Consider the following 57,671-nt stretch of genomic DNA (forward strand, 5'->3'; position numbering starts at 1 on the left):
CATGCGCGACATGATGCAGCAGCAGCGCGCCCAGGTCGCCGCGATCGAAGGTGAACTGGCGCAGCTGGATGCGGCGTCCAGCCTGGACCCGGACAAGGAATTGCGCCAGCGCCTGCTGCGATTGCAGGAGGACAGCGCGGCCTTGCGTGTCTCGCTGCGGACCGCGCAAAAAGGCATGGTCGCGCCAGAAAAGATGAGCCCGCTGTTGCAGCAGATGGTGCAGGGCCACGGCAAGCTGCGCTTGGTGTCGCTGAAGACCATGCCGCCGCAAGGCATGGTCGATGGGCAGTTCCCGGCTTCCGCTGGCGACGAGCCCGCCGCCACGCCGACGCCCGCCGTCGCCGCGACGGTGCCGACGCCTCTGGCCGCCGTGCTTGCCGCGCCGGCTCCGGCCGCAGCCGGGGCCACGCCCGCGCTCGCGCCGGCCGCGCCGCCGCAACCGTCGCTGCTGTTCCGCCACGGCGTGCAGCTGGTGCTGGAAGGCAGCTACCCGGACATGGTCAATTATTTGCAGGCGCTGGAACACATGCCGACCCGGCTGTTCTGGGGCGGCGCCGCGCTCGATGCGCAAAAATACCCGCAGGCGCGGCTGACGCTGACGCTGTACACCTTGAGCCTGGACCAAAAATGGATAGCGCTGTGAACCGCGTGCTGATCGCCGTGCTGCTGGCCTTGCCGCCGCTGGCGCAGGCGCAATTGGCCGATCCGACCCGGCCGCCGGCCGCATTTTCGTCGCCGCAGCAGCTGGGCGCGGATGGCGAGGCATCCGGGCCGCGTCTGCAATCGATCTTGATCGGCCGCACTCCCGGCGGACGCCGCGTGGCGGTGATCGACGGCGTCACCCTGCGCGAAGGCGGCAAGGTGGGCGGCGCCGTGCTGACGCGCATTAACGAAACCTCGGTGGTGCTGCGGCGAGGCAAAAATCTGGAAACCCTGACCTTGTTTCCTGTACCGGCCAAGGCCGCTGAACCGACAGGGAAACCCTAGATGACAACCCATGAAAACCACATGATGCACACCACGATCCGACGCCTGGCATTGCTGTGCGCCTGCGCCAGCCTGGCCGCTTGCCAGTCGCAAGCGCCGCGCGACACCTACGACACCATCGGCCAGCAAGTCAAGGCGGCGGCGGCCCAGGCCAAGTCGCAGCCGGCCACCGACGCGGCGGTGCAGGCGGCGTTGCTGCCGCCGGTCAGCAGCATGGCGGCCGAACTGCCGAAGGCGCGCGCGGTCATGGAGGAGCGCTTCAACGTGTCCTTCAACCAGGTGCCGGTGCAACAGTTCTTCAACTCCATCGCCACCGGCACCCGCTACAACATGCTGGTCCACCCGGACGTCAGCGGCGTGATCACCGCCAACCTGAAGGACGTGACGCTGTTCGAGGCGCTGGACGCCGTGCGCGAAATGTACGGCTACGACTACAAGGTCGAAGGCACGCGCATCTACATCCGCCCGCTGACCATGCAGAGCCGTATCTTCCAGGTCAATTACCTGAGCGCGACGCGCAAGGGTTCGTCCAATGTGCGGGTGTCGTCGACGTCGGTGAACACGGTCGGCTCGACCACCTCCGGCCAGACCGGCAACGGCAGCAACGGCCAGAACAACCAGCCGCAGCAGCCGCAGCCGGGCCAGCAGGTCACCACCACGCTGGACGACGCCAGCAACGTCAAGACGTCCTCGTCCAGCGATTTCTGGTCCGAGCTCAAGGAGGCGCTGGTGGCCCTGGTCGGCGGCGTCGGCGACGGCCGCAGCGTGGTCATCAGCCCGCAGTCGGGCGTGGTCGTGGTGCGCGCCTTGCCTGAGCAGTTGCGCAGCGTCGAGCAGTATCTGAAGGCGACCCGGCTGGCGGTCGAGCGCCAGGTCATCCTGGAGGCGAAGATTCTCGAGGTGCAGCTGAACAGCGGCTACCAGAGCGGCATCAACTGGGCCTCGTTCGGCTCGTTCGGCAGCGGCAGTAAAAAACTGTCGACCGGCTTTATCGCGCCGGGCACCGGATTGTCGCCGCTGACGCCGGCCGGAGCGGCGACTTCGATGACCAGCGGCGGCACCATCGGCATCACGGCCACGCCGAGCCTGTCGCTGGCGAACGCGGCCAACAATGCCGGCTCGCTGTTCGGCCTGGCGTTCCAGACCAGTAATTTCGCCGCGATGATTTCCTTCCTGGAGTCGCAAGGCTCGGTGCACGTGCTGTCGAGCCCGCGTATCGCGACCATGAACAACCAGAAGGCCGTGCTGAAGATCGGCACCGACGAGTTTTACGTGACCGGCGTCAGCACCACCACCAACTCCAACATCAGCGGCAACACCACCAGCCCGAACGTGACGCTGCAGCCGTTCTTCTCCGGCGTGGTGCTGGACGTGACGCCGCAGATCGATGAAGACGGCAACATCATGCTGCATGTGCACCCGTCGGTCAGCCAGGTGTCGACCATCAACAAAGTGGTCAACCTCGGCAGCGCCGGTTCGCTGCAACTGCCGCTGGCGGCGTCCAGCACTTCGGAAATGGACAGCATGGTGCGCGGCCAGGACGGCCACATCGTCGCCATCGGCGGCCTGATGCGCCAGTCCAGCACCGCCGACACCAGCCAGCTGCCGGGCGCGGGCGACCTGCCGATCGTCGGCGCGCTGTTCCGCAACACCGATCGCGGCACGCAGAAACGCGAGCTGGTGGTGCTGATCAAGCCGAGCATCGTCGATGGCGCGTCCAGCTATGCGCAGGATCTGGAGGATTCCAGCCGCCGCATCGAGCAGCTCGATCCGCGCCGCAACGGGGGAAGCCGCTAAATGTATACGTCGCACTTCGGCTTGGGCGAGATGCCGTTCGGGATCACCCCGGATACCAGCTTTTTCTTCACCAGTCCGCATTCGCAGCAGGCGTTGAACACGCTGCTGGTGGCGGCCCGGAGCGGCGAAGGCTTCATCAAGATCACCGGCGAAGTGGGCACCGGCAAGACGCTGTTGTGCCGTAAATTCATTGCGACCCTGGGCGACGATTTCCACACGGCCTATATTCCCAATCCCTATCTGGAGCCGCGCACGCTGATGCTGGCCCTGGCCGACGAGCTGTCGCTGACGCTGGCGCGCGACGTCGATCAGCATCAGTTGCTGAAGTCGATCACGTTCCGGCTGATGGAGCTGGCGGCGCAGGGCAAGCAGGTGCTGCTGTGCCTGGACGAGGCGCAGGCGATTCCGGTGGAGAGCCTGGAAGCGCTGCGCCTGCTGACCAACCTGGAAACCGAAAAACGCAAGCTGCTGCAGATCGTGCTGTTCGGCCAGCCGGAGCTGAACCAGCATTTGCAGGCCAACTCGATACGTCAATTGGCGCAGCGGATCACCTTCCATTACCATCTGGGGCCGTTGAACCGCGACGACATGGAATATTATCTGGCGCACCGCTTGCGTGTGGCCGGCTACACCGGCAGCCGGCTGTTCAGCCGTGGCGCGCTCGACCGGCTGTTCAAGGCCAGTGGCGGCATTCCAAGGCTGGTCAATATCATGGCCAACAAGGCGCTGATGCTGTGTTTCGGCGAAGGCAAGCAGCAGGTCACGCGGCGGCATGTGAACCTGGCCGCCAACGACACCGTCCCCGGAGGCAAGCATCGGCGCCTGACTTGGCTGGCGGCCGGGGTCAGCGTGCTGATCGCCGCCAGCGGACTGACGTGGGCGTTGACCAGATGAGCCTGATAAATAAAATGCTGCAGGATCTCGACGCGCGCGGCGGCGCCGGCGCGGCGCACGCGCCGGAGTTGAAGGCGGCGCCGCCGGCCGAGCGCCACCGGCAGCCGTTGGTGCTGGCCTGCGGTGGCGCTGCGCTGCTGGCGTTGGCTGCCGGTGGTTGGTATGGCTGGCAATACTGGCAGGGCCACGGCGTGGCGGCTGGTCCGGCGCCTGTTTCAACGCCTGTTTCGGCGCCGAAGCTGGCCGGCCAGCATGTGTCCGGGCAGCCGCCTCTCCAGCAGCCGAATGCCATCGCCGCGTCGCCCGAATCCGCCGTCGCCGCGCCGCATGCGGCCGATTCCGCCGTCGCTGCGCCGCATGCGGCCAATTCTGCCGTCGCTGCGCCGCATGCGGCCGATTACGCTTCGGCATCGCGTGCATCAGCAGCCGCCGCATCGGCCTCGCCAGCGCCCGCCCTCGCTCCAGCAGCGTCGTCATCAGCGTCCGCCGCCGCGCACTCGCCGGCCGCATCGGCGCCCGTCACCGCTCCCTTGCCGGCGACATCGGCACCCGCCGCCGCATCCGACGTCGCGGCGCGGCACGAGCCGGCCTCGGCCGGCGCACCGGAACGGGACGCACGCATGAATTTGCCCGCCATGCCCGGCGCCAAACGCGCGGCGCGCTCGGCTGCAGCAGAGTCGGACACTCCGGACCAGCCGGCGCCGGCGCCAGCTCGCTCGCGCAAGTCCGCCGCGCCCGCCGCCTCGGCCAACGGCGCTGTGAACGACCTGACGCCCAAGCAGATGGCGGAAAACACTTACCGTCGCGGCTTGACCTCGTTGCAGGAAGGCCGCGTCAGCAACGCGCTGACCGACCTGGAGAAAGCGGTGGAAATCGATCCGCGCAACGACGCCGCGCGCCAAACCTACGTCAGCCTGCTGTTGGAAAACAAGCGCAGCGACGACGCCATCCGCCAATTGCGTCTGGCGCTGGGCATCGACCCGCGCCAGCCCAGCCTGGCGATGGTGCTGGCGCGCTTGCAGTTGGAGAAGGGCGGCCCGGCATTGCAGACGCTGTTGACGACCTTGCCGTACGCCGGCAACAACGCCGAATACCACGGCTTCCTGGCCGGCGTGCTGCAACGCGAACAGCGTCACACCGAAGCGGTGCAGCACTATCGCGACGCCTTGAGACTATCGCCGGGCAACGGTGTCTGGTGGATGGGCCTCGGCATTTCCCTGCAGGCCGGACAACATCTGCCGGAAGCGCGCGACGCCTACACCCGCGCCCGCGCAGCCAACGGCCTGACGCCGGAACTGCAAGCCTTCATCGACCGCAAGCTGGAACAGCTGCCGCGCTAAGCATCACAGGCTGGCGCGCGCACCCCAGATCTGCTTCATGCTGAAACGGGTGGACGCCTGGTCTTCGCTGAGCGCCTCGGCGATGCGCCATTCGCCGTCGCTCAGACAGCGCGGCTGGGCCGGCGTCAGCATTGCGCCGGACGGATCGCGCAGCGAGTGCACCTGCAAGCCATTGCTGCAGCCCTGGCGGCGGCTGACCACACCGATACCGCCATCGGCCAGCCGCACCAGGCAGCCCGGCGGAAAGTCGCCGAGCTCGCGTTGGAAATGCTCCAGCAGCTGCGGATCGCACGGCGCCGCCTTGTCCTCGGCCAGATTGCGCATCGCCCGATCCGGCAGCACCGACTTGCGGTAATTGCGCGCCGACACCTGCGCGCAATAGCGGTCCGCCAGGCTGAGCAGCTTGGCGTTCAGCGTCACCTCCGGGCTGGCGACGCCGGCCGGATAACCGCTGCCGTCATCGTTTTCATGGTGCAGCAGCACGCAGGAAATCCATTCCTGGTCCTGCACTCCGGCATATTTGAGCAGATCCGCGCTTTCCTCGGGATGGCTGCGCACGATCGCCAACTCCTCGTTGCTGAGCGGGCTGCTCTTGTTCTGGAAGGACTCGTTGTGGCGCAGCATGCCGACGTTCATGGTCAGCGCGGCGGCGGTCACGGTCTGGATCTCGGCCGCGCTCTTACCCATGCGGCGCGCGATCACCACCGTCACCACGGCGGTCTCGATACAGTGCCGCACCGCGTAGGTGCCGGCGATCTGGCTGAGGAAGATGGTCGCCAGCGCGATGTCCGGATCGAGCTCGACCGCGTGAATGACGTCGCGCGCGATGTCGCGCAGCTCCGCTTCGGCGTTGCGCTCGGTGTGCAGCGTTTGCAGCAGGCGTTCCAGCCGCCGGTTGCTCTGGTTGAGCAGGTTCAGCACCGACGGTGACGCATCGACTTGATTGGTGTCGGACATTTTGCGATCCCGAATTAAACTTTGCCCAGCCGCTCCAGGGCGAGCGCCAGGGTCTCATCTCTTTTAGCGAAGCAGAAGCGGACGATGCCCGACTCCTTGCCTTGCTGGTAGAACGCCGACACCGGAATGGCCGCGACCTTGATTTCGGTGGTCAGCCACTCGGCGAACTCGGCTTCCGTCTGGGTCGAAATTTTATCGTAGCGCACGCACTGGAAATAGGTGCCGTCGGCGGGCATCAATTCAAAGCGCGTGTTTTTCAGGCCGTCGCGGAACAGGTCGCGCTTGCGCTGGTAGAACGCCGGCAGTTCCAGGTACGGCTTCGGATCGGCCATGTAGCTGGCGATGCCGTGCTGCATGGGCGTGTTGATGCTGAATACGTTGTACTGGTGCACCTTGCGGAACTCGGCCGTCAGGCCGGCCGGCGCGGCGACGTAGCCGATCTTCCAGCCGGTGACGTGGTAGGTCTTGCCGAAGCTGGAGACGACAAAGGCGCGCGCCGCCAGTTCCGGGTGGCGGCATACCGATTCGTGCCGCTGGCCGTCGTAGACCATGTGTTCGTAGACCTCGTCCGACAGGATCAGCACCTCGGTGCCGCGCACGATGTCGGCCAGCGCCTGCATGTCGGCGGCGCGCAGCACGCTGCCGGTTGGATTGTGCGGGGTGTTGATAATGATCAGGCGGGTCTTGCCGTTGACGGCGGCCGCGACCTTGGACCACGGCACGCTATAGCCATCGGCGCCGAGCTCCATCTCCACCGACACCGGCACGCCGCCGGCCAGCGTCACCGCCGGCACGTAGCTGTCGTAGACCGGCTCGATGACGATCACCTCGTCGCCCGGATGGACGCAACACAGGATGGCCGTGGTCAGCGCCTGGGTGGCGCCGGCGGTCACGGTGATCTCGGTGTTGACGTCGTAGCGGTGGCCGTAGATGGCGGCGACCTTGTCGACGATGGCCTGACGCAGCACCGGCGCGCCGTGCATCATCGGGTATTGGTTGAAGTCGGCCTGCATGGCGTCGTTGACGGCCTGCAGCAGGCTGCGCTCGCAGCCGAAGTCGGGGAAGCCCTGGCCGAGGTTGACGGCGCCGGCTTGCGCCGCCAACGTCGACATGCGGGTGAAAACGGTGGTCCCGACGGCCGGCAGGCGGCTGGTGAGGACCGGGGTGACCGGATCGGTGCTCGGCGTGTTGTTGCGGCTGTTCATGGCGACTTGGTAGTGGACAGAGAGCCTATTCTAGCGCAGGCCACCGGCTTGGTGTTGCCTTGATGCTCATTCCGCTTCGAGCGACCACGCCTCCGGCACCATCACCTTGAACATGCCGGCCTTGGCCAGGCGCCGCGCCAGTTTCAGCAGCGCCTTGTCCTTGGTGATCAGCACATCGGCGTTGGCGTCGCGCGCCAGTTCGAGGAATTTCTGATCGTCCTTGTCGGTGCAGACCGGCAGCCGCACGCCCGATTCCGGCGGCGACACCACTTGAATCAGCTGGTCGAAGCGGGCGGACGCCAGCGGACGGCTGTCGTCGTCCAGCGGCAGGTGCTTGTAGTGCAGCACGATATTGTATTCGTCGCGGCAATCGGCGCGGGTGATGGCCTCGACCGCGCCGCTCTCGATGGCGCCCAGCAGTTCGCCCCAGCGCGGATCCTTGAAGACGAACAGGTCGAGGCAAACATTGGTGTCGATGACGATGCGTTTCTTAGGAACAGGTATCATGTGGGAAATCTTGTAAATGTTTTTGGAATCTTATGCTGATAGTGCTTTCGCCCGCAAAAAGTCTCGACCTCGACACCCCGCCGACCACCAAGCTGCACACTCAACCGTCTTTTCTCGACCACTCCGAACAGCTGATCGGCCGTCTGCGCGAATTTTCGCCGGTGCAGATCGGCGAGCTGATGGACCTGTCCGATAATCTGTCTGCGCTCAACGTCGCCCGTTATGCGTCGTGGAGCAAGGATACTTCCGAAGGCCGCCAGGCCGTGATGGCCTTCAACGGCGACGTCTACGGCGGCCTCGACGCGCGCTCGCTGAAACCGGCGCAGCTGGCCTACGCGCAATCGCGCATCCGCATCCTGTCCGGTTTGTACGGCATGCTGCGGCCGTTGGACCTGATCCACCCGCACCGGCTGGAAATGGGCACCCGCCTGAGCAACCCGCGCGGCAAGGATCTGTACGCGTTCTGGGGCGAAACCATCACCCGGGCGCTGAACCAGCACGCGAGCGAGCAGGGCGCCGAAACGCTGGTCAACCTGGCGTCCGAGGAGTATTTCAAGTCGGTCAAACCCAAGCTGCTGGACGTGCCGGTGATCACGCCGCAGTTCGAGGACTGGAAAAACGGCAAGTACAAAATCATCTCGTTCTACGCCAAGCGCGCGCGCGGGCTGATGGCGCGCTACGCGGCGGTCAAGGGCATCACCGATCCGTTGAAGCTGAAGAAATTCAACCTCGACGGCTATGCCTTCGACAAGAAGGATTCGGACGACAAGACCTGGATTTTCCGCCGTAAAGTGGCCGAGTAAAACCGTGTAAATAATAAAAAACCGGGACCTGGGTCCCGGTTTTAGCTCAGTTTCAGCTTAGTTCCAGAGTTTCCACCAGTGACGCTCGGCCTTTTTGCCTTCGTCCAGGAACTTGCTGGATGGGTAGTTCAGCTTGAATACGCGCATCGTATCGTCGCGCAATTCGGTCATGCCCAGCTTGTCGTAGCTGCGGATCATGATGAACAGCGCCTCTTCGATCGCCGGCGAGTCGCGGTAATCGTTCATGATGCCCATGGCGCGGTTGGCGGCAGCCAGATAGGCGCCGCGACGGTAGTAATAGCGCGCCACGTGCACTTCATACGACGCCATCGCGTTCAGCAGATAACGCATACGGTCCAGCGAATCCGGCGTATACTTGCTGTTTGGGAACTTGACCACCAGTTCCTTGAACGCCGCATACGCTTCGCGCGTCGCTTTCGGGTCGCGTTCGGTGGCGTCCTGCTCGTAGATGAAGTTCAGGAAGCCGATCTGGTCGTTGAAGCTGACCAGGCCGCGCAGGTAGTACATGTAATCGACATTGGCGTGGTTCGGGTGCAGCTTGATGAAGCGCTCGACCGCCGCCAGGGCCTGGGCCTGATCCTGCGATTTGTAGTAGGCGTAGGCGATTTGCAGCTGCGCCTGCTGGGCGTAGGTGCCGAACGGATAGCTCGATTCCAGCTTTTCATACAACTGAATTGCACGTTCGTAGTGCTGACCTTCGAGTTCTTCGGTCGCCTCCGAGTATAATTTCGTAGCGCTCCAACCTTTCGTCTCGTCGGCTTTCTCAGAGAAAATGCCGCAAGCGGACAAACTAAGCAGAACAAACGTTGCTGCGACTACTGATAATTTTTTTTGCATATTGTTTTGCAAGAAGCTGTTTAACCAAAGTTTTACGAGGCTATTATAGCCGATAGGATTACCGTGATATTAACTGCAAAGCCGAATTCGGCCGAATCTTCCTCCGATCATGACACCGATACCGACCTGCTGGTTGCACAGGACGGCGATTTTGGCGACGAGGACGACGGCCTGGCTCCGATCGAACTGGAACTGACCCCTGAAGCCTGCGGCCAGCGCCTCGATAAAGTGATCTCCGGACTGGTACCGCAATTTTCCCGCGGCCGCCTGCAGATGTGGATCACCGACGGCTTCGTCACCGTCGACGGCAAACCGGCGAAAAGCACCAAGGACACCGTCTACGGCGACGAGAAGATCGTCATTCTGCCCCAACCGGCGCCGGAAGACGAGGCTTTTAAACCGGAGCCGATGGAACTTAACATCGTTTACGAAGACGAACACCTGATCGTGATCAACAAACCGGCCGGGCTGGTGGTCCATCCGGGCGCCGGTAACTGGTCCGGCACGCTGCTCAACGGCCTGCTGCACCACTATCCGCCGCTGGCCGGCGTGCCGCGCGCCGGCATCGTGCACCGGCTGGACAAGGACACCAGCGGCCTGATGGTGGTCGGCAAGAACCTGCCGGCGCAGACCGACCTGGTGCGCCAGCTGGCCGCGCGCACCGTCAAACGTGAATATTTTGCCGTGGTGTGGGGCATGCCGCGCGTCAGCGGCACCATCGACGCCTCGATGGGCCGCCATCCGAAGGACCGCATCAAGATGGCGGTGTCGACCGGCATGGGCTCGAAGCCGGCCATCACCCACTATCAGGTGCTGGGCGGCGGCAAGCTGGGCGAGGGCCGTCCGGTGACGCTAGTGCAATGCCGCCTGGAAACGGGCCGCACCCACCAGATCCGCGTGCACATGATGTCGATCGGCTTCCCGCTGGTCGGCGACACCACTTACGGCAAGCAGCACCTGGCCGATTATTTCCCGCGCCAGGCGTTGCAAGCGCGTCGCCTGGGGCTGGTGCATCCGGCCACCGGCGAGCCGTGCGAGTGGACGGTGCCGCTGGCCGACGACTTCGCCGCGTTGTTGGCCCGCGCCGGCATCGAGGAACCGGAACAAATCTGATGTCGATCCAGCCGCAATGGTTGATTCCGCACTGGCCCGGCTTGCCGGCCAATGTCGGCGTGCTGTCGACCACGCGGCGCGGCGGCGTCAGCCCCGCGCCGTATGACGACGGCATGGGCAGCGGCGGCCTGAACCTGGGCACCCACGTCGGCGACCAGCCTCACATGGTGGCGCAAAACCGCTCCATCCTGACCGAGCAGCTGCCGGGCGTGCCGGCCTGGCTGTCGCAGGTGCACGGCACGGCGGTGGTCGACCTGGCCAGAGTGGCGCCGCAGCAGGTGCCGGAGGCCGACGCCAGCCTCAGCACCATCGCCGGCAAGGTCTGCGTCATCATGACCGCCGACTGCCTGCCGGTGCTGTTCTGCGACCGCGAGGGCAAGACCGTGGCGGCCGCGCACGCCGGCTGGCGCGGGCTGGCGAACGGCGTGCTGGAGCGGACGGTGGAAGCGATGCGGGCCGCCGGCGCCGGCGAATTGATGGCGTGGATGGGACCGGCGATCGGCCAGTACCAGTTCGAGGTCGGGCCGGACGTGATGCAGGCCTTCCTGGCCGGCGCCGTCGACGATTCCGGCGTACGGCATGTGACGGCGGCGTTTTCGCCCATCGAAGGCAAACCGGGCAAGCAGTTGTGCGACATCTACGGCCTGGCGCGCTATCTGCTGCACCGCGCCGGCGTGATGGAGGTGCATGGCGGCGAGTTCTGCACCGTTTCCAATTCCGGCCGGTTTTACTCCTTCCGCCGCGACGGCGTCACTGGACGACAAGCCAGTTTGATCTGGATCAAATGAAGCGGGCCGGAGCGGGCTTAGTCTCCGTCTTCGGCGGCCGCTTTCCTGGCCTCGTGCGCCGCCAATTCCTCGGCGCGGCGGCGGGCCTTGCGCTTTCCCGTCCCCGCTATGTACAGTAGGGTCCCGAGCGGTAGCGCGCAATAGAACAAAAACGTTACAATTCCCGCAATGATGGACGGTTCGGTCAGCGCCATCAGGCCGACCACATAGATCCAGGCAATAGCAACAATCAGCATCAGCAGCCCAAGTAAAGATATTCAAACTATTTTTAGGGAATCACACATGAATTTGCCCGATCCTCAAGCCATTGCCAACGCCTGGATGTCGCAGATGAGCGATCCCGGCCAGTGGCAGTCCTGGTTCAGCATGGCGCCGCCGGCCGAAGCCAACCCGCTGGCCGCCATGATGCAGGATGTCGGCGCCGGCGTGAAGCCGGACGCGATGGAAAAGCTGAAAAACCAGTACATGGATGACTTTGCCGGCCTGTGGCAGGACTTCCTCGCGGGCAAACGCCCGGACCTGCACGACCGCCGTTTCAGTTCGGCGGCCTGGCAGGGCAACCCGATGTCGTCCTTCAACGCCGCATCATACCTGCTGAACGCCAAATTCCTGAACGCCATGGTCGACACGGTCGAGACCACGCCGCAGCAAAAGCAGAAGATCCGCTTCGCCGTGCAGCAGATCGTCGACGCGATGTCGCCCGCCAACTTCCTCGCCACCAATCCGGAAGCGCAGCAAAAGTTGATCGAAACCAAAGGCGAGAGCCTGACCAAAGGCATGGCCAACATGCTGGCCGACATGAACAAGGGGCATATCTCGCTGTCGGACGAATCCGCGTTCGAGGTGGGTCGCAACCTGGCCATGACGCCGGGCACGGTGGTGTACGAGACGCCGCTGTACCAGCTGATCCAATACACGCCGACCACGCCGACGGTGCACCAGCGGCCACTGCTGATGGTGCCGCCGTGCATCAACAAATATTACATCCTCGACCTGCAGCCGGAAAACTCGCTGGTGCGCTATGCGGTGGAGCAGGGCAACACGGTGTTCATGGTGTCGTGGAGCAATCCGGATCAATCGCTGGCCGGGACCACCTGGGACGACTATGTCGAGAAGGGCGTCATCGACGCCATCCGCGTGACGCAGGATATCAGCGGGCAGGAGCAGCTGAACATGTTCGGCTTCTGCGTCGGCGGGACCATCGTCTCGACCGCGCTGGCGGTGTTGGCGGCGCGCGGCGAGCAGCCGGCCTCCAGCCTGACCTTGCTGACCACCTTCCTCGACTTCAACGACACCGGCGTGCTGGACGTGTTCGTCGACGAGGCGCAGGTGTCGATGCGCGAGCAGCAGCTCAAGGGCGGCGGACTGATGCCGGGCCGCGACCTGGCCAGCACCTTCTCCAGCCTGCGCCCGAACGACCTGGTGTGGAACTACGTGCAGTCCAACTACCTGAAAGGCAACGAACCACCGCCGTTCGACCTACTGTACTGGAACTCGGACAGCACCAATCTGCCGGGGCCGATGTTCTGCTGGTATCTGCGCAACACCTACCTCGAAAACAAGCTGAAGACCGGCGAACTGACGGTGGCCGGCGAGAAGATCGACCTCACGCGGATCCAGGCACCGGCCTTCATCTACGGCTCGCGCGAGGACCACATCGTGCCGTGGCCGTCGGCGTTCGACTCGCTGGCCATCCTCAACCCCGGCAAGCCGAAAGCCAACCGCTTCGTGCTGGGCGCATCGGGCCACATCGCGGGCGTGATCAACTCGCCGGCCAAGAACAAGCGCAGCTACTGGACCAACGACGGCGGCAAGGCCAAGGGCGCCGACGCCTGGCTGGCCGGGGCGAAGGAAAGTCCTGGCAGCTGGTGGCCGGAATGGGCCAAGTTCCTGGCCACGCACGGCGGCAAGGACGTCAAGCCCAAGGCCAAGCCGGGCAACGCGCGCTACAAGCCGATCGAGCCGGCGCCGGGGCGCTATGTGAAGGTCAAGGCGGATTGATGCTGTCAGGAAAAGTCGCTGTTTGTTTAGCCATAAAATTGGTTGCGTTGCAATAAATCCTGAAAGTTATATCAGATTGTGCAAGATATGCTTATTCCCCTCTATAATAGGGAATAGTAGGCACGTGGGAAAGCGGACCGAAGTTCGCTTTTTTTTCGAATTGTTAGAGTACGCGCTGCGGCGCAATAAACGGACTTGTGATGAGTAGTGCGAAAAAAAATGCTGACCGCCTGATCAAAAAATACCCGAATCGCCGTCTGTACGACACGCAGACCAGTTCCTATATCACGTTGACGGACGTCAAGCAGCTGGTGCTGGACAACGAGGAGTTCACGGTTGTCGACGCCAAGAGCAATGAAGACCTGAGCCGCAGCATCCTGCTGCAGATCATTCTGGAAGAAGAGGCCAGCGGCGCGCCGATGTTCTCGAGCGACGTGCTGGCGCAGATCATCCGCTTCTACGGCCACGCGATGCAGGGCATGATGGGGTCGTACCTGGAAAAGAACGTCCAGGCATTCACCGACATCCAGCGCAAGTTCACCGGCACCGCCGCCGGCGGCGGTCTGGAGGGCAAGCCCTTCAGCCCGGAAATGTGGACCCAGTTCATGAACGTCCAGGGCCCGATGATGCAGGGCATGATGAACAACTACATCGACCAGAGCAAGAGCCTGTTCGTGCAGATGCAGGAGCAGATGCAAAGCCAGAGCAAGAACTTGTTCGGCACCTTCCCCTTCGTCCCAGGCGTTCCGCCGACGGACAAAAAGTAATTCCGCTACGCAGCTTGATGGTAGCAGAGGGCACAGCCGCTTCGGTCGCTGTGCCTTTTTTGTAGCCAAGTTACAAAAAATCCACAATTCCGTTTGACACCCGAATTTCTTCGGTAGTACTATCGACAACATCGTGTGGAAGCGCTTCCACTTCATGTTAAAGCGAAGGAGTCGTCGTGGTTTTTGAGTCATCAGTTGCATTGGAAGAGGCGTTCTCGCCGCCGGCCGATTCGGTTTTGTGGCGTAAGGATTTCCTGATGGGCGCCGCCACCGCGGCGTATCAGATCGAGGGCGCCGTCGCCGAAGATGGCCGTATTCCGTCGATCTGGGATACTTTCTCTGCGACGCCGGGCAAGACCCTGGCCGGCGATACCGGCGCCGTCGCCTGCGACCACTATCACCGCTGGCAGGACGATGTCGAGCTGCTGGCCAACCTGAACGTCGGCGCGTACCGGCTGTCGATCTCCTGGCCGCGCGTGATGACGCAGGACGGCCAGCCCAACGCCAAGGGCATCGCCTTCTACCGCAATCTGCTGACCGCGTTGCGCGCCAAGGGACTGAAGACCTTCGTCACCCTGTATCACTGGGATCTGCCGCAGCACCTGGAAGACCAGGGCGGCTGGGTTAATCGCGACACCGTCTACCGCTTCGCCGAATATGCCGACATGATCAGCAAGGAGCTGGCCGGCCTGGTCGATGCCTGGGCCACGCTGAACGAGCCCTGGTGCTCCGCCATGCACGGCTACGGCACCGGCCACCACGCGCCCGGCAAGCAGGACGTGGCCTTCGCGACGCAGGCGATGCATCATCTGCTGCTCGGTCATGGCCTGGCGGTGCGACACCTGCGCGCCAACGATCCGGCGGCGCAGGTGGGCATCGTCGCCAACGTCGGTCGCGGCACCAGCACCGACAGCGGCGCGGCCGGCCAGCGCGCCGCCTGGCTGTTCGAGCTGCAGCACAATAACTGGATCCTCGATCCGCTGTTGAAGAAGTCCTATCCGACCGCGCTGTGGGAGTTGTGGCCCGGCGCCGAGCCGTCCGTCCAGCAGGGCGACATGGACATCATCGGCGCGCCGCTCGATTTCCTGGGCATTAATTACTACTTCCGCACCAACGTCGTCAGCGACGGCAAGCATGGCTACCTCGAAGTCGATCTGGAGGGCGTGGAGCGCACGCAGATGGGCTGGGAGGTTTATCCGGATGGCCTGCGGCATCTGCTGGTCGGCTTCCACCGCGACTACCCGAACCTGCCGCCGATCTACATCACCGAGAACGGCATGGCCACCGACGATGAAGTGGTCGACGACGACGTCAACGACCGCCAGCGCATCTCCTTCCTGAATCGCCACCTGGCGGCGGTGGACCAGGCGGTGAAGGCCGGGGTCGATGTGCGCGGCTACTTTATCTGGTCGCTGATGGACAACTTCGAATGGGCCTTTGGTTATGAGCGCCGTTTCGGTATTATCCATGTCGACTACGCCACGCAGAAACGCACACTGAAACGCAGCGCCAAGCTGGTGACGCAATTTTTGGCCGAGAGATCCGCAAAAAGTTAAACTTCAGGCAAAGCTATCCGAATAAAATGGGCGCTCGACGCCCAAGGGAGACAGAATGTACAAGGCCAAAAAGCTGGGCAGCGCGATCGCGCTGGCCCTGGCGGCATGCGGCGCGGCCCATGCGCAAGCACCCGCGCCGGCAGGCGCGCCGTTGAAAGCCACCGTGATCCACTGGTGGACTTCGGGCGGCGAGTCGCAGGCGGTCAAGCAGTTCGCGGAAGCCTATAACAAGGCCGGCGGCCAGTGGATCGACCAGGCCGTGGCCGGCGCCGATCAATCGCGCGCCACCACCATCAACCGCATCGTCGGCGGCAATGCGCCGACCGCCGCGCAGTTCAACACCTCCAAGCAGTTCCGCGACTTCGTTGAACAGGGCTTGCTGAACAACGTCGACGACGTGGCCATCGCCGGCAAGTGGGAACAGCTGATGCCGCCGTCGATACTGGAAGCGATCAAGATCAATGGCCACTTCTACGCGGCGCCGGTCGACATCCATATGCCGGCATGGTTCTTTTATTCGAAGGCCGCCTACAAAAAAGCCGGCATCGCCAACGAACCGCAGACCTGGGACGAGTTCCTCGCGCAGCTGGCCAAGCTGAAAGCGGTCGGCGTGGTGCCGCTGGCCTTCGGCGGCCAAGTGTGGCAGGAGAAGATCACCTTCGACGCCATCTTCGCCATGGTCGGCGGCGCCGACCTGTATCTGCGGGTCTACCGCGACCGTGACCAGAAGGCCGTGATGTCGCCGGCCTTCAAGCAGGTGCTGGTCGACTTCAAGAAGCTGAAGGGCTTTGTCGATGCCGGTTCGCCGGGCCGCAACTGGAACGATGCGACCGCGATGGTCGTCAGCGGCAAGGCCGGCGTGCAGATCATGGGCGACTGGGCCAAGGGCGAGTTCGCGGCGGCCAAGCAGGTCGCGGGCAAGGACTTCGGTTGCTTCCCCGGCTTCGGTCCGAAGGCGCCGTACATCGTCGCCGGCGACGCTTTCGTCTTCCCGAAAACCGCCAACGCCACCACCATCAAGGCGCAGAAGCTGCTCGCCACCACCATCACGTCGCCGGCCGCGCAAGTGGCCTTCGCCGCGCGCAAGGGTGCGATTCCGATCCGCGGCGACGTCGATGAGTCGCAGCTGGACATCTGCGCCCGCCAGGGCCTGGCGATCATGAAGGACAAGTCGCGCCAGCTGCCGAACACCGAGATGCTGGCGTCGCCCGACACCACCGGCGCCCTGCAGGATGTGCTGACCAGCTACTGGAACAAGAACCAGTCGCCGGACGATGCGCAGAAGGCCTTCGCGCGCGCGCTGAAGGATCAATAAGCCATGGCCAAGAAGCGTCAAAGCGTCTCCATTGCCGCCTACATCGCCATCATCCCGATGGCGCTGACGGTGCTGCTGGCTTACCTGGGCACGATGCTGTGGACCGCGCGCGTCTCGGTCAGCAGCTCGCGCACATTCCCGGCCAGCGATTTCGTCGGCGCGTCGCAGTACATCCGCTTGTTTAACAACGAGCGCTGGCTGCTGTCGTTGCAGAACGTGGCCGTCTACGGCGTGCTGTTCATCGCCGCCTGCCTGATCATCGGCTTCCTGCTGGCGGTGTTCATCGACCAGAAGGTGATGGCCGAAGGCGCGCTGCGCACCATTTTCCTGTATCCGTATGCGATGTCCTTCGTCGCCACCGGCTTGATCTGGCAGTGGATCCTGAATCCGGAGCTGGGCATCCAGGAGGTGCTGCACCAGATGGGCTTCGCCGACGCCAAGTTCGACTGGATCGTCGACCAGGACATGGCGATCTACACCATCGTCATCGCCACCGTGTGGCAGGCTTCCGGCCTGGTGATGGCGCTGATGCTGTCCGGTCTGCGCGGCGTCGACGAGGAATTGTGGAAGGCCGCGCGTATCGACGGCATCCCGCGCTGGCGCGTCTATGTCAGCATCGTGTTGCCGATGCTGGGCGCTTCGGTGTCGACCGCGTTCGTGCTGCTGTTCGTGGCGGTGGTCAAGGTGTTCGATTCGGTGGTGGCGATGACGCAGGGCGGTCCCGGCACCGCCAGCGAAGTGCCGGCCAAGTTCATCATGGATTATCTGTTCGGCCGCGCGAATATCGGCCTGGCGTCGGCGGCGTCGATCGTGCTGCTGTCCACCGTGCTGGCGATCGTCGCGCCGCTGTACTTCGTGCGCAGCCGCCGCGCCGCTAAGGGGGCATGATGGGACAAGTCATCAAACTCGAAAAAGAAGCGGCGGCCGCACGCGCCGCAGCCGCAGCGGCCGCCGCGCATCACGCCGCCGCCAACGACAGCACCATCGCGCCGCCGCCGGTGCGGCGCCGCAAGCTGGCCTGGACGCCGGCTCGCGTCGGCGTCTACGGTTTCCTGATCGTCGCGGCGCTGTTCTTCCTGCTGCCGCTGTATGTGATGCTGATTACCTCGGTCAAGCCGATGGAGGAGATCCGTCTCGGCACGCTGTTCGCGCTGCCGGTCAAGGCCACGCTGGAGCCGTGGCTGCAAGCCTGGTCGTCGGCGTGTACCGGACTGGAATGCGGCGGTATTCGCAGCGGCTTCTGGAATTCGGTCGCCATCGTGGTGCCGAGCACCATCCTGTCGATCGCCATCGGTGCCGTCAACGGCTATGCGCTGTCGTTCTGGCGTCCGCGCGGCGCCGGCGTGCTGTTCGCGATCCTGATGATGGGCGCCTTCATTCCGGTGCAGGTGATGGTGTATCCGCTGGTGCGGGTGCTGGCGTCGGTGAATCTTTTCAGCTCCTTGCCGGGGATTGTGCTGATCCACACCATCTTCGGCATGCCGGTGATGACGCTCTTGTTCCGTAACTATTACGCGGGTCTGCCGATGGAGCTGTTCAAGGCGGCGCGCATCGACGGCGGCGGTTTCTGGCGCATCTTCCTGCAGCTGATGCTGCCGATGTCGACGCCGGTGATCGTGGTCGCGGTCATCATGCAGGTGACGGGCATCTGGAACGACTTCCTACTTGGCCTGGTGTTCGCCGGCTCCGAGCATCTGCCGATGACGGTCCAGCTGAACAACATCATCAACACCACCACCGGCGAGCGCCTGTACAACGTCAACATGGCCGCGACCATCCTGACGTCGCTGGTGCCGCTGGCGCTCTACTTTATCTCCGGCCGCTGGTTCGTGCGCGGCATCGCCTCCGGCGCTGTGAAAGGTTAAACATGTCTAACGTAGCTATTCGTAATCTGCAGATCCAGTTGGGCGGCAACAAGGTCATCGAATCGTTGAACCTCGATGTCAAGGCGGGGGAGTTCGTGGTGCTGCTCGGCCCTTCGGGCTGCGGCAAGTCGACGCTGCTGCATTCGATCGCGGGCCTGATCGACACCACCTCCGGCCAGATCGAAATCGGCGGCAAGGACATGACCTGGGCCGATCCCAAGGATCGCGGCATCGCTTTGGTGTTCCAGTCGTACGCCTTGTATCCGACCATGAACGTGGAGGCCAATATGTCCTTCGGCCTGCGTATCAACGGCACGCCGAAGGAGGAAATCGCCCGCCGCGTCTCGCGCGCTTCGGACATGCTGCAACTGGGGCCGCTGTTGAAGCGCAAGCCGGCCAACCTGTCGGGCGGCCAGCGTCAGCGCGTGGCGATCGGCCGCGCCATCGTGCGCGAAGCGGACGTGATGCTGTTCGACGAGCCGCTGTCCAACCTGGACGCCAAGCTGCGCACCGAGCTGCGGCGCGAGTTGAAGCAGCTGCACAAGCAGCTCGGCGCGACCATGATCTACGTCACCCACGACCAGGTCGAGGCGATGACGCTGGCGCAGCGCATGGCGGTGATGAAGGGCGGGGTGGTGCAGCAGTTCGACACGCCGGCCAATATCTACAACGAGCCGGCCAATCTGTTCGTCGCCACCTTCCTCGGGTCGCCGGGCATGAACCTGTTCAAGGGTGCCATCGAGCGGCAGGGTGACCGTACGATCTTCAGCAACCAGCATATGTCGCTCGACGTGAGCGGCTATCCATTCAAGCAGCCGCTGGCCGGCAAGCACGATTGCGTGCTGGGCGTGCGGCCGGAGGACATCGACGTCGGCAATTGCGACGGCGCCGATAACGTGGTGTGCGCGTCGGTCTCGCTGGTCGAGGCCATGGGCGCGCATCGCGTGTTGTGGCTGGACTTTCACGGCACCCAGGTCGCGGGCATCGTGCAGGACCAGCAGCACATCGAGACCGATAAGGACATCAGCTTCTCGATCCGCAGCAAACGCATTTCCCTGTTTGACGGAGCCAGCGAACAGCGGCTCTAACACTGTAAGTCCGTAGTTGCCAGTCCCCGGTCCACCGCATGGACCGATGCACTCGTGCGTCTTGCGGTGGAACCGGTTCCAGTTGTGCCAAGCCCGACAAAGATCGGGCGCAGCACGCCAACTTAACTGATGGAAGAAACGAGGTAGACACAAATGAAAAAAACAATTTTAGCCTTCAGCATCGCGCAGATCGCGCTCACTTGCGGCGCGGCGTATGCGCAGCAGGCGCCGGTCCAAACCCCGGCCGCCGGCGACAGCGGCATGGAGAAGATCATCGTCACGGCCACCCGCCGCGACACGCTGGTGCAGGACACGCCGCTGGCGATCACCGCCTACACCCAGGACACGCTAGCCAACAACCAGGTCAAGGATCTGGCGACGATGACGGCGATGGTGCCGAGCCTCGTGGTCGAACCGCACAGCGACTCGGGCGGCGTGCACGTCTACATGCGCGGCGTCGGCTCGGCCAACCACACGGAGCTGGGCGATCCGGCCGTGGCGTTCTATGTGGACGGCGTGTATGTGGCGCGTCCGCAGGGCGCCACCGCGCTGATGTACGACTTGAACCACGTCGAAGTGGCGCGCGGCCCGCAGGGCACGCTGAACGGGCGTAACTCCACCGCCGGCGCGGTCAACCTGGTCTCCGGCGCGCCAAGCACCGCCAAGGTGTTCGGCTCGGCCAGCGTCACGCTGGGCGACTATCATCATATCCAGACCCAGGCCATGATGAACATCCCGCTCAGCGACGACGTCGCGCTGCGCATCGCCGCGATCAAGGACCAGCACGACGGCTACGTCAACTTCCTCAAAGGCTCCAACGTGCCTTCCGGTTCGCAGAAATACGGCGCCGGCGACCAGCAGGGCGCGCGCGCCTCGCTGCTGTGGAAGTTCACGCCCGACCTGAAGGCCACCTTCATCGCCGACTACTACAGCGACACCGGCGCCGGCAACATCTATCTGGCGGCCGAACCGAAGGCCGGACAGGATCTGCGCTCGGCGCTGATCGACACGCCCGGCACGCTGGACCAGTCCATCATCACCGGCAAGGCCAAGGTGGAATGGCGTCCGCTGGACGGCATCTCGACCCAATACCTCGGTGCGTGGAGCCGCCTGAAACGCACCAACGCCAGCGATGCCGACGCCGGTTTCTACCCTGGCTTCAAGGCCGAGAACCGCACCGAGTGGAGCCAGTTCGACAGCGTGTCGAACGAAATCCAGGTGCGTTCGGATTCGGAATCGCCGCTGCAATGGGTCGGCGGCCTGTTCTTCTTCCGCGAGAAGAACAAGGTGCGCTTCGACATCGACCGCAGCCAGATCTCCGAAGAGATGCTGGCGCAGGACATCGCCAGCGGCAGCGTGATCTTCGTGCAGCCGACCGTGGGCCAGTACGCGTCGGCGATGTCGTTCATCCAGGGCGACCGCGAGCTGCATTCGAAGGCGGTGTTCGCGCAGGCCAGCTACGATATCGATCCGCTGTGGAAGGCCACGGCCGGCGCGCGCTATACCAAGGACCACAAGTTCGACATCGGCGGCCAGAACTGGGCCTGCCCGAACTGGCCGGATAACGCGCCGCGCGGCGCCACGCTGACGCCGAGCCAGATCGCGCAGCTGGTGACGCCGGGCGTCGGCACCATCAACACCCACAACATCGGTCCGGGCGGCGTGGTGAACCAGCAGACCTGCGGCAACACCTACGGCGACAACACCGCCGATCTGGCCTACGGCCAGGCCACCTGGCTCGGTCGCGTCGAGTACAAGCCGGCCAAGGACATCCTGACCTTCGCCTCGGTGACCACCGGCTTCCACTCGCCGGCCATCGGCGACGGCGGCGCCACCACCAAGCCTGAAAAGCTGACCAGCTACGAGATCGGCTTCAAGTCGGACCTGTTCGACCGCAAGCTGTCGCTGAACCTGGACGCGTTCTGGATGAAGTACAAGGACAAGCTGGAGTCGCAGGTGGTCAACAACACGCTGCAGAACTTCAACGCGGCCGGCGCCTCGGTCAAGGGCATCGAAGCCGAGTGGAGCTATCGTCCGGGCAGCGCCGACCGTTTCACCGGCAACGCCACCTGGCTGAAGGCGCGCTACGACGACTTCCTGTCGTGCGACGTCGACGCCGCGCGCGCCAACGGCCAGTCCTGCGGCACCACCGCGCCGACCGTGAACGTCGGCGGCAGCACGCTGAAGCACGCGCCGACCTTCGCCACCACGCTGATGTACGAGCATGACTTCGACACCGGCAAGGGCCGCTTCACGCCGCGTTTGTCGGCGCACTACGAGACCGAATCGTTCGTCGGTTCGGGCGCGTTCAACAACGACGTACCGGGACATCCGGGCGTCAAGCAGCAGCAGGCATACACCACGCTGGACCTGAGCGTCCGTTACGAGCCGCGCGACAAGGCCTACACGGCCGAGCTGTTCGTCAACAACGCCACCGACAAGGAAGTGAAGTACGACGCGATCGAAGTCTGCACCCAGGTTGGCGCACCATGCCAGCCGAAGCAGCAGATCTGGGCGGCGTACTACAATAACCCGCGCACCTTCGGCGCGCGCGTGTCGATGAAGTTCTGAGCGTAGTAGAGGGGTAGTGAGTCTTTGGGCCGGCAGCGATGCCGGCCTTTTTTTTCGATACGCACCGGCTGATTGAGCCGCGCCGCAACCCGGTGAGGCGGGGTCTGACCCCGTACGGGGTCAGACCCCTGTGTGCCGCCGTGCGGGGTTAAGCGCGCGCCGAGACGGAGCCGCGTTTGGTCACCGTCACCGGAAACTCGCGCGTGATCTGGTGCTGCGTGCCGTAGCACTGGTTGAGCAGCCAGCGCACCGCGTTCTGCGTCAGCTGCCGCATCGGGATGTGCACCGACGTCAAACCCGGCGACGAGAATTCAGCCGAGTAATCGTCATCGTAGCCGATGATCGATACGTCGTCCGGCACGCGGATGCCGGCGCGGTGGAAGCACGACATCGCGCCGATCGCCATCTCGTCGTTGGCGCAGAACATGGCGGTGAAGTCGCGACCTTCGTTGATCAGCCGCTGCGCCGCGCCGAAGCCGCCTTCGCGCGAGAAGTCCGACTCGATCAGCTTGACCGCTTCGCGGGCGATGCCATGCCGCGCCAGCTCGTCGAAGAAGCCGTCGACGCGCTCCTTGTTGTCCGAGGTGCCGGAGGGTCCCGAGATCACCGCCAGCGCGCTGTGGCCCGCTTCCAGCAGCGTTTGCGCCGCCAGCTGGCCGCCGTGATAGTGGTCGGGGCAGAACGACGCCGTCTCCAGCGCCGCATGGCGGCGGTTCAGGAACGCCATCTTCGGATGCATCTTCTGCAGCATGATCAGGTCTTCGTCGTACAGATCGTGGCCCAGCACCACGATGCCGTCGCAATCGCGGCCGATCAGGAACTTGACCGCTTCGATCGCTTCGTCGCGCGGGGTGCCGTCGCCGCAGCCGGTGGCCACCACCACGTGACGGCGCATGGCGCGCAGTTCGATGTCGGTTTGTTTAAGAATGGTGCCGTAGTAGGCGCCGAAGAACGACGGCGCGAAGATGCCTATCATGCCCAGCGACTGCGCCGACAGCGAGCGGCCGATGGAGGACGGGCGGAAGTTGAGTTGTTCGATCGCGGCCTGGACTTTTTTCATCGCTTCGGCCGATACCGGGCCGGCGCCTGAGATGGCGCGCGATGCTGTCGACATGCCTACACCGGCTAGCATTGCGACGTCTTTCAGTGTTGCCACGACTTCTCCTGAACTGGGTGCTTGGCGCGCACGCTGCGTGCCACTGGGGTGACCTCTATCCTATCATGTTCTCCCTAGGGAGAATCGGGTATAATGCTCGATTGCTCGTAATTTTCATAGCGTATAAAGCTACCAATCATGCAATCGCAACCACTCACTCGTCTCCCCAAGCCAGCCATCGGCACGCCAGCACCCAAAGTGGGATTCGTCTCGCTCGGCTGTCCGAAAGCGCTGGTCGATTCCGAACAGATCCTGACCCAGCTGCGCGCTGAAGGTTACGAGACCGCCAAGTCCTACGACGGCGCCGATCTGGTCATCGTCAACACTTGCGGCTTCATCGACGCCGCCGTGCAGGAATCGCTGGACGCGATCGGCGAGGCGCTGGCCGAAAACGGCCGCGTGATCGTGACCGGCTGCCTGGGCGCGAAAAAAGACGCTCAGGGTGACGACATCATCATGAAGGTGCACCCGAAGGTGCTGGCCGTGACCGGCCCGCACGCGCTGGCCGAGGTGATGGACTCGGTCCATTTCCACCTGCCGAAACCGCACGAGCCCTTCCTCGACCTGATCCCGGCGCAAGGTATCAAGCTGACGCCGAAGCACTACGCCTACCTGAAGATCTCCGAAGGCTGCAACCACCGCTGCTCGTTCTGCATCATCCCGTCGATGCGCGGCGACCTGGTGTCGCGTCCTATCGGTGAGCTGATGCTGGAAGCGGAAAACCTGTTCAAGTCCGGCGTCAAGGAACTGCTGGTGATCTCGCAGGACACCTCGGCCTACGGCGTCGACGTCAAGTTCCGCACCGGCTTCTGGAACGGCCGTCCGATCAAGACCCACATGACGCAGCTGATGGAAGCGCTGGGCGAGCTGGCCAAGGCGCACGGCGCATGGGTGCGCATGCACTACGTGTATCCATACCCGCACGTCGACCAGGTGATCCCGATGATGGGTGAGCATATCCTGCCGTATCTGGACATCCCGATGCAGCACGCGCACCCGGATGTGCTGAAGCGCATGAAGCGCCCAGCCAGCGGCGAGAAGAACCTGGACCGCATCCTGGCCTGGCGCAAGATGAACCCGGACCTGACCATCCGTTCGACCTTCATCGCCGGCTTCCCTGGCGAGACCGAAGCGGAATTCGAATACCTGCTGGACTTCCTGAAGGAAGCGCAGATCGACCGCCTGGGTTGCTTCGCCTACTCGCCGGTGGAAGGCGCGACCGCCAACGAACTGGCCAACCCGGTGCCGGAAGAAGTGCGCGAAGAGCGTCGCGGCCGCGTCATGCTGCTGCAAGAAGAGATCTCGAAAGCGCGTCTGAAGGCCAAGGTCGGCAAGACCGTGCGCGTGCTGATCGATGAAGTCAACCGCAGCGGCGGTGTCGGTCGCTCCAGCGCCGACGCGCCGGAAATCGACGGCGTGGTCTACGTCAAGCCGCCGTACGAGCCGCACAAGAAGCTGGCCGTCGGCCAGTTCGTCGATGTGAAGATCACCACCTCCGACGCCCACGACTTGTGGGGCGAGGCGCTGTAAAATGAAGGCGGACTTGATGTCCGCCTTTTTTTCGTCCAATAAAAAATCATGACCATCAAAAAATCCCCGCAAACCGCTCTGATACACACCGACTACCAGGCGCCGGAAGGCTTCGCCGCGTTCCCAAGCGCGATCCACCACGCCTCCACGGTGCTGTTCAAGAACGTCGCGGCCATGCGCTCCGGCGATTGGAAAGAGAAGAACGCCTATACCTACGGCCTGCACGGCACGCCGACCACCTTCACGCTGGAAGCGCGCCTGGCCGAGATCGAGGGCGGCAAGTTCTGCCTGCTGGCGCCGAGCGGCCTGGCCGCCATCGCCATGGTCGATTTCGCGTTGCTGAAAAGCGGCGACGACGTGCTGTTGCCGGACAACGTCTACAATCCCAATCGCGAGCTGGGACGCTGGCTGTCGGCCGATTACGGCATCACCGCGCGCTACTGCGATCCGCTGATCGGCGCCGGCATCGCTGAGCTGATCCAGCCGAACACAAAGCTGATCTGGACCGAGGCGCCAGGTTCGGTGTCGATGGAAGTGCCGGACCTGCCGGCCATTTGCAAGGCGGCGCACGAGCGCGGCGTGCTGGTCGCGCTGGACAACACCTGGTCGGCCGGCCTGGCGCTGCGCGCTTTCGACCTCGGGGTCGACATCAGCATGCAGGCGCTGACCAAGTATCAGTCCGGCGGATCGGACGTGCTGATGGGCGCCGTCATCACCCGCGACCGCGCGCTGCACGACCGTATCAGCCTGTCGCATATGCGGCTCGGCATGGGCGTCGGCGCGGACGATGCTTATCTGGTGTCGCGCGGCCTGCCGACCATGCGTCTGCGCTTCGACGCGCACGACGCGGCGGCGCGCAAGCTGGCGGCGTGGCTGCAGGCGCGGCCTGAGATCACCAAAGTGCTGCATCCCGCGTTCACCGATTGTCCCGGCCACGAGACCTGGAAGCGCGACTTCAGCGGCGCCGGGGGCCTGTTCTCGGTGCTGTTCGACGAACGCTACACCGAGGCGCAGACCGACCGCTTCGTCGACTCGCTCAATCTGTTCAAGATCGGCTATAGCTGGGGCGGCGCCAACAGCCTGGTGATGCCGTACCGGATCCAGCACATGCGCAAGGACTGGCAGGACAAGGGCGTCCTGGTTCGCTTCAACGTCGGGCTGGAGGACATCAACGATCTGATCGCCGACATCGAGCGCGCGCTGGGAGCGATGCAATGAGCCGCTTCTGGAGCGATGTGGTCCACGGCCTGACGCCATACACGCCGGGCGAGCAGGTGCAGATTCCCGGCTTGATCAAACTCAACACCAACGAAAATCCATACGGACCGTCGCCGAAAGCGATGGCGGCGATGCAGGCGGCGCTCAACGACGGGCTGCGCAAGTATTCGGACCCGAACAGTACCGCCGTCAAGGACGCTGTGGCGAGGCGCTTCGGCCTGACGCGCGAACAGGTCTTCGTCGGCAACAGCTCGGACGAGGTGCTGGCGCATACCTTCCACGCGCTGCTCAAGCACGAGCTGCCGCTGCTCAGCCCCGACATCAGCTACAGCTTCTATCCGACCTATTGCAGCTTGTATGGCATCGAGGCGGTGCAGGTGCCGTTGAACGAACGCTTCGAAATCGATATAAACGATTACGCTCGGCCGTGCGGCGCCATCATCCTCGCCAATCCGAACGCGCCGACCGGCATCGCGCTGCCGCTGGAGCGCATCGAGGCGCTGCTGGCCGCGCATCCGGATCAGGTGGTGGTGATCGACGAAGCCTATGTGGACTTCGGCGCCGACAGCGCTATCGCGCTGCTGGGCCGCCACGACAACCTGCTGGTGATCCAGACGCTGTCCAAATCACGCTCGCTGGCGGGGCTGCGCGTTGGCTTCGCGGTCGGCCATCCGGACCTGATCGCGGGGCTGGAGCGGGTCAAGAACAGTTTCAATTGCTATCCGCTGGGGCAGGTGGCGCAGGCCGGCGCGGTGGCCGCGATCGACGACGTGGCCTACATGGAGCAGACCTCGCAAGCCATCATCGCCTCGCGCGCGTGGCTGACGGCGCAGATGGCGGCGCTGGGCTTCGAGACGCTGCCGTCGCACGCCAACTTCATCTTCACGCGTCATCCGCAGCACGACGGCGCGACGCTGGCGGCGGCGTTGCGCGAGCGGGCGATCCTGGTGCGGCATTTCAAGGCGGTGCGTATCGATCAGTTCCTGCGCATCTCCATCGGCACCGACGAAGAGTGCGCGCGATTGGTAGAGGTTCTGCGCGACATTCTCTGATATACTGTATGAAAACACAGTATATCGAGGCGACGCATGGAATTGACGGACAAGCTGGAAATCCTCGCCGACGCGGCCAAGTATGACGCGTCGTGCGCCAGCAGCGGGGCGCCGAAGCGCAATTCCATCGGCAAGGACGGCTTCGGCGCGACCACCGGCATGGGCATTTGTCATAGCTACACGCCGGACGGCCGGTGCGTGTCGCTGCTCAAGGTGCTGCTGACTAATTACTGTCTGTACGATTGCCAGTATTGCGTCAACCGCCGCACGTCGAACGTGCCGCGTGCGCGCTTCACGGTGGCGGAGGTGGTCAAGCTGACCACCGATTTCTATCTCCGCAATTACATCGATGGCTTGTTCCTCAGCTCCGGCATCATCCAGTCGGCGGACTACACGATGGAGCAGCTGGTGCAGGTCGCGCGCGAGCTGCGCGAGGTGCACAAGTTTCGCGGCTATATCCACCTGAAGACCATACCCGACGCCGATCCTGCGCTGATCGAGGCGGCGGGACGCTATGCGGACCGGCTCAGCGTCAACATCGAGCTGCCGACGCAGGATAGCGTGCAAAAGCTGGCGCCGGAAAAGAGCGTTCACACGATCAAGCTGGCGATGGGTTCGATCCGGCGCAAGCTGGATGAGAAGGCGGAGGAGCCCAAGTCGCCGCGCTTCGCGCCGGCCGGGCAGAGCACGCAGATGATCGTGGGCGCGGACGCCAGCGACGATCAGCAGATTCTCAGCACCGCCGAGACGCTCTACGGCAGCTATAAACTCAAGCGCGTTTATTATTCGGCCTTCAGCCCGATCCCGCAAAGCCCGAAGAGCGTGCCGCTGGCGCCGCCGCCGATGTTGCGCGAGCATCGTCTGTATCAGGCTGATTTCCTGTTGCGCAGCTATGGCTTCCAGGCCAGCGAGCTGTTGCCAGCCAGCGGCGGCAACCTGGCGCTCGACATCGATCCGAAGCTGGCGTGGGCGTTGGCGCATCGCGAGCACTTTCCGATGGATCTCAACCGTGCGGAGGAGCACATGATCGCGCGCGTGCCGGGCATCGGCTTGCGCAACGCGCAGCGTATTGTCGACTTGCGGCGGTTGCGGCAGGTGCGGTATGCGGATCTCTCGCGGCTGAGGTGCAGCATGAAGAAGATATCGCCATTCATCGTCACCGCCGATTATTTTCCGGCGCGCGACACCACGCCGTCCGAGCATCTGCGCAAGGCGATGGCCGACGCGCCGCAGCAGATGAATTTGTGGCCGGAGTTGCAGTCGGCATGAACGCGCGGTTGGTGCAATCATTCGACGAGTGGCGCGCGGCGACACGCGAATTTATCGCGCGCCGCGTGCCGCCGGAATCCGTAGAATGGTCGTCGCAGGACGGCGACGGCGATTTGTTCTCGTCCGCCCTGGCGCAGCCGCGCGACGCCGATCCTGCGTCTGCGTCTGCGTCTGCGTCTGCATCCGCGCCCGTCGACGACGCCACTACTGTCGCTGGCGCTGGCGCTTGCGCTGCCGCCGAGACCGGGATGACCGCCGCTGACGGCGCTGCGCCGGCCTTCCGCCTGCCGCGCCAGCTAATGGAATTGCTGGAAGCCGCCGCCTGCTTCAGCGCCGCCGACCGCTGGGCGTTCCTGTACAAAGTGGTCTGGCGCTGGCAGCTTGGCGAACATGACGTCATCTCGCCCGCCGACCCGGACGGCTCGCGGCTGCACGGCATGGTCAAAGCCGTCCACCGCGAGGAACACGATATGCACGCCTATGTCCGATTCCGCGAACGCAACGAAGCCGACGGCGCACCGCGCTTCGTGGCCTGGTTCGAACCCACGCACAACGTGCTGCCGCAAGTCGCCCGCCACTTCGCCCGCCGCATGGGCAATATCAGCTGGATGATCGCCACCCCGACAGCCACGATGATGTGGGACGGCGAAACCCTGCACGCCGGCCCGGCCCTGATGCGCGGCGCGGCCGACATCGACGACGCCGGCGAAGCACTCTGGCTGACCTACTACCGCAGCATCTTCAACCCCGCCCGCCTGAACGCGGACCTGCTGCGCAGCCACATCCCATCGCGCTTCTGGAAAAACCTGCCCGAAGGCGCCATCGTCCCGGCCATGGTCAGCGCCGCCGCGAACGGCGAGCGCCGCACCGGCCAGACCGAAACCGTCGGCCGCCGCAGCGGCGCCACCACCATCCCGATCAGCGCCGAACGCGCGCAGCCGGAGCGCGACGAACCGACCACGCTGGACCAGTGCCGCCGCTGCGAGCTATGGAAGAACGCCACGCAGGCGGTGCCCGGCGTCGGCTCGGAGAAGGCGCGCATCATGCTGGTCGGCGAGCAGCCGGGCGACCAGGAGGATCTGGCGGGCTTGCCGTTCGTCGGCCCCGCCGGCGCGGTGCTGGAACGGGCGATGAAGGAAGCGGGCGTCCAGCGCGACAGCATCTACCTGACCAACGCCGTGAAGCATTTCAAATGGGAGCTGCGCGGCAAACGCCGTCTGCACAAGACGCCGGCGCAGCGCGAGATCAGCGCCTGTCACGTGTGGCTGGAAGAGGAAATGGCGCGCGTCAAGCCGGAGGTGATCGTCGCGCTGGGAAGCACCGCGCTGAAGTCCATCCTGCAGGACGGCTCGGCGACGATGAAATCGGTGATGGACGCGCCATTGCAGCACGACGGGCGGTGGGTGGTCACGGTCTACCACCCGTCATATGTGCTGCGCGCCCCGGATGAGGCGACCCGGCAGCAAGCCTACAACGTGATCGTCGAAGGCCTGCGCCAGGCGCGCAAACTGCTGGGCGATTAGATGGCGGCGGCCTCGTTGCGGTTCAAGCGCACGATGCCGCTGATCAGGCGGTAAGCCTTCCACACCCAAGCGCCCAGCCACACCAGGTAGGCCACCGGGATCAGGATAAAGGTCGCGAACAGCGCCGCGCCGACCACGATCCATACCACATACCACCAGAACGATCGTATCATCCAGGTGTGATGGCTATGGACGAAAGTGCCCTCGGTGCTCGGCCGTTGCACATAATTGAGCACCAGCGGGATCACCGAGAACAGCCCCAGCGAAAATACGAAGCTGACGGCGTGAATAATGTAGAGCCACCATGCGGTGGTCTTGCCCGATTCCAGGCGGGAGTCCAAAACCAGTTCCTGAGACATGGCGTTTCCTTCATCGTTACGAATTTGATCACATTATAGCAACGACGTTCCTGCCGCGTCGCACTATAAGGTGCGGCGCAAGAACTCCAGCACGTCGGCGAAAAAGGCCGGCTGCATCGCAACCCGATCGAATCCCGGGGGATCCTGCGACGGAGGGAAATTCGGCCGGTCCAGCTCCGGCGGGAACTTGCTCATGAAGGAGAAATGGCCTGCGCCGGCGACATCCTTGTGTTCCACCAGTGCCGGATCGGCGACGCCGTCGATGACGTTGCGCGCATGTTCGATCGGTGCGAGCAGATCCTTCTCCCCGGTGCGCATCAGGATCGGCAAGCGCACCGCGCGCAGCGACTCGCCGACAAACCACGGCGTGGCGGGATTCAGCAGCACCAGCGCGCGCACCCGCGCGTCCGGCGTCACCGGCACCAGCGACGGGGCAGCGCCCTTGTGCTCATGGGGGCCGGTCCATGGCAGGCCGCCGGCCACCGCCAGCGCCGTGTAGCCGCCGATCGAATGGCCGATGACGGCCACGCCGTTCGCCGCCACATGCGCCTTCAGCACCGGATCCGCCAGCACCGCATCGATGCTCAGCGAAATATGGCGCGGCCGGTTGGCCAAGTTGGCGGCGGTGCCTGCCAGCGAATTGTCGTTGCGGGTATTGCCGGTGTGCGCCGGCAGCGCGACCACGAATCCGGCCCGCACCAGGTGCTTGGCCAGATCCCGATAGCCCCAAGGCGTGCCCGAATTGCCATGCGAGATGACCACCAGCGGCCACACGCCGTCCAGCGCCGGCGCATCGCGCGCCACTTCCAGCGAATAGGGACCAAAATGCTCGACGCTCTCCGCGCCCAGCGCCGGATACAGCACCGCCAGCGGAATCACCGCCTGTTGAACACCATCCTGGACTTCGAGCAAACGACAACCGCAGCTTGGATTCATTCTGGTTAGCCCATAAAATATAATGTGATGATTATAAGGAGGTTCACCCATGAGTAAGCAAGTCTCGGTGCTATTTGTCTGCATGGGGAATATCTGCCGTTCGCCGACGGCCGAAGGCGTGTTCCGCCACCGCGCGGCCAAGGCGGGACTGGACGACTATTTCGTCATCGACTCCGCCGGCACCCACGGCTATCACGTCGGCGAACCGCCCGACGCGCGCTCGATGGAGTTCGCGGCCAAGCGCGGCTACGATCTGTCGGCGCAGCGTTCGCGCAAGGTCGCGGCAAGCGACTTCGAAAAATTCGACCACGTGCTGGCAATGGACCACGACAATCTGCGCCTGCTGGAAGAGGTATGCCCGCCGCAGCACCGGCACAAGCTCGGCTTGTTCATGGCGCACGCCGGCAACAGCGCATCGGACGTGGTGCCGGACCCGTACTATGGCGGCGGCAAAGGCTTCGACCTGGTGCTCGACTATATCGAAGACGCCTCCGACGGCCTGATCGCAGCGCTGCGGACCAAGCGATATGGCGCTGAATAACCTGCTGAGACGCCTCGACCTGACCACCCTGCAGCTGTTCCTCGCGATCCACGAAGAGGGCACGCTGACCAAGGCCGCCGAGCGCGAGGCGATCGCCGTGTCGGCCGCCAGCAAGCGGCTGCTGGAACTGGAACAGGCGATCGGCGTGGCGCTGTTCGTGCGCAAGGCGCGCGGCATGGACCTGACGCCGGCCGGCGAAACGCTGTTGACGCACGCGCGCCGCATGCTGCTCAGCGTCGAGAAAATCGGCCTGGAGCTAGCCGAACATGCGCAGGGCGTGCGCGGCTACGTGCGCATGGTCGCCAACCTGTCGGGCATCGTGCAGTTTTTGCCGGAAGACTTGCGCGCCTTCCTGCACCAGCATGAACAGGTCAAGCTGGACCTGGAGGAGCGCACCAGCGGCAACGTGGTCAAGGGCGTCGAGGACAGCTGGGCCGACATCGGCATCTGCTCAGGCCATGTCGAGACGCGCGACCTGCACGTCGAGCTTTATCGCCGCGACCAGCTGGTGCTGGTGATGCGCGCCGATCATCCGCTTGCCGCACGGGGCAGCGCGGTCTTCGCCGAGACGCTGGACTACGAGCATGTCGGGCTGCACACCGACAGCTCGATCAACTCGCGCAGTCATGTGGCCTCGCGCGCCGCCGGCAAGGCGCTGAAGATGCGCATCCACGTGCCGGGCTTCGACGCGGTGTGCCGCATGGCGCAGGTGGGCATGGGGCTGGGGCTGATACCGCATGACGTCTACACCGCCATCGGCCGCCCGCTTGGGCTGGTCGCGGTGCCGCTGGAGGATGAGTGGTCGCGGCGCGAGCTGAAAATCGTGGTGCGCGATCCGGCCGGCCTGTCGCCGGCGACGCAGGCGCTGTTCCAGCATCTGCGCGGCGCGGAGGCGCGCGCCGGCGCAGCCGCCGTCTGAGCGTTCGCTTTTCGCGAACGCTCGTCGCGGATTTGCGGTTGGACGCGCGGCTTGCGCTTTCATATCCTGTCACTCATAAGATTAACGACAGGAGACAGTCATGAGTGGACCGCTCAAAGGAATACGCGTCATTGAAATCGGCACCCTGATCGCCGCGCCATTCGCCGCGCGGCTGATGGCCGAATTCGGCGCCGAAGTGATCAAGATCGAGGCGCCGGGCGACGGCGACCCGATACGCAAATGGCGCAAGCTGCACGAGGGTACCTCGCTGTGGTGGTATCTACAGTCGCGCAACAAGAAATCGATCGCTGTCAATCTGAAGTCGGCGGAGGGCATCGACATCATCCGCCAACTGGCCTGCAACGCCGACGTGCTGATCGAGAACCTGAAGCCGGGCGCGATGGAAAAACTCGGCCTGGGCTGGGACGTGCTGCACGAACTGAATCCCAAGCTGACCATGGTGCGCATTTCCGGCTATGGCCAGACCGGCCCATACAAGGAGCGCCCTGGCTTCGGCGCCATCGGCGAGGCGATGGGCGGGATCCGCTACACCACCGGCGAACCGGATCGCGCGCCGGCCCGCGCCGGCATCAGTTTGGGCGACTCGCTGGCGTCGCTGCATGCGGTGATGGGGGCGTTGATGTCGCTGTTGCGCGTCAAGAGCGGGCAGGGCGCAGGGCAGGTGGTGGATGTGTCGCTGGTCGAAAGCGTCTTCAATCTGATGGAGAGCCTGGTGCCGGAGTACGACCTGCTCGGCCACGTGCGCGAACGCAGCGGCGGCGCCTTGCCGGGCATCGCTCCGTCGAATACCTATCCGACCCGTGACGGCGCCTACATCGTCATCGCCGGCAACAGCAATCCGATCTTCAAGCGGCTGATGCAGGCCATCGGCCGCGCCGATTTGGCCGACGATCCGCAGTTCGCGCACAACGACGGCCGCGTGGCGCGCGTCGCGCTGCTCGATGCGGCCATCGCCGGCTGGACTTCGTCGTTGCCGATCGCCGAAGCGCTGGCGCGGCTGGAGGAAGCGGGCGTGCCGGCGGGGCGTATCTATTCGGCCGCCGACATCGTCACCGATCCGCATTACCTGGCGCGGGATATGGTGCTACAGGCTGAATTGCCGGGCGGCGTGCAGGTCAAGATGCCGGGCATCGTGCCGAAACTGTCGGAGACGCCGGGCGAGATTCATTGGCAAGGTCCGGCGCTGGGGCAGCATACCGCGTCGGTGCTGGCGGAACTAGGCATGACGGCGGCGCACATCGCGCAGCTGCAACAGCAAGGAGTGGTGCAATGAGCGGCCGTTTGATCGTCCAGGAAGTGTCGCCGCGCGACGGGCTTCAAATCGAACCGGTGTGGGTGCCGACCGACGACAAGGTGAAGCTGATCGACGGCCTTTCCGGCGCGGGCTTCACGCGTATCGAGGCAGGTTCCTTCGTTTCGCCGAAGGCAATACCGGCGCTGCGCGACGGCGCCGAGGTGTTTTCGCGTATCCGGCGCGCGCCGGGCGTGATTTATGTCGCGCTGATCCCCAACCTGAAAGGGGCGCAGCGCGCGCTCGATGCGCAAGCCGACGAACTGAATCTGGTGCTGTCGGCCAGCCACGCGCACAACCGCGCCAACATGGGCATGACGGTCGAGGATTCGCTGGCCGCCTTCGACAGCATCGTGGCGCTGGCGGCGGACCGCAGCGACGTATCGCTGAACGGCACGGTGGCCACGGCCTTCGGCTGCCCGTTCCAGGGCAGCATCGACGAAGACCGCGTGCTGTCGCTGGTCGAGCGCTATCTGGCGCTGGGCATCACCGGCATCACACTGGCCGACACCACCGGCATGGCCAACCCGCGCCAGGTGGCGCGGCTGGTCGGCAAGGTGCTGGAGCGCGTCTCACCGCAGGCGTTGACGCTGCACTTCCACAACACGCGCGGCCTGGGCCTGGCCAACGTGCTGGCCGCCTACGACGTCGGCGCGCGCCGCTTCGACGCCGCGCTGGGCGGCCTCGGTGGCTGCCCTTTCGCGCCCGGCGCCTCGGGTAACATCTGCACCGAGGATCTGGTGAACATGTGCGACGAGATGGGCATCGAAACCGGCATCGATCTGCCGCTGCTGATCGAACTGTCGCGCGGCCTGCCGCAATTGCTGGGGCACGAGACGGCGGGGCAGGTGGCCAAGGCGGGCCGCAACTGCGACCTGCATCCAATACCGGCCTGACCCGCCATCCTCAATCTAATAAAACCGGCGCCACGCAGCGCCGGGTATGGAGACTATTATGCAAGCACAGAATACGCTGGCGGCCGATCGCGCCGCCACACACATCCTGGTCGACGAAGCGGCGCTGGTGCGCAAGGTCGCGTGGCGCATCATGCCGCTGATTATGATCTGCTACCTGTTCGCCTTCTTCGACCGCATCAACATCAGCTTCGCCAAATTCCAGCTACAGGGCGACCTTGGGCTGAGCGACACCGCCTACGGCCTGGGTGCAAGCCTGTTCGTGGTCGGCTACGTGCTGTTCGAAGTGCCCAGCAATATGTTCCTGTACAAGGTCGGCGCGCGGCGCTGGATCGCCCGCATCATGATCTCGTGGGGGCTGGCGACGACGATGATGGTGTTCGTCTCTAGCGAGTGGCAGTTCTACGGCCTGCGCTTCCTGATCGGCGCGATGGAGGCCGGCTTCGCGCCGGGCGTGCTGTATTACCTGACGTTGTGGTTCCCCGCCACCTTCCGCGGCCGGGTCACGTCGATGCTGTTCCTGGCGTCCGCGTTCGCCGGCTTGATCGGCGCGCCGATGTCGGGACTGATCCTCGGCCAGATGGACGGCGTGATGTGCATACGCGGCTGGCACTGGCTGTTCGTGCTGGGCGGGCTGCCGTGCGTGGCGCTGGGACTGGTGGTGCTGAGCCAGTTGAAGGACCGCGTCGAGGATGCGGGCTGGTTGTCGTCGGAGGAGAAGACGCTGCTGCGCAGCCGCATCGCGGAAGGCGCGCCGAAGAGCGGCGGTCATTCACTGCTCGGCGCGATCAAGACGCCGGGGTTCCTGACCCTGGGGCTGGTGTACTTCCTGATCCAGGTGGCGTCGTATGGCCTGAACTTCTGGGCGCCGCACCTGATCCGCAGCGCCGGCACGCAGAGTTCGACCATCATCGGCCTGCTGACGGCGGTGCCGTATATATGCGGCGCGGTCAGCATGGTGGTGGTGGGGCGCTTGTCGGACGCCAGCGGTGAGCGGCGCAAGTATGTCGTGGCCTTGTTGGTGTTGGCGTCGCTGGGCTTCTTCAGCGCCGGCATCTTCGACAAGCAGACCGGTTTGCTGATCGTGTCGCTGGGTATATTGGGCGCCGGCGTGGTGGCGGCGATTCCGGCCTTCTGGGCGCTGCCGCCGAAGCTGGTGACAGGCGCCGGCGCAGCGGGCGGTATAGCGCTGATCAACACCCTGGGCCAGTTGGGCGGCATCGTGAGCCCGGTGATGGTGGGGCGGGTGCGCGACCTGACCGGCAGCACCACGCCGGCGCTGTACGTGATCGGCGGCGCCACGCTGCTGTGCGCATTGATCGTGATGTTCGGCTTGCCGCAACAGCTTCGGCAAAAAGACTAAAGGGCTTGCCTAAAAAATAATCTTCTGGCAGCATCGTGTGGCTGACCGCCAATTGGAGCGGTCGTCGCCAGGAGAGTCCCATGATCGATGTTCGTAAATTGTTGTTGATAATGGTGGTGGCGGTCGCTTCCGCCGCCGTCCAGGCCGAAGAAAGCCCGCAGCAAGCGTTGCTGCAACTGGTGCAGAGCTACTCCGACGCCCAGATCGGCTTCGAACCGCAGAAGATCGACGCGGTGGTGACGCGCGACTTCATCGAAGTCTCGCCGGCCGGCGAGGTCGATCCGCGTGAAAAAGTGCTCGGCTTCTACGAGCCGTCCAGGAAGAAGGGCGACCCGCAGCGCTTCATCGCATCGGAGCCGGTGGTACGGGTCTTCGGCAACGCCGCCTCGGTGATCGTGAATCTGACCGGCTCCGCGACGGTCAACGGCGAAAAGCGCAGCTTCTCGTTCCGCGCTGGCTATCTCGCGGTCAAAGAGGGCGGCCAGTGGAAGCTGGCATCGGCGCAGTACACCGGTATTCGCCCGCCGAAGAATCCCGGCTGATGAGGAGCCGTCTTTTCTTGTGCGGCCTGGTCTCGCTGGTGCTGGCGAGTGCAGCGCATTCGGCCCCCGTCGTAAGCTATTTCCCCAAGCAGGATCTGGGGCGGTTGCTGACGGAGCAATTCGACCTGGCCAGCATCCGCAGTTCCTTCGGTCCGCGCAGGACGTCAGCGCAACGCACGTTCTCGGACTTCGGCATGACGCCGAGCAAAGCGACGGATGACGATCTTGTATTCGATACTCCAGGCGACTGGTTTTACGAAATGATCATCGTAAACCGACGCGACGCCAATGGCGACGGCATCGAAGATCTGGAGGTGTGTTTTATAGATAAGGCGTTGAATGGCGGCAGCTACAACACTGCCCAAAGCCTTTTGATAACGCGATATTCGAAAAATAGCTATGCGACCGCCTTGAGCTTCAGCGTCGATGCGTGTGAAAAGGCCGCAGTGAAATGAGCACATCTCTTCCGGATACGTTGCGTACACAACGACTGATATTGCGCGAGCCGCGCCATTCGGATGCCGCAGGCCTGTTCAACGCGTACACGCAAGATCCTGAGGTGGCACGCTACATGACATGGCGCCCGCAGTCGCAGCTCGCTGAGACGGAAGCCTTCGTCGCCTACTGCATGAAAGGATGGGCCGAAGACCGCAGTCGCGCCTACATCCTGGCCCGCCATGAAAACGAAGATCTCCCCATCGGCATGCTGGAAGCGCGCCTCCAGCCGCACACCATCGATATCGGATACGTGTTGCAGCGCAAGGACTGGAAGACCGGGCTGATGTCCGAGGCAATCACCGCGTTCTGCGACACGGCGCTGGCGCTTCCCGAATACTTCAGGATACAGGCGACGTGCGATACGGAAAACCAAGCATCCGCGCGCACTCTGGAAAAAGCCGGCTTCGTCCGCGAAGGCGAGCTTAAGCGACACATGATGCTCCCCAATCTGGATGACGAACCCCGGTCATCACTCATGTACGCACGCTGCCGATGAATTCATTTCCGATAGCCAAGAGCGGCTCGATGGGCTACGGCACATTGGATCGCTAACGGTCAAAAAACACCCACAAATTAAAAACGGAATCCACCCGCAGGTGTATTCTAAAACCTCCATTCCGAGTGCTCAAGCGCCAGGAGCACCAACACTTCAATCAATCTCTTATTGGAGGTACCTGCGATGCCTACAATCACCACTCCGGACGGCGTAAAAATCTTTTATAAGGACTGGGGGACCGGTCAGCCGATCGTCTTCAGCCATGGCTGGCCCCTGTCGGCCGACGACTGGGACGCTCAGATGATGTTTTTCCTTCACCACGGCTACCGGGTGATCGCCCATGACCGGCGTGGACACGGTCGGTCCGAGCAAGTCGGCACCGGCAACGACATGGACCACTGGGTCGCCGACCTCGCTGCATTGACCGAACAGCTGGGCGTCCGCGACGCGATCCACATTGGGCACTCCACCGGCGGCGGCGAGGTGGCCCGCTACGTCGCTCGCTATCAGGAACGGGTCGCCAAGGCAGTGCTGGTGGCCTCGTTGACGCCGAACATGGTGAAAACCGACGCGAACCCTGCCGGTCAGCCGCAGGAGTGGTTCGACGCGGTTAAGTCAGGCATTCTTGGCAACCGGTCGGAGTTTTACCGGGCCGTCCCTGAGGGGCCGTTCTACGGATTCAACCGTGCCGGTGCCAAGCCGTCTGAGGCGGTGATCGCGAACTGGTGGCGTCAAGGCATGGTGGGCGGCGCCCTCGCTCATTACGAGACCGTCTCCTCCTGGCTCGAGGACTACACCGAAGATCTGAAGAAGATCACTGTGCCGGTCCTGATTATGCATGGCGAGGACGATCAGATCGTCCCGTTCGGCAGTGCGGTGCCGCGCGCGGTCGACCTGCTCGCGAACGGTAAGCTGAAGGCATACCCTGACTTTCCGCATGGCATGCTGACCACTCACGCGGACGTCCTCAACCCCGACCTGCTCGCGTTTATCCAATCCTGACGGGACGCCAGCCCGATCCAGAACCAGGCAATTACATCGTTTCGAGATTATCGCGCAGGTGTTGTGCGCGGGCGCGTAGCGCGTCGATGGCTTCGGGTTGCATCTTGCGCAGCTGTTGGTAGACCATGCCGAGGCGGTGGTTGCCGGCCAGCTGCTCGCGGTTGCGGTCGAAGAAGTCCCAGTACAACGCGTTGAACGGGCAGGCGCGCTCGCCGGTGCGGGATTTTTTGTCGTAATGGCAGCCCTTGCAATAGTCGCTCATGCGGTCGATGTAGGCGGCGCTTGATACGTAGGGCTTGGTGGCCAGCAGGCCGCCATCGGCGTATTGGCTCATGCCCAGCGTATTCGGCAGCTCGACCCATTCGAAGGCGTCGATGTAGATACCCAGATACCATTGGTGCACCTGCTCCGGCTCCAGCCCGGCCAGCAGCGCGAAATTCCCGATCACCATCAGGCGGTTGATGTGGTGCGCGTGGGCGTGCTCCAGGGAGTCGCCGATCGCGCGCGCCATGCAGCGCATGCGGGTCTCGCCGTTCCAGAACCACCATGGCACCGGCAGCGTGTGGCCGAAGGTGTTGTTCTTCTCGTAGCCGGGCATGCGGTGCCAGTACACCCCGCGCACGTATTCGCGCCAGCCCAGGATCTGCCGGATGTAGCCTTCGGCCGACGCCAGCGGGACGTCGCCGTCGCGCCATGCTTGTTCGACGCGGTTCACCACCGTTTGCGGATCGAGCATCTTGCTGTTCATCGCGAACGATAGCAGCGAGTGGAACAGCCGCCAGGCCTTGCTGCTCATGGCGTCCTGGAAGCGGCCGAAGTGCGGCAGTCCGCTGCGCACGAAGCGTTCCAGCTGTTGCAGCGCTTCGTCGCGGTTGAGCGGCCAGCCGAAGCGCGCTGCTTGCGGCTCGCCGAAGCTGGCGATGCCGGCGTCCTGGATCGTTTGCCATAGCGCGCTGTGGTCGTGAGAGACGCGCACGTCGGCCGGCTCCCATGGGATGCCGCTCCATGCTTCGCGGTTGTCGTGGTCGAAGTTCCATTGGCCGCCGGCGGGTTTGCCGATGCCTTGCATCAGGATGTCGTGGCGGGTGCGCATGCGGCGGTAGAAGTATTCCATCAGCCAGGTCGGGCGATCGGCGAACAGTTGCGCGGCTTCGTCGCGGGCGGTGTAGAAGTGTTCGGTGTCGGCCATGCTGCCGGGGATGGTCAGCGTCGCGGCATAGGCGGCCAGTTGCTGATCGAGCCGCCATTCGTCCGGGGCCTGCCATTCGAAGGCGCCGGCGTTGTGGCGGGCCAGCAGCATGGTCAGGTTGTCGGGCAGCGATTGGGTGTTGTCGGCGTCGTCGATGCTGAGGTAGTGCACGCGATGGCCGTCTTCTCGCAGACGGCGCGCCAGATCGCGCATGCCGGCGAAGATGGCGATGATCTTTTGCGCGTGATGCAGCACGTAGTCGGTTTCCTGCCGTACCTCCATCATCGTGTAGATGACGTCGTCGCGGAGTTCGGCGAACCAGCTGTGTTGGCAGTTGAGCTGATCGCCGAGGATCAAGCGAAGTGTGGGTAGATTGCTCATGCCGCCATTTTATGTCGCGTTGAACCGGTGTTGCTGCGATTTGTCGGGCAATAGCGCTTCAAAAGCGGTTCATTGCTCGGCCAGTGTGGTCGGCAGCGGCAAGCCTTCGGCCAGCGCCAGGCGTTCCAGCGCCTGTTCCATGATCGCGCGCGCCATTCCGGCCGAGCGGTTCAGCTCTTGATGCAGTGCTGCGTCGCTCGCGTTGCGCGACGCGCACTGCAGGCTGTAGCGCTCGAAGCTTCCCAGCATGATGAGGATGTCGGATAGATGGCGCGGGCATTCGCAGTTGATCGTGGTCGATGCCGCCGCCAGCGCGGCCAGCGCCTGATCGTCCAGCCTGCGACGGGGCGCGGGCGGCGGCAATGGCAGCGGTCTGCCTGCGCCCGCCAGCGCGGTGCCGCATAGCATGGCGATTTCGGCGGCGTCGGCGGGCACGCGGGCCACCAGGTAGCCGTGCTCGCGCAGCCTGCGCACCGTGGCGCTGTCGCAGAAGCGGTACATGACCACCACTGCCGCTATCTGAGTCGCGCGTTGCGCCGCCAGTATCAGGGGCAGGGCGTCGGAAGTCATCTCGGTTTCTTCGATCAGGAGAACCTCCGCTTCTGCGCCCATCAGCGCGGTGGCGGCGCCGTGCAGTTGCGGGCAGTGGGCGACGATGTCGAGTTCCGGCATGGTGGTGATGGCCGCCAGGCGCCGGGCCAGTGCCGCGCCGGCCACCGCGATCCGCAGTTGGCGCGGCATGGCTTCCTGAACCGGTTGGGCCGTCCCGGCCAGGTCGCGCAGCTGTGTCTCCGACAGCTGCGCGACGGTGCCTATCGCATGGCCAAGGTCGACCACGCGCTTGATCAGGTTCAGGCGCCGCACCTGGTCTGCGGAATACAGGCGCTGGCCGTGCGGCGAGCGGCCCGCGTCCGATACGCCGTAGCGGCGCTCCCAGACGCGCAGCGTCTCCACCGGCAAGCCGGCCATGCGCGCGGCGACGCCGCTGCGATAGCCGGCAGGTTTTGAGTTTGATCCGTCCACGGGGGAGCTCCTACACTATTTGAACCGAAATTGAACCGATAATAGCAGGGAATCCGCCCGTGCGAGGCGGCTTTGTCCTTATACTTCCGTCATTATAGGGACAAGGATTAGCATCATGACGACGAATCGGCCGCACATCGCGGTGATAGGCGCCGGGCTCGCGGGGCTGTCGTGCGCGAGGCAGTTGCAGGAGACCGGATATATGGTGACGGTGTTCGATAGTGGCGCGCAGCCGGGTGGCCGCATGGGAACGCGGCGCGGGCAGGGTTGGCAGTGCGATCATGGCGCGCAGTATTTCACGGCGCGCGATCCGGCCTTCAGCGAGGAGGTGGCGCGCTGGGAGGCGGCTGGCGTGGCGGGCTTGTGGGAGCCGCGACTGGCCGTGATCGGAGGCAATGCGCCGGCGCTTGAGCAGCGCAGCACCGCGCGCTTTGTCGGCGTGCCGCGCATGAACGCGCCCGCGTCCTGGCTGGCCACAGGCCTGGTGATCAGGAACCGCGTCACCATACGCCACATGCGTCACGACGACGCCGGCTGGCGCCTGCGGTCGGACGAACATGGCCTGCACCCGGAGCACTATGATGCGGTGCTGTTCGCCGTGCCGCCGCAGCAGGCTGCGGAGCTGCTGGAGCCGCTGCTGCCGCTGACGGCGCAACTGGCTTCTGAGGCTGTGATGCAGCCATGTTGGAGCGTTACGCTGCGCCTGGCGCAGCGCCATGCGCCGGGCTACGACGCGGCGTTCGTCAATGAAGGCCCGTTGCGCTGGCTGGCGCGCGACAGTTCCAAGCCTGGCCGCGAGGGCGGCGAGGTGTGGGTGGCGCAGGCCAGCCCCGAATGGAGCGCGGCGCATATCGACACGCCGGACAGCGAGGTGGCGGCGTCGATGGTGGCGGCGTTCCGGGCGCTCGGCGGCCCGGCGCCGGGTGCGGTGAGCGTGCATCGGTGGCTGTATGCCAAGGCCGCCGCCGAATCCAGCCGGCGCGCGGTGTGGATTCCCGCCGTGCGCGTGGGATTGTGCGGCGACTGGCTTCTGGGCGGTCGCGCGGAGGATGCGTGGCTGAGCGGCCGCGCGCTGGCATCGAGCGTGACGGCATCGGTGCCGCTCTGCTTCGGGGAGCCTTGTTCGAGCGCTAGGTGAGCAGCGGCAGGATGCCGTCCAGGCCGACGAAATTGAGCGAGACGTTGGCCTGCTCGCGCACCACCGGCTTGGCGCGGAACGCCACCGACATGCCCGAGATGCTCATCATCTTCAAGTCGTTGGCGCCGTCGCCCATGACGATCGCCTGCGACGGCATGATGCCCAATTCGTCGCACACGCGTTCCACCGTGCGCATCTTCTCATCGGCGTCGACGATGTTGCCGACCACCTTGCCGGTCAACTTGCCGTCGACGATCTCCAGTTCGTTGGCGTGGGTGTAGTCCAGCCCCAGACGCTCTTTCAGGCGCGAGGTGAAGTAGGTGAAGCCGCCCGAGACCAGCAGCGTTTTCAGGCCGGCCTTCTTGACCGCCGCCAGCATCGTTTCGGCGCCGGGCGACAGGCGCAGGCGCTCTTCATACACGCGCTCCAGCGCCGACGCGTCCAGTCCCTCCAGCAGCGCGACGCGGCGTTTCAGACTCTCGGCGAAATCGAGTTCGCCGCGCATCGCCGCTTCGGTGATCTCGGAGACCTGTTTCTTCAAGCCCTGCATGTCGGCGATTTCGTCGATGCACTCGATGGTGATCAGCGTCGAATCCATGTCCATCGCGACCAGCTTGAATTCGCTCATCTTGTGCATGCCGATGGAATAGGTGGCGTCCAGCTGGGCCGCCTGGGCGGCCACTTCGATGGTCTGGCGCAGCGCCGGCGAGAAGGTGATGCCTTCGCAGCGCAGCGCGCGTTCGCCGATCCACTTGGTGGCTTTCGGCGCGGTCAGCGCGGCGATGCGCTCCAATCGGGCCTGACAGTCGTCCAGGCCCTGTAATACCAGGTTCATTGCGTTTTTTGCGGTTTTCATAGAATTAGCGTTGTTTGGGCTAAGCGCCCAAGGTACGTTGGTATGCTCATGCGGTCAACTGTTTGATGGCGGCCTTGATCTGCGTGACGCGCGCGGTCAGGTCCGGCATGTTGGCGGTGATCTTCAGTTTGTCCTGGCCATTGAGCTTGATCTGGCGGTTCTTCTGTATCAGTTCGATGATGCGCATCGGGTCGATCGGGGGCTTGGCCATGAACTGCAGCGTCGCCGCTTCGCCGTGCGCGTCGATCTTGATGATGCCGACCGTCTTGGCGGAAATGCGCAAACGGTGCGTCTCGATCAGCGCCTTGACCGGGTCCGGCAGCTTGCCGAAGCGGTCGATCATCTCTTCCTGCATGTCGTCGATCTTGTCCAGGACGTTGCAGTTGGCCATGCGCTTGTAGATCGACAGGCGTTCGTGTACATCGCCGCAGAAATCGGCCGGCAGCAGCGCCGGCACGTGCAGGTTGATCTCGGTGGTGGTGGCCAGCGGCGCCGCCAGGTCCGGCTCCTTGCCGGCCTTCAGCGAGCGCACCGCCTCGTTCAGCATGTCCGAGTACAGCTGGAAGCCGATTTCGGTCATCTCGCCGGACTGGTTGTCGCCGAGGACTTCGCCGGCGCCGCGGATCTCCAGATCGTGCATCGCAAGATAGAAGCCGCTGCCCAGTTCTTCCATCTGCTGGATCGCGTCCAGGCGGCGCTGCGCCTGCTTGGTCAGCGACTGAACGTCGTGCACCAGCAGGTAGGCATACGCCTGGTGGTGCGAACGGCCGACCCGGCCGCGCAGCTGGTGCAGCTGCGCCAGGCCGAACTTGTCGGCGCGGTGCATGATGATGGTGTTCGCGGTCGGCACGTCGATGCCGGTTTCGATAATCGTGGTGCACAGCAGGATGTTGAAGCGCTGCGCGACGAAATCGCGCATGACCTTTTCCAGGTCGCGCTCGTGCATCTGGCCGTGGGCGACGGCGATGCGGGCCTCCGGCAGCAGCTCGGTCAGCATCGCCATGCGGTTCTGGATGGTCTCGACCTCGTTGTGCAGGAAGTAGACCTGGCCGCCGCGCTTCAATTCGCGCAGGCAGGCTTCGCGGATGATGGATTCGTTCTCGCCGCGCACAAAGGTCTTGATCGCCAGCCGCTTTTGCGGCGCGGTCGCGATCACCGAGAAGTCGCGCAGGCCTTCCAGCGCCATGCCCAGCGTGCGCGGGATCGGCGTGGCGGTCAGCGTCAGCACGTCGACTTCGGCGCGCAGCGATTTCAGGGTTTCCTTCTGCCGCACGCCGAAACGGTGTTCCTCGTCGATGATGACCAGGCCCAGTCGGGTGAACTTGACGTCGTCCGACAGCAGCTTGTGGGTGCCGATGATGATGTCCAGCGTGCCGTCGGCCATGCCCTTGATCGCCTGCGCGATCTCCTTGCCGGTACGGAAGCGCGACATCTCGGCGATGCGCACCGGCCAGTCGGCGAAGCGGTCGGCGAAGGTTTGCGCATGCTGTTCGGCCAGCAGCGTGGTCGGCGCCAGGATCGCGACCTGCTTGCCGCCCATGACGGCGATGAAGGCGGCGCGCAGCGCCACCTCGGTCTTGCCGAAGCCGACGTCGCCGCACACCAGCCGGTCCATCGGCTTCCCGGACGTCATGTCCTTGATGACGTTGTTGATCGCTTCCTGCTGGTCCGGGGTTTCGTCGAAGCCGAAGCTGTCGGCGAAGCGTTCGTAGTCGTGCGCCGAATATTCGAACGAGTGGCCCTGGCGCAGCGCGCGGCGGGCGTACAGGTTGAGCAGCTCGGCGGCGGTGTCGCGGATTTGCTCGGCGGCGCGCTTCTTGGCCTTTTCCCACTGGCCGGAGCCCAGCGTGTGCAGCGGCGCGTCGTCCGGCGAGGCGCCGGAGTAGCGCGAGATCACGTGCAACTGCGAGACCGGCACGTACAGCTTGGTCTCCTTGGCGTACTCCAGGTGCAGGAATTCGGTGTCGCCTTCGCCCAGGTCCATGCTGGTCAGGCCCATGTAGCGCCCGATGCCGTGGTTGATGTGCACCACCGGATCGCCGATCTTCAGCTCCGACAGGTCGCGCACCATCGATTCGACCTGGGTGACGGCTTCCTGCTTCTTCTTGCCGACGCGGCGGCCGGAACCGGCATATAGCTCGGTTTCGGTGATGAAGATCAGATTCTGTTTGCCGTCGGAGAGCTCGAAGCCGGCGTGCAGCGGCGCCACGCCCAGCATCAACTTGGCGTCGGAGCCGACGAAGCCGTCGAAGCCCTCGACCGGCGTCAGATCGAGGTCGTATTCGTTGAAGTACTGCTGCAGCGTTTCGCGGCGGCCGTTGGATTCGGCGCAGATCATCACGCGGCGGCCGGCCTGCAGCAGGTAGGCGCGCAGGTTGGTCAGCGGGTCTTCGCTGTGGCGGTTGACGGCGATGTTCGGCACCGGCGCCGACAGCTCGGAGGCGCCGCTGTCGGCGTCCTTGGAGATGGTCAGCCGGCCGTAGGGCTTGGCCAGCGTGAAGAACTGTTCGTCCGACAGGAACAGCGATTCCGGCGGCAGGATCGGGCGCTCGCGGTCGGCCTTGAGGAAGCGGTAGCGCGAGCCGGTGTCGGTCCAGAAGCGCTTGATGGCGGCGTCGATATCGCCGACCAGCGACAGCACAGCGCCTTGCGGCAGATAGTCGAACAGCGTCGCCGTCTCTTCGAAGAACAGCGGCAGGTAGTATTCGATGCCGGCCGAGGCGATGCCGCTGCTGATGTCCTTGTACACCACCGAGCGCGAAGGATCGCCTTCGAACTGCTCGCGCCAGCGGCTGCGGAAGGTGGTGCGCGCGGTTTCGTCCATCGGGAATTCGCGGCCTGGCAGCAGCCTTACCTCGTTGACCGGGTACAGCGAGCGCTGGGTGTCGGCGTCGAAGGTGCGGATGGTTTCGATGGTGTCGCCGAACAGGTCGAGCCGGTACGGCAGGGCCGATCCCATCGGGAACAGGTCGATCAAGCCGCCGCGCACCGAGTATTCGCCGGGCGACATCACCTGCGTGACGTGGGTGTAGCCGGCCAGCGTCAGTTGCGACTTGAGGCGCGCCTCGTCCAGCGATTCGTTCTTCTTGAAGAAGAAGGTGTAGGCGGCCAGGAACGACGGCGGCGCCATGCGCACCAGCGCGGTGGTGGCCGGGACCAGCATCACGTCGCACTGGCCGCTGGAGATTTCGTGCAGCGTGGCGAGGCGCTCGGACACCAGGTCCTGGTGCGGCGAGAAGGCGTCGTAAGGCAGGGTTTCCCAGTCCGGCAGCAGGTGGCAGCGCAGCTCCGGGCCGCCGAACCATGGAATTTCGTCGCGCAGGCGCTGGGCGTCGCTGGCGTTGGCCACGATCACGGCCAGCATGCGGCCCTGGGATTTGAGTTCGAGCGCGGTCAGCGCCAATGCGTAGGCGTCCGACGAGCCGTGCAGCGTAGGCAGGGCGTAGCGGGTACCAGGTTTGGGAATGGATTTAATTAAGGCTGAAGACACAACACACATTCACGGTTATCAAGGCACCGCCCGAGTGGCAACGCCGCTGCCCGACATTATAGACGAATGTCAGACTTGACCCACAGGCCGGTTGGCGATGCCGAACGGGACGTGCACCATCGGGATGTTGCCGCCGGCCGACTTGAGGTGGCTGAGCTGATCGTCGAAGAAGATGTGCGGCTTGAAGATGCCCAGCACCCGCGCTTTCTCCATGCCACCCAGGAAAAACGTCTCGTTGGCGGAGACGCCCCAGCTTTTCAGCGTGGTCACCACCCGTTCGTGCGACGGCGCGCTGCGGGCGGTGATGATGGCGATGCGCAGGATCTTTTGATACGCGGGATCGCGCCGCTGCGCCCGCTCCTCCAGCCGCTGCATCAGCGACAGCTTCTGGAACAGGTCGGCCAGCGGCCCCGGTTGATGCGGGATGGCGACCCGCTCGCGCTCGTGGGCATGGAATTCGTCGACGTCGTTGTTGCGCTTGAAGACGGTTTCCGATTCGTCGTCCGCGATCACGCCGTCGAAGTCGAAGGCGACCCGCAATTCGGTGTCGTCGTCGTCCTCGGTGCGCGAGGGCAGCACCAGGCCGGCCGGATAATTGGCCGCCAGCGCGTTGCGCACGTCCTCCTCGTTGGCGCTCAGGAACAGCGAGGTGTTGAACGCGGGCAGATAGGTGTACGGCGATTTGCCGGTGACGAAGCAGGCGCGCGAGATGTCCAGCCCGTAATGGGCGATCGAGTTCATCACCCGCAGCCCGGTTTCCGGCGAGTTGCGCGACAACAGCACCACCTCCACCGGCTGCGACTTGGCGAAGTGCTTGTTGATGCTGAGGAAGCGGCGGATGAAGGGGAAGGCCACGCCCTTGTCCAGGATGGCGTCGATATGCTGTTCCTGGTATTTGCGGTATTCCTCGGCGCCGCTGTCGAGATAGACCCGGTGCGACTCGGTCAGGTCAAACAGGGCGCTGGAGGCGATGCCGATCACCAGCTTGTGCTCAATTGGATAAGCCATGTGCTTTGCGTAAGAGTGCGATAGCCATCACTCTAACCGATACGCGCCGTTTGCGCGGCCCGCTTTATTGCGGATTTTTTATGTTTCTTTCTTGCATCATCCAACCCGCTGCGCTACATTGGCGTTTCCTGATCATGGATTCCGGCGTGCTCAATCTCGATACTCTTATATTGGTCCAAGTTTGCGTCACGTTGCTGACGACCGCCTTGCTGGCCGCTTCCGCCTGCTATACCGAAAGTCCGCCCGAGCAGCGCTGGTGGGCCTGGGGCAATGTGGTGATCTGCGCCGGGCTGGCGCTGACCAATATGCCCAGCCTGCCCGTCGTGGTCGACAACATCCTCGGCTACGGCGTGATCGGTTTCGGCATCGCGCTGGTGCTGCGCGGCTTGCGCGTGCATTTTTCCAGCACCTTGTCCTGGCGGACGGTCGCCGTCATCACCGCCATCGCGCTGCTGGTGCCGGCCTATTACACGCTGGTCACGCCGAGCCTGCGCGCGCGGCTGTGCTTTAGCGGCTTCTATTTTGCGATCCTCAACTGGATGTGCGCGGCCACCATCGCGCGCCACGGCCGGCTGCGCGTCACCGGCATCAGCGTCGCCGGTTTCAGCGTGCTGGGCGTGGGGCTGCTGCTGCGCGGCATGCACATGTTGCTGCATCCGGATCCGGCCGACAGCGCCAGCTCGCTGGTGATGGGCTTGTCCACGCTGGCGATTCCGCTGGCGCAGATCTGCATCGCCTTCGGCCTGATCATGATGGTGAGCTGGCGTTATTCCGAACGGCTGCGGCGGCTGTCGACGCTGGACGCGCTGACCGGCGCGCTGAACCGCGCCGGACTGGAGATCCAGGGCAAGCGGGTCGGGCTGCGCGCGCTGCGCGGCGGCCGCAGCCTGGCGGTGATCATGATCGACGTCGACTACTTCAAGGTCATCAACGACAGCCACGGCCATCCGGTCGGCGACGAAGTGCTGCGCCATCTGGCCCGGCTGCTGAAGATGGAGCTGCGGCCGCACGACCTGATGGCGCGCTTCGGCGGCGAGGAATTCGTGCTGGTGCTCGACGATGTCAACCTGGCGGCGGCGATCAACGTGGCCGAGCGGCTGCGCGCCCGCATCGAGCGCGAGATGGTCGAGCTGGACAAGCTGTCGGTGCGCTACACGGCCAGCATGGGCGTGGTCTGCTCGGATGAGCACGGGTACGACCTGATCCGCCTGATCTCGGCCGGCGACGCCGCCATGTACGAGGCCAAACGCGCCGGCCGCAACCGCGTGGTCGGCGCTTGACGCCGATACTGTGCGCGCCGCGCCACACAGTTCAACAATCTGATTGACGACATCCTTGATGGGGCCGCATATTGGTGGTGAGGAACAATATCACCAAATCTAACCAATCCACTTCAGGGACCCAGGATGTTCAGGAATTTACTCATCAAGTGGAAACTCGCGACGCTGGTCGGCATCATGATGGTGGCGCTGCTGGTGGTCGGCGCGGCCGGCTACAAGGGCATCGCCAAGGTTGGCGATTCGGTCAACGAGATCGGCGTGGTGCGCCTGCCGTCGATCCAGGGCTTGATGGTGATGAGCGAGGGCCAGACCGCCGTCGCCGCCGGCACGCTGTTCGCCGGCACCTATGCCACCGACTATCAGGCGCAGGACAAGTTCGCCGAGGCGCAGGAAATGCGCAAGAAGGCCTGGGGCAATATCGATCGCGGCTGGAAACGCTACGAGCCGCTGCCGCAGACGGCCGAGGAGTCGCTGCTGTGGAAGCAGTTCAACACCGAGTGGGCGGCGTGGAAGGCGGTCGACGACAAGGTCGGCGGCATCATCGCTTCGCTGGCGGGCAACAAGGATGAGCAGAAGCAGAAGGATTTGTTCGTCGAATTCTATGCGCAGTACAACCAGTCGCGGCCGCTGTTTCAGAAGGCCGAGGCGACGCTGATGAAAATCGAGCGCCTCAATGAAGCGATTTCCGCCGCCAGCGTCAGCGAGGGCACGGCGGCGGTCAGCAAGGCGGAATGGGAGATGGTCATCGCGGCGCTGGTCGCGGCCTTGATCGCCATCGGCTGCGCGGCCTACATCACCAAGGCCGTCACCGAGCCGATCAACGAAGCGGTGCGGGTGGCGCAGACCGTCGCGTCGGGCGATCTGACCAGCCGCATCGAGGTCGAGACCACCGAGGAAACCGGCCAGCTGCTGCGGGCGCTGAAGGAGATGAACACCAGCTTGATCAGCATCGTCGGCCAGGTACGCAGCGGCACCGACACCATCGCGACCGCGTCGGCGCAGATCGCCAGCGGCAACCTGGACCTGTCGTCGCGCACCGAGGAGCAGGCCAGTTCGCTGGAGGAGACCGCGTCGTCGATGGAGGAATTGACGTCGACGGTGCGGCAGAATGCGGATAACGCGCGCCAGGCCAATACGCTGGCGGCGTCGGCGTCCGGCGTGGCGGTGCGCGGCGGCGATGTGGTGGCGCGCGTGGTCGAGACCATGGATTCGATCAACGCGTCGTCGTCCAAGATCGTGGATATCATTTCGGTCATCGACGGGATCGCGTTCCAGACCAATATCCTGGCGCTGAACGCGGCGGTGGAGGCGGCGCGCGCCGGCGAGCAGGGACGCGGCTTCGCGGTGGTGGCGGGCGAGGTGCGGACGCTGGCGCAGCGTTCGGCGGCGGCGGCCAAGGAGATCAAGGAGTTGATCGGCGATTCGGTGGAGAAGGTCGGTGCCGGCAGCAAGCTGGTGGCGGAGGCCGGCTCCACGATGGACGAGATCGTCACCAGCGTGCAGCGCGTGACCGATATCATGGGCGAGATCAGCATGGCGACGCAGGAGCAGAGCACCGGCATCGACCAGATCAACATGGCGGTGGGGCAGATGGATACGGTGACGCAGCAGAATGCGGCGCTGGTGGAGCAGGCGGCGGCCGCTGCGGCGTCGCTGCAGGAGCAGGCGGCGGGGTTGGCGCAGGTGGTGAGCGTGTTCCGCATGGAGCAGGCGAGCGCGCCGCGTGCGGCGATGGCGGCGCGGAAGACGCGGGCGGCGCCGGCCGTGGCCGCTGCACCTGCGGTCCGGGTCGCCGCCGCGCCGCGTCCGTCGTTGAAAGCGGCGGCTTCGGCCAGGCAGAAGGTCAGCGCCGCAGCGGACGACTGGGAAGAGTTTTAACCAACAATAAAGTAAGCCACTATCTGGCGCAGCAACACAGTAAGCAGTCCTCGTGGCTGCTTTTTTTTGTCTGATGTAGCTCAATCGTGGCGGCGGAACGCGGTGCTAAGTTGGTCCTTCAACCGGAGGGCGATCATGGCTGCCAACGAAGACAATACACGCATTGAAAATGACGATCGCAGTGCTTATCATGGGAGGGTGGAGATCCGTTTCGCCGCGACGGAGAAACGCATAGCGGCAGTGGAGGTTGAATTGGCGATCATTCGCAGCAGCTTTGCCACCAAGGATGATGTGCAACGCATCATCGCGATACTGCATGAACATAGCCTGGAGTTCGCCAACCTGCGAGCCGAATTTCGCGGCGAGCATGCGCAGCAAAGAGACGAATTCAAAGGGGGATTGGCGGTGCAAAAAGAGTATTTTATCGCCGCGTTGAGCGCGCATAAAGAACACTTTACCGCCGCGCTGTCGGAACACAGAGAGCACTTTACGCTCGGGCTGTCGATGCAGAAAGAATATTTTACTACCGCGCTATGGGAGCAAAGAGAACACTTTACGGCTGCGCTGTCGGAGCAAAGAGAGCATTTTACGGCTGCGTTGTCGGAGCAAAAAGAGCATTTCACGACTGCGCTGTCGGAGCAAATGGCGCACGTTACGGCGGCGCTGTCGGAGCAAAGAGAACATTTTAACGCCGCCTTGTCGGAGCATAAAGAACAGGTCAACGCTTCGCTGGCGGAGCAGCGGGCGTACTTTACGGCCGCGCTGGTGGAGCAGAGAGAATACTTCAACGCCGCGCTGGCGAAACAGCAGCTGGATTTGCACAAGGCGTTGATGGGCCATGTCTGGAAGCTGTACGGCTCCGCGTCGTTGCTGATCGCCGGCGTTTATTTCATCGCCCGTTACGGGCCCTAGCCCCTGGGCTATAATCAAAACAAAAATAAACCACAGGGACAACCTTGCTCGCGCAATTCAACTTCCAGCAATTTCAGGAGATGACCCCGCTCGACGGCGTCAATATCTGGACCTATCTTTTGGACCGCAATGCCGAGCGCATCACGGTCAAGCGCCGCAAGCCGGCGCTGGAGAATCTGGAAAAAATCTTCAACGCCACCTTCAAGCTGGCCAACGAAGTCGGCTTCCGCGCCATGAACCTGCGCGACTTGTGCGGCGAAACCGGCCTGTCGATGGGCGGTTTGTACGGCTACATCAGCAACAAGGACCAGCTGGCGGAAATGATCGAGGACGTGGTGCGCCACGCCACCCACGAGACGCCGCGCCTGTTCGACGCCGTGTCCGATCCGCTCGACAAGCTGGAGGCGCTGATCCGCGCCTCGATCTACATCTCCGAGATCCTGCAGCCGTGGTTCTACTTCGTCTTCATGGATTCGCGCGTGCTGCAAGCTGCGCAACGCAACACCGCCAAGGAATCGGAACTGTACGTGCAGTCGCTCTTCGCCGACGTCATCGCCCAGCTGCCGGTCCGGCCGACCGGCAGCCCGGACCTGATGGCGGCGCACATCATGGCGATGTTCCAGGACTGGTACGTCAAACGCTGGAAGTACCGCGCGGCGGCGGTCGATCCCGACCGCTTCGCCGACAGCACCGTGCGCATGATGCGCGGCTACCTGGCGCCCTGACTTAGCGCGACGGCGGCGGAGGCGACGGCCGCTGGCCGCCGGTCGGCACCGGCACGATGTTCTCCGCGCCGGGTGTCGCCGGCGCTGGCACCGGCACGGGTGCGGCACCGTCGGCGCCCGCCGAACCCGGCGCCACGTTCTCGGCGCCCGGCGGCGTCTGGTCGATATCCAGCGTATGCCGCGCCGCGTCGCCGGTGAATTCGTCGTACAGCCACTCGCCATCGACCTGGGTCAGGCCGACCGGCACCGGCGTATCGCGCGGCGGCCGGCCCGGCAACGCCACCTTCATGTAATCGATCCAGATCGGCAGCGCCACGCTGGAGCCGAACTCCTTGCCGCCCAACGATTTCGAATCGTCGTAACCCATCCACGACACCGCCACCAGACCGCCGCCATAGCCGGCGAACCAGCCGTCGACCGCGTCGCTGGAGGTGCCGGTCTTGCCGGCGATGTCCGAGCGGCCCAGGCGCGCTGCCGTGGCGCCGGTGCCGGTGCGCGTCACCTGGCGCAGCAGGCTGTCGGTGACGTAGGCGTTGCGCGGATCGAGCACGCGGGCGTCGTCCGGCAGCGTGGTGCGCGGCTTGGCTTCGGAGATGATCTTGCCGTCGCCGTCGACGATCTTGGCGATCAGGTAAGGCTCGACGGTGTAGCCGCCGTTGGCGAACACCGAGTACGCGGCCGCCATCTGCGCCGGCGTCACCGAGCCGGTGCCCAGCGCCATGGTCAGGTTCTTCGGATGCTTGGCCAGGTCGAAGCCGAACTTGCCGAGGAAGTTGTGCGCGTAAGCCACGCCGATCGAGCGCAGGATGCGCACCGAGACCACGTTCTTCGACTCGGACAGCGCGGTGCGCATGGTGATCGGGCCATCGAACTTGCCGTCGTCGTTTTTCGGGCTCCAGGCCTCGTTGCCGGTTTCGGCGCCGGTCAGGTCGAGCGGCACGTCGTTGATCAGCGTCAGCGGCGAGAAGCCTTTCTCCAGCGAGGCCGAATACACGAACGGCTTGATCGACGAACCGGGCTGGCGCCAGGCCTGCGTCACATGGTTGAACTTCTGCAGGTTGTAATCGAAGCCGCCGACCATCGCGTGATAGCCGCCGGTCAGCGAATCGATCGACACGAACGCCGCCGCCACCTGCGGCACCTGCGAGATCGACCAGCCGCCTTTATCGCCCTGCATGATGCGGATCACCGCGCCGGGACGCAGGCGCAGATTGTCCTTTGCCTTGTCCGACAGCGCATTGGCGGCCAGCCGCAAGCCGTCGCCGCTGATGGTGATCTCTTCGCCGCCCGGGTTCTGCACCTTGACCGCCTTGGCGCCGGCTTCCAGCACCACGGCCGGGATCAGGCGATCGCTGCTCGGACGGCGCTGCAGCGCCTCCTCGATGGCGTCGTCGCGCTCCTCCTCGCCGGCCGGCAGCTCGATGAACGCCTCAGGACCGCGATAGCCGTGGCGCTGGTCGTAGTTCAGCACATTGCGGCGCACCGATTCATAGGCCGCGTTCTGGTCCGCCTTCAGGATCGTGGTGTAGACGCTGATGCCCTTGGTGTACGAGTCCTCCTTGAACTGCGCGTACACCGCCTGGCGCGCCAGTTCGGCCACATATTCGGCGTGGGTGTCGAACTCCTGGCCCTTGTGGCTGATGTGCAGCGTCTCGTGCAGCGCCTTCTGGTACTGGTCTTCGGTGATGTAGTTCAGGTCGCGCATCGACTTCAGCACCACGCGCTGGCGTTGCTTGGCGCGCTTGGGATTGACCGCCGGGTTGTGGCGCGCAGGATTCTGCGGCAGGCCGGCCAGCATCGCCATCTCGGCCACGCTCAGATCCTTCAGCGGCTTGCCGAAGTAGACCTGCGCCGCGCTGCCGAAGCCGTACGAGCGCTGGCCGAGATAGATCTGGTTCATGTACAGTTCAAGGATCTGGTCCTTGCTCAGCGCCGCCTCGATCTTCATCGCCAGCATCACCTCGTTCATTTTGCGGCCGTAGAACTTCTCGCGCGTCAGGAAGAAATTGCGCGCCACCTGCATGGTGATGGTCGAACCGCCCTGGCGCATCGCGCCGCCAAGGTTGGCGCGGGCCGCGCCCATTGCGCGCACCCAGTCGATGCCGTTATGTTCGTAGAAGCGCTTGTCCTCGATCGCCAGCACCGACTTCTTCATCATCTCCGGCATGTCCTTGATGGCGATGAAGTCGCGGTGCTCCTCGCCGAATTCGCCGATCAGGGCGTTGTCGGCGGTGTAGATGCGCAGCGGGATCTTGGGCCGGTAGTCGGTGATGGTGTCCAGCGCCGGCAGATTGGGCGCGACGTACAGCAGCAGATAGCCCAGCAGCAGGCCGCCGGCCGCCAGTACGGCGACGCCGGCGCCGATGGCGGCGCGGATCAGATTACGGCGGGTCAGCCACTTGGCCAGGCTTGGATGGATGGAGGTTATCAAAACAGCATCTCTCGGTTGCAAAAGTATGGGCGATTATAGATCATGCCTATTGTTACTTCGCGTCACTTGTCGTAACGTACAGGTATACAGCTCCAAAGGGATCAAATGGCGGAACCGCAGCACATACTCGATTGCGATGTCCTGATAGTGGGCGGCGGCATCAACGGCGCCGGGATAGCGCGCGATGCGGCGGGTCGTGGCTTGTCGGTGGTGTTGTGTGAAAAGGACGATCTGGCGTCGCATACCTCGTCGGCGTCGACCAAATTGATACACGGCGGGCTGCGTTATCTGGAGTACTACGAATTCAACCTGGTGCGCAAGGCGCTGATCGAGCGCGAAGTGCTGTTGCGCGCCGCGCCCCACATCATGCGGCCGTTGCGCTTCGTGATGCCGCACGCCCAGGGCCAGCGCCCGGCGCTGCTGATCCGCGCCGGGCTGATGCTGTACGATCTGCTGGCCAAGCGCGAGCTGCTGCCCGCGTCGTCCGGCATCAATCTGCGCTGCCACGCGGCTGGCAAGCCGCTCAAGCCGGAGTTCCGGCGCGGCTTTATCTATTCGGACGGCTGGGTCGACGATGCGCGGCTGGTGGTGCTGAACGCGATCGACGCCGGCGAGAAGGGCGCCACCATCCTGACCCAGGCCCTGTGCACGTCGCTGGCGCGCACGCCGGGCGGCTGGGAGGCGGACCTGTACAAAGCCAGTTGCGGGAATATCCGCGTCAACGCGCGCTACGTGGTCAACGCCGCCGGCCCGTGGACGGCGGACTTCCTGCACAAGGCGCTGCCCAAGGAGGGCGGTGGCCATCTGCGGCTGATCAAGGGCAGCCATATCATCGTCAAGCGCATCTTCGAGCATGACAACGCCTATATTTTCCAGCACCGCGACGGCCGTATCGTGTTCGCGATTCCGTATGAGCGCGACTTCACGCTGATCGGCACCACCGACCTCGATTATCACGGCGACGCCAACCAGGTCGCCATCGGAGAGGACGAAATCGCCTATCTGTGCCAGCTGGCCAGCGAATACTTCGTCAAGCCCATCGTGCCGGCCGATGTGGTGTGGACCTATTCCGGCGTGCGGCCGCTGGTGGAGGATGGCGCCGACGCCAAGGCCGTCACCCGCGATTACCGGCTGGAGGTCGACAGCGACGGCCCACCGATGCTCAGCATCTTCGGCGGCAAGATCACCACCTATCGCAAGCTGGCGGAGGAGGCGGTCGACCTGATCGCCAAGTCGCTCGACAACCGTCATGGCGGCTGGACCCACAACGCCTGCCTGCCCGGCGGCGATTTGTACGGCGCCGAGCCGCGCAACAAGTCGGTGCTGGAGTTCGACGCCTGGGCGCGCACGGTGCAGGGCCGCTACAGCTGGCTGCCGCCGCTGCTGGCGTTGCGCTATGCGCGCGCCTACGGCACTCGCGTCCACACGCTGCTGTGTGACCGCACCGCGATCGCCGACATGGGCGAGGAGATCGCGCCGGAGCTGTATGCGGCCGAGGTGGAATATCTGCGTCGCTACGAATGGGCGCGCAGCGCGCAGGATATCCTGTGGCGCCGCTCGAAACTGGGCCTGCATCTGCCACCGGACACCGGCGACAAGCTGCAGGCATGGCTGGATCTGCATCCCTTGCAAACTGCAGGCAGGTAGCGGACGGCGTCAGCGGGCGGCGGCGTTCGGCCGGTTCGGCGCCGCCCGTTGCGTGGCTGGCGTGGCGGGCGTGGCTTGCGAACGCAGCGCGCGTTTCAGCCGCTCGGCGGCGAATTCCTGCGCCTCCCGCGCCGCCGGCAGCACCGCGCCCATGCCGAAGAAGTCGTGGCTCATGCCTGCGTACTCCTTGAAACTCACCGCGACCTTGTCCTTCTGCAGACGATAGGCGTAGGCGCGTCCCTCGCTGGCCAGCGGATCGACGGCTGCGGTGATGATGGTGGCCGAGGGCAGGCGCCGCAGCGACTTCGCCTTGGTCGGCATCGCGTAGGCGTCGTCGGCATCGGTGGGCGCCGCCGTGTAATGGGTGAGATACCAGGTCATCGCCGCCTTGCCGAACGGTTTCGCCAGCGCGTTGGCGCTATAGGAAGGGGTGTCCATATCGTCGTTGAGGATGGGGTAGATCAGCAGCTGGTGTACCGGCGGCTTGTCGCGTTTGTCGCGCGCCATCTGCGCCACCACGGCCGCCAGCGTGCCGCCGGCGCCTTCGCCGCCCACCGCCACGCGGCCGGCATCGCCATTGAATTCGGCCGCATGTGCCAGCACCCACAGGTAGGCCGCGTATGCATCGTTGGGCGCGGCGGGATATTTGTGCTCGGGCGCCAGATGGTATT

The 57,671-nt window shown here is 64.3% G+C and carries 51 protein-coding genes (2 of these 51 running past the window's edge); 36 read left to right on the forward strand and 15 right to left on the reverse strand.

The genetic code is table 11. The features are described 5' to 3' along the window. The 5 genes in view from GW587_RS10110 to GW587_RS10130 are tightly spaced (each overlapping or abutting the next) and all read left to right on the forward strand, a layout consistent with a single transcriptional unit that may run on beyond the window. A protein-coding gene (locus GW587_RS10110) for a type II secretion system protein M (protein WP_166101924.1) crosses the window boundary here: on the forward strand, positions 1–643 show its 3' portion. 146 nt of this gene lie to the left of the window's left edge; 643 of the gene's 789 nt are visible here — the last part of the coding sequence; its start codon lies off the left edge, out of view; its stop codon occupies positions 641–643. Further along, positions 628–987, forward strand: coding sequence for a general secretion pathway protein GspB (locus tag GW587_RS10115; RefSeq protein ID WP_166101927.1), 360 nt, complete (start codon positions 628–630; stop codon positions 985–987). Before GW587_RS10110 ends, GW587_RS10115 begins: the two co-directional genes overlap by 16 nt. Next, positions 988–2,784, forward strand: coding sequence for a pilus (MSHA type) biogenesis protein MshL (gene mshL / locus GW587_RS10120; RefSeq protein WP_166101930.1), 1,797 nt, complete (start codon positions 988–990; stop codon positions 2,782–2,784). Beyond that, complete coding sequence (locus tag GW587_RS10125; protein WP_166101932.1) at positions 2,785–3,678, forward strand: ExeA family protein; 894 nt, start codon at positions 2,785–2,787, stop codon at positions 3,676–3,678. Next, the gene (locus GW587_RS10130) at positions 3,675–5,018 is read left to right on the forward strand and encodes a tetratricopeptide repeat protein (RefSeq protein ID WP_229259379.1); all 1,344 of its coding nucleotides are present in this window, start codon (positions 3,675–3,677) and stop codon (positions 5,016–5,018) included. The genes GW587_RS10125 and GW587_RS10130 overlap by 4 nt, the downstream gene beginning before the upstream one ends. Before the next feature lie 3 nt (positions 5,019–5,021). On the opposite strand, the gene GW587_RS10135 is transcribed toward GW587_RS10130, so the two are convergent. The 3 genes from GW587_RS10135 to GW587_RS10145 form a co-directional block, all read right to left on the reverse strand. Beyond that, entirely contained in the window at positions 5,022–5,975 is a 954-nt protein-coding gene (locus GW587_RS10135) for an HD-GYP domain-containing protein (RefSeq protein ID WP_166101935.1), read from the reverse strand. Between the two features lie 14 nt (positions 5,976–5,989). Further along, positions 5,990–7,180, reverse strand: coding sequence for a pyridoxal phosphate-dependent aminotransferase (locus tag GW587_RS10140; RefSeq protein ID WP_166101938.1), 1,191 nt, complete (start codon positions 7,178–7,180; stop codon positions 5,990–5,992). A 66-nt stretch (positions 7,181–7,246) separates the two neighbouring features. Next, positions 7,247–7,687, reverse strand: coding sequence for a putative toxin-antitoxin system toxin component, PIN family (locus GW587_RS10145; protein ID WP_166101941.1), 441 nt, complete (start codon positions 7,685–7,687; stop codon positions 7,247–7,249). 32 nt (positions 7,688–7,719) lie between these two features. Between GW587_RS10145 and yaaA the strand changes: the two genes are divergently transcribed. Continuing rightward, entirely contained in the window at positions 7,720–8,490 is a 771-nt protein-coding gene (gene yaaA, locus GW587_RS10150) for a peroxide stress protein YaaA (RefSeq protein ID WP_166101943.1), read from the forward strand. Between the two features lie 57 nt (positions 8,491–8,547). On the opposite strand, the gene GW587_RS10155 is transcribed toward yaaA, so the two are convergent. After that, positions 8,548–9,348: an outer membrane protein assembly factor BamD gene (locus GW587_RS10155; protein ID WP_166101945.1), complete on the reverse strand. Its 801-nt coding sequence runs from the start codon at positions 9,346–9,348 to the stop codon at positions 8,548–8,550. 63 nt (positions 9,349–9,411) lie between these two features. Between GW587_RS10155 and GW587_RS10160 the strand changes: the two genes are divergently transcribed. Both GW587_RS10160 and pgeF read left to right on the forward strand, forming a co-directional pair. Beyond that, on the forward strand, positions 9,412–10,461 hold the full coding sequence (locus tag GW587_RS10160) for an RluA family pseudouridine synthase (protein ID WP_166101948.1): 1,050 nt from the start codon (positions 9,412–9,414) through the stop codon (positions 10,459–10,461). Further along, the gene (pgeF, locus tag GW587_RS10165) at positions 10,461–11,249 is read left to right on the forward strand and encodes a peptidoglycan editing factor PgeF (protein ID WP_166101950.1); all 789 of its coding nucleotides are present in this window, start codon (positions 10,461–10,463) and stop codon (positions 11,247–11,249) included. The genes GW587_RS10160 and pgeF overlap by 1 nt, the downstream gene beginning before the upstream one ends. Before the next feature lie 17 nt (positions 11,250–11,266). On the opposite strand, the gene GW587_RS10170 is transcribed toward pgeF, so the two are convergent. Continuing rightward, on the reverse strand, positions 11,267–11,485 hold the full coding sequence (locus GW587_RS10170; RefSeq protein ID WP_166101953.1) for a hypothetical protein: 219 nt from the start codon (positions 11,483–11,485) through the stop codon (positions 11,267–11,269). A gap of 46 nt (positions 11,486–11,531) precedes the next feature. Between GW587_RS10170 and phaC the strand changes: the two genes are divergently transcribed. The 8 genes from phaC to GW587_RS10210 all read left to right on the forward strand — a co-directional run bounded on the left by phaC (position 11,532) and on the right by GW587_RS10210 (position 22,412). Further along, positions 11,532–13,250: a class I poly(R)-hydroxyalkanoic acid synthase gene (gene phaC / locus GW587_RS10175; RefSeq protein WP_166101956.1), complete on the forward strand. Its 1,719-nt coding sequence runs from the start codon at positions 11,532–11,534 to the stop codon at positions 13,248–13,250. A 200-nt stretch (positions 13,251–13,450) separates the two neighbouring features. Then, on the forward strand, positions 13,451–14,017 hold the full coding sequence (gene phaR / locus GW587_RS10180; protein ID WP_166101960.1) for a polyhydroxyalkanoate synthesis repressor PhaR: 567 nt from the start codon (positions 13,451–13,453) through the stop codon (positions 14,015–14,017). Positions 14,018–14,193: 176 nt separating this feature from the next. After that, on the forward strand, positions 14,194–15,573 hold the full coding sequence (locus GW587_RS10185; protein WP_166101962.1) for a GH1 family beta-glucosidase: 1,380 nt from the start codon (positions 14,194–14,196) through the stop codon (positions 15,571–15,573). Between the two features lie 55 nt (positions 15,574–15,628). After that, positions 15,629–16,888: an ABC transporter substrate-binding protein gene (locus GW587_RS10190; RefSeq protein WP_166101965.1), complete on the forward strand. Its 1,260-nt coding sequence runs from the start codon at positions 15,629–15,631 to the stop codon at positions 16,886–16,888. Positions 16,889–16,891: 3 nt separating this feature from the next. Next, on the forward strand, positions 16,892–17,776 hold the full coding sequence (locus tag GW587_RS10195) for a carbohydrate ABC transporter permease (protein WP_166101967.1): 885 nt from the start codon (positions 16,892–16,894) through the stop codon (positions 17,774–17,776). Next, a complete protein-coding gene (locus GW587_RS10200) occupies positions 17,773–18,753 on the forward strand; it encodes a carbohydrate ABC transporter permease (RefSeq protein WP_229259380.1) in 981 nt (326 codons plus the stop codon). Before GW587_RS10195 ends, GW587_RS10200 begins: the two co-directional genes overlap by 4 nt. A gap of 2 nt (positions 18,754–18,755) precedes the next feature. Further along, a complete protein-coding gene (locus GW587_RS10205) occupies positions 18,756–19,841 on the forward strand; it encodes an ABC transporter ATP-binding protein (RefSeq protein WP_166101968.1) in 1,086 nt (361 codons plus the stop codon). Positions 19,842–19,994: 153 nt separating this feature from the next. Beyond that, positions 19,995–22,412, forward strand: coding sequence for a TonB-dependent receptor (locus GW587_RS10210; RefSeq protein ID WP_166101971.1), 2,418 nt, complete (start codon positions 19,995–19,997; stop codon positions 22,410–22,412). A 148-nt stretch (positions 22,413–22,560) separates the two neighbouring features. Here the strand turns inward: GW587_RS10210 and GW587_RS10215 are convergent, their stop codons facing one another. Further along, positions 22,561–23,568: a LacI family DNA-binding transcriptional regulator gene (locus tag GW587_RS10215; RefSeq protein ID WP_166101973.1), complete on the reverse strand. Its 1,008-nt coding sequence runs from the start codon at positions 23,566–23,568 to the stop codon at positions 22,561–22,563. Between the two features lie 138 nt (positions 23,569–23,706). On the opposite strand from GW587_RS10215, the gene rimO reads away from it, so the two are divergent. Genes rimO through GW587_RS10240 form a run of 5 tightly spaced genes read left to right on the forward strand, consistent with a single transcriptional unit; the run spans position 23,707 to position 30,160 of the window. Continuing rightward, positions 23,707–25,098, forward strand: a complete 1,392-nt coding sequence (gene rimO / locus GW587_RS10220) for a 30S ribosomal protein S12 methylthiotransferase RimO (RefSeq protein WP_166101975.1) — start codon at positions 23,707–23,709, stop codon at positions 25,096–25,098. Between the two features lie 48 nt (positions 25,099–25,146). Next, positions 25,147–26,316: a cystathionine beta-lyase gene (locus GW587_RS10225; protein ID WP_166101978.1), complete on the forward strand. Its 1,170-nt coding sequence runs from the start codon at positions 25,147–25,149 to the stop codon at positions 26,314–26,316. Further along, positions 26,313–27,368: a histidinol-phosphate transaminase gene (hisC, locus tag GW587_RS10230; RefSeq protein ID WP_166101981.1), complete on the forward strand. Its 1,056-nt coding sequence runs from the start codon at positions 26,313–26,315 to the stop codon at positions 27,366–27,368. Before GW587_RS10225 ends, hisC begins: the two co-directional genes overlap by 4 nt. Before the next feature lie 36 nt (positions 27,369–27,404). Continuing rightward, positions 27,405–28,637, forward strand: a complete 1,233-nt coding sequence (locus GW587_RS10235; RefSeq protein WP_166101984.1) for a putative DNA modification/repair radical SAM protein — start codon at positions 27,405–27,407, stop codon at positions 28,635–28,637. Continuing rightward, positions 28,634–30,160 (forward strand): UdgX family uracil-DNA binding protein, encoded by a 1,527-nt coding sequence (locus tag GW587_RS10240; protein WP_166101987.1) that lies wholly within the window; start codon positions 28,634–28,636, stop codon positions 30,158–30,160. The genes GW587_RS10235 and GW587_RS10240 overlap by 4 nt, the downstream gene beginning before the upstream one ends. Here the strand turns inward: GW587_RS10240 and GW587_RS10245 are convergent. Both GW587_RS10245 and GW587_RS10250 read right to left on the reverse strand, forming a co-directional pair. After that, entirely contained in the window at positions 30,157–30,519 is a 363-nt protein-coding gene (locus GW587_RS10245; protein WP_166101989.1) for a DUF4870 family protein, read from the reverse strand. The genes GW587_RS10240 and GW587_RS10245 overlap by 4 nt on opposite strands. A 63-nt stretch (positions 30,520–30,582) precedes the next feature. Then, positions 30,583–31,455, reverse strand: coding sequence for an alpha/beta hydrolase family protein (locus GW587_RS10250; protein ID WP_166101992.1), 873 nt, complete (start codon positions 31,453–31,455; stop codon positions 30,583–30,585). 49 nt (positions 31,456–31,504) lie between these two features. On the opposite strand from GW587_RS10250, the gene GW587_RS10255 reads away from it, so the two are divergent. The 9 genes from GW587_RS10255 to GW587_RS10295 all read left to right on the forward strand — a co-directional run bounded on the left by GW587_RS10255 (position 31,505) and on the right by GW587_RS10295 (position 39,042). Then, on the forward strand, positions 31,505–31,996 hold the full coding sequence (locus GW587_RS10255) for a low molecular weight protein-tyrosine-phosphatase (protein WP_166101995.1): 492 nt from the start codon (positions 31,505–31,507) through the stop codon (positions 31,994–31,996). Next, positions 31,983–32,915, forward strand: coding sequence for a LysR family transcriptional regulator (locus GW587_RS10260; protein WP_166101998.1), 933 nt, complete (start codon positions 31,983–31,985; stop codon positions 32,913–32,915). Before GW587_RS10255 ends, GW587_RS10260 begins: the two co-directional genes overlap by 14 nt. A 100-nt stretch (positions 32,916–33,015) precedes the next feature. After that, the gene (locus GW587_RS10265) at positions 33,016–34,209 is read left to right on the forward strand and encodes a CaiB/BaiF CoA transferase family protein (protein ID WP_166102001.1); all 1,194 of its coding nucleotides are present in this window, start codon (positions 33,016–33,018) and stop codon (positions 34,207–34,209) included. Then, positions 34,206–35,123, forward strand: coding sequence for a hydroxymethylglutaryl-CoA lyase (locus GW587_RS10270; protein WP_166102003.1), 918 nt, complete (start codon positions 34,206–34,208; stop codon positions 35,121–35,123). Before GW587_RS10265 ends, GW587_RS10270 begins: the two co-directional genes overlap by 4 nt. A gap of 58 nt (positions 35,124–35,181) precedes the next feature. Then, a complete protein-coding gene (locus GW587_RS10275) occupies positions 35,182–36,504 on the forward strand; it encodes an MFS transporter (RefSeq protein ID WP_166102006.1) in 1,323 nt (440 codons plus the stop codon). Between the two features lie 80 nt (positions 36,505–36,584). Further along, positions 36,585–37,046 (forward strand): nuclear transport factor 2 family protein, encoded by a 462-nt coding sequence (locus GW587_RS10280; RefSeq protein ID WP_166102008.1) that lies wholly within the window; start codon positions 36,585–36,587, stop codon positions 37,044–37,046. Between the two features lie 17 nt (positions 37,047–37,063). Further along, the gene (locus GW587_RS10285) at positions 37,064–37,501 is read left to right on the forward strand and encodes a hypothetical protein (protein WP_166102011.1); all 438 of its coding nucleotides are present in this window, start codon (positions 37,064–37,066) and stop codon (positions 37,499–37,501) included. Continuing rightward, a complete protein-coding gene (locus GW587_RS10290) occupies positions 37,498–38,040 on the forward strand; it encodes a GNAT family N-acetyltransferase (protein WP_166102014.1) in 543 nt (180 codons plus the stop codon). The genes GW587_RS10285 and GW587_RS10290 overlap by 4 nt, the downstream gene beginning before the upstream one ends. A gap of 183 nt (positions 38,041–38,223) precedes the next feature. Continuing rightward, on the forward strand, positions 38,224–39,042 hold the full coding sequence (locus tag GW587_RS10295; RefSeq protein WP_166102017.1) for an alpha/beta fold hydrolase: 819 nt from the start codon (positions 38,224–38,226) through the stop codon (positions 39,040–39,042). Between the two features lie 31 nt (positions 39,043–39,073). On the opposite strand, the gene GW587_RS10300 is transcribed toward GW587_RS10295, so the two are convergent. Together GW587_RS10300 and GW587_RS10305 are read right to left on the reverse strand one after the other, a co-directional pair. Next, positions 39,074–40,612: a cryptochrome/photolyase family protein gene (locus GW587_RS10300; protein ID WP_166102019.1), complete on the reverse strand. Its 1,539-nt coding sequence runs from the start codon at positions 40,610–40,612 to the stop codon at positions 39,074–39,076. A gap of 69 nt (positions 40,613–40,681) precedes the next feature. Further along, positions 40,682–41,635, reverse strand: a complete 954-nt coding sequence (locus tag GW587_RS10305) for a MerR family transcriptional regulator (RefSeq protein WP_371875569.1) — start codon at positions 41,633–41,635, stop codon at positions 40,682–40,684. A 115-nt stretch (positions 41,636–41,750) separates the two neighbouring features. Between GW587_RS10305 and GW587_RS10310 the strand changes: the two genes are divergently transcribed. After that, positions 41,751–42,773: an NAD(P)/FAD-dependent oxidoreductase gene (locus GW587_RS10310; protein ID WP_166102021.1), complete on the forward strand. Its 1,023-nt coding sequence runs from the start codon at positions 41,751–41,753 to the stop codon at positions 42,771–42,773. Here the strand turns inward: GW587_RS10310 and serB are convergent. The 3 genes from serB to GW587_RS10325 form a co-directional block, all read right to left on the reverse strand. Continuing rightward, positions 42,766–43,608, reverse strand: a complete 843-nt coding sequence (serB, locus tag GW587_RS10315) for a phosphoserine phosphatase SerB (protein ID WP_166102024.1) — start codon at positions 43,606–43,608, stop codon at positions 42,766–42,768. The two genes, GW587_RS10310 and serB, sit on opposite strands and share 8 nt — an antisense overlap. Positions 43,609–43,675: 67 nt before the next feature. After that, positions 43,676–47,128 carry a transcription-repair coupling factor gene (gene mfd / locus GW587_RS10320; RefSeq protein ID WP_207393423.1) on the reverse strand — a complete coding sequence of 1,151 codons (3,453 nt, stop codon included), beginning with the start codon at positions 47,126–47,128 and terminating at the stop codon, positions 43,676–43,678. A gap of 60 nt (positions 47,129–47,188) precedes the next feature. Continuing rightward, positions 47,189–48,127 carry a 5'-nucleotidase gene (locus GW587_RS10325; protein ID WP_166102029.1) on the reverse strand — a complete coding sequence of 313 codons (939 nt, stop codon included), beginning with the start codon at positions 48,125–48,127 and terminating at the stop codon, positions 47,189–47,191. Positions 48,128–48,273: 146 nt separating this feature from the next. Here GW587_RS10325 and GW587_RS10330 point away from each other — a divergent pair, with 146 nt between their 5' ends. From GW587_RS10330 to GW587_RS10345, 4 genes are all read left to right on the forward strand, one after another. Next, positions 48,274–49,407 carry a GGDEF domain-containing protein gene (locus GW587_RS10330; RefSeq protein ID WP_371875570.1) on the forward strand — a complete coding sequence of 378 codons (1,134 nt, stop codon included), beginning with the start codon at positions 48,274–48,276 and terminating at the stop codon, positions 49,405–49,407. Between the two features lie 126 nt (positions 49,408–49,533). Beyond that, positions 49,534–51,285, forward strand: coding sequence for a methyl-accepting chemotaxis protein (locus tag GW587_RS10335; RefSeq protein ID WP_166102032.1), 1,752 nt, complete (start codon positions 49,534–49,536; stop codon positions 51,283–51,285). A 135-nt stretch (positions 51,286–51,420) separates the two neighbouring features. Then, positions 51,421–52,197, forward strand: coding sequence for an Mce/MlaD family protein (locus tag GW587_RS10340; protein ID WP_166102035.1), 777 nt, complete (start codon positions 51,421–51,423; stop codon positions 52,195–52,197). A 44-nt stretch (positions 52,198–52,241) separates the two neighbouring features. After that, on the forward strand, positions 52,242–52,922 hold the full coding sequence (locus tag GW587_RS10345) for a TetR/AcrR family transcriptional regulator (protein ID WP_229259383.1): 681 nt from the start codon (positions 52,242–52,244) through the stop codon (positions 52,920–52,922). A gap of 1 nt (position 52,923) precedes the next feature. Here the strand turns inward: GW587_RS10345 and GW587_RS10350 are convergent, their stop codons facing one another. Further along, positions 52,924–55,350 (reverse strand): penicillin-binding protein 1A, encoded by a 2,427-nt coding sequence (locus tag GW587_RS10350; RefSeq protein WP_166102743.1) that lies wholly within the window; start codon positions 55,348–55,350, stop codon positions 52,924–52,926. A gap of 108 nt (positions 55,351–55,458) precedes the next feature. Between GW587_RS10350 and glpD the strand changes: the two genes are divergently transcribed. After that, positions 55,459–57,000: a glycerol-3-phosphate dehydrogenase gene (glpD, locus tag GW587_RS10355; RefSeq protein ID WP_166102037.1), complete on the forward strand. Its 1,542-nt coding sequence runs from the start codon at positions 55,459–55,461 to the stop codon at positions 56,998–57,000. A gap of 9 nt (positions 57,001–57,009) precedes the next feature. On the opposite strand, the gene GW587_RS10360 is transcribed toward glpD, so the two are convergent. Beyond that, a protein-coding gene (locus tag GW587_RS10360; protein ID WP_207393425.1) for an alpha/beta hydrolase crosses the window boundary here: on the reverse strand, positions 57,010–57,671 show its 3' portion. 448 nt of this gene lie beyond the right edge of the window; only the last 662 of its 1,110 coding nucleotides appear in the window; the start codon falls outside the window, past its right edge; the stop codon is at positions 57,010–57,012.

The sequence above is a fragment of the Duganella aceris genome, from assembly GCF_011090165.1.
In the GTDB taxonomy this organism is placed as follows: domain Bacteria; phylum Pseudomonadota; class Gammaproteobacteria; order Burkholderiales; family Burkholderiaceae_D; genus Rugamonas; species Rugamonas aceris.

Coding starts and splice junctions, on each gene's coding strand:
- GW587_RS10115 (WP_166101927.1), top strand. CDS start 628: ATGGATAGCGCTGTGAACCGCGTGCTGATCGCCGTGCTGCTGGCCTTG.
- mshL (WP_166101930.1), top strand. CDS start 988: ATGACAACCCATGAAAACCACATGATGCACACCACGATCCGACGCCTG.
- GW587_RS10125 (WP_166101932.1), top strand. CDS start 2,785: ATGTATACGTCGCACTTCGGCTTGGGCGAGATGCCGTTCGGGATCACC.
- GW587_RS10130 (WP_229259379.1), top strand. CDS start 3,675: ATGAGCCTGATAAATAAAATGCTGCAGGATCTCGACGCGCGCGGCGGC.
- GW587_RS10135 (WP_166101935.1), bottom strand. CDS start 5,975: ATGTCCGACACCAATCAAGTCGATGCGTCACCGTCGGTGCTGAACCTG.
- GW587_RS10140 (WP_166101938.1), bottom strand. CDS start 7,180: ATGAACAGCCGCAACAACACGCCGAGCACCGATCCGGTCACCCCGGTC.
- GW587_RS10145 (WP_166101941.1), bottom strand. CDS start 7,687: ATGATACCTGTTCCTAAGAAACGCATCGTCATCGACACCAATGTTTGC.
- yaaA (WP_166101943.1), top strand. CDS start 7,720: ATGCTGATAGTGCTTTCGCCCGCAAAAAGTCTCGACCTCGACACCCCG.
- GW587_RS10155 (WP_166101945.1), bottom strand. CDS start 9,348: ATGCAAAAAAAATTATCAGTAGTCGCAGCAACGTTTGTTCTGCTTAGT.
- pgeF (WP_166101950.1), top strand. CDS start 10,461: ATGTCGATCCAGCCGCAATGGTTGATTCCGCACTGGCCCGGCTTGCCG.
- GW587_RS10170 (WP_166101953.1), bottom strand. CDS start 11,485: ATGCTGATTGTTGCTATTGCCTGGATCTATGTGGTCGGCCTGATGGCG.
- phaC (WP_166101956.1), top strand. CDS start 11,532: ATGAATTTGCCCGATCCTCAAGCCATTGCCAACGCCTGGATGTCGCAG.
- phaR (WP_166101960.1), top strand. CDS start 13,451: ATGAGTAGTGCGAAAAAAAATGCTGACCGCCTGATCAAAAAATACCCG.
- GW587_RS10190 (WP_166101965.1), top strand. CDS start 15,629: ATGTACAAGGCCAAAAAGCTGGGCAGCGCGATCGCGCTGGCCCTGGCG.
- GW587_RS10195 (WP_166101967.1), top strand. CDS start 16,892: ATGGCCAAGAAGCGTCAAAGCGTCTCCATTGCCGCCTACATCGCCATC.
- GW587_RS10200 (WP_229259380.1), top strand. CDS start 17,773: ATGATGGGACAAGTCATCAAACTCGAAAAAGAAGCGGCGGCCGCACGC.
- GW587_RS10205 (WP_166101968.1), top strand. CDS start 18,756: ATGTCTAACGTAGCTATTCGTAATCTGCAGATCCAGTTGGGCGGCAAC.
- GW587_RS10210 (WP_166101971.1), top strand. CDS start 19,995: ATGAAAAAAACAATTTTAGCCTTCAGCATCGCGCAGATCGCGCTCACT.
- rimO (WP_166101975.1), top strand. CDS start 23,707: ATGCAATCGCAACCACTCACTCGTCTCCCCAAGCCAGCCATCGGCACG.
- GW587_RS10225 (WP_166101978.1), top strand. CDS start 25,147: ATGACCATCAAAAAATCCCCGCAAACCGCTCTGATACACACCGACTAC.
- hisC (WP_166101981.1), top strand. CDS start 26,313: ATGAGCCGCTTCTGGAGCGATGTGGTCCACGGCCTGACGCCATACACG.
- GW587_RS10235 (WP_166101984.1), top strand. CDS start 27,405: ATGGAATTGACGGACAAGCTGGAAATCCTCGCCGACGCGGCCAAGTAT.
- GW587_RS10240 (WP_166101987.1), top strand. CDS start 28,634: ATGAACGCGCGGTTGGTGCAATCATTCGACGAGTGGCGCGCGGCGACA.
- GW587_RS10245 (WP_166101989.1), bottom strand. CDS start 30,519: ATGTCTCAGGAACTGGTTTTGGACTCCCGCCTGGAATCGGGCAAGACC.
- GW587_RS10250 (WP_166101992.1), bottom strand. CDS start 31,455: ATGAATCCAAGCTGCGGTTGTCGTTTGCTCGAAGTCCAGGATGGTGTT.
- GW587_RS10255 (WP_166101995.1), top strand. CDS start 31,505: ATGAGTAAGCAAGTCTCGGTGCTATTTGTCTGCATGGGGAATATCTGC.
- GW587_RS10260 (WP_166101998.1), top strand. CDS start 31,983: ATGGCGCTGAATAACCTGCTGAGACGCCTCGACCTGACCACCCTGCAG.
- GW587_RS10265 (WP_166102001.1), top strand. CDS start 33,016: ATGAGTGGACCGCTCAAAGGAATACGCGTCATTGAAATCGGCACCCTG.
- GW587_RS10270 (WP_166102003.1), top strand. CDS start 34,206: ATGAGCGGCCGTTTGATCGTCCAGGAAGTGTCGCCGCGCGACGGGCTT.
- GW587_RS10275 (WP_166102006.1), top strand. CDS start 35,182: ATGCAAGCACAGAATACGCTGGCGGCCGATCGCGCCGCCACACACATC.
- GW587_RS10280 (WP_166102008.1), top strand. CDS start 36,585: ATGATCGATGTTCGTAAATTGTTGTTGATAATGGTGGTGGCGGTCGCT.
- GW587_RS10290 (WP_166102014.1), top strand. CDS start 37,498: ATGAGCACATCTCTTCCGGATACGTTGCGTACACAACGACTGATATTG.
- GW587_RS10295 (WP_166102017.1), top strand. CDS start 38,224: ATGCCTACAATCACCACTCCGGACGGCGTAAAAATCTTTTATAAGGAC.
- GW587_RS10300 (WP_166102019.1), bottom strand. CDS start 40,612: ATGAGCAATCTACCCACACTTCGCTTGATCCTCGGCGATCAGCTCAAC.
- GW587_RS10310 (WP_166102021.1), top strand. CDS start 41,751: ATGACGACGAATCGGCCGCACATCGCGGTGATAGGCGCCGGGCTCGCG.
- serB (WP_166102024.1), bottom strand. CDS start 43,608: ATGAACCTGGTATTACAGGGCCTGGACGACTGTCAGGCCCGATTGGAG.
- mfd (WP_207393423.1), bottom strand. CDS start 47,128: ATGTGTGTTGTGTCTTCAGCCTTAATTAAATCCATTCCCAAACCTGGT.
- GW587_RS10325 (WP_166102029.1), bottom strand. CDS start 48,127: ATGGCTTATCCAATTGAGCACAAGCTGGTGATCGGCATCGCCTCCAGC.
- GW587_RS10335 (WP_166102032.1), top strand. CDS start 49,534: ATGTTCAGGAATTTACTCATCAAGTGGAAACTCGCGACGCTGGTCGGC.
- GW587_RS10340 (WP_166102035.1), top strand. CDS start 51,421: ATGGCTGCCAACGAAGACAATACACGCATTGAAAATGACGATCGCAGT.
- glpD (WP_166102037.1), top strand. CDS start 55,459: ATGGCGGAACCGCAGCACATACTCGATTGCGATGTCCTGATAGTGGGC.